A 44,015-nucleotide genomic window follows, 5' to 3' on the forward strand; every position below is an offset into this window, starting at 1 on the left:
AGCAATTGCGTGCAGAGCTACAGAAATCACAACAATACCTTGGTGATAATGAAGGCTTACAAGCTAATGAGAAAATACTTGAAGCAACCATTGATAACCTTCAGGTTAGCTTTGAGCAAAGTAAAGAGTCGCATATAAATGAAATTCAAGAACTCAATGCGAAGCTAAAGGCAAGCGAGGAAAAACAGAAAGAAACACACGGTTGGTTTGTTAGTAGAAAGCAGCAGGCGGAAGCCTTGAGCAAAGAAGTTGAAGCATTAAAACGTGAGAATGCACTTTTGGTGTCTAGTAAAGAAACCGCATCAGCGGTAGGTGAACTCGAACAAAAGCTTACGTCTTTACTAAACAAACAAAGCGAAGATAATATAGAAATAGCAAATGCATTAGGTAAGCACGTAACGCGATGCCATGAAGAGCAAAAAAGCAATATAGCAAGCCAGCTTGAGTTAAGAAAGCTCTCAGCTTTGTCTAGATTACCTATATCAATAGACTCACGTTCAATGGATGCACCTAATTTGGCGGAGTTATCATCATTAATAGCCTTAAACAACTATGATGTAATCATTGAATTCGGTAGTGGATTAAGTACAGTTGTAGCCGCCAGCGCTTTGCAAGATAGAAGTGCACAACAACGCAACAGCGATAACTTATTGAACGAAACAAGCAATATAAGTGATATTGCGAATGCGTTGCCTAAGCATATAGTTAGCTTTGAAGAAAGTTATGAGCATGGTCAAAAAACAAAAGAGCTTCTGTGCAATGCAGGGGTAGACGCCTACGTAGAGTTATGCCATGCCCCATTAGTCTCTGTTCCTAGTATTGATGGTTCTTTTGAAGGTGTACTCTTTTATGATTGCGCAGAAAAGCTACTAGAATTAAAACGTACTATTAGCGCAGATAAAGCAAGAGTCTTAGTAATTGTTACTGGCAGTGCGAATGAAAGCGACGAAGCACAAATGGCATATTGGGCGTTACCTTTAGTACTAGACTACCTTTCTCGGTGTAGTCTTACATTCTTTTTGAACAATAATGCAAATGAAAATAGCGACTTATCGGTAAAGTGGAAAGATGAGAGCAAACGCCGTCGTTTGGCAATCACCAGTGAGCATTTAAATACGCCCAAAGGCGCAACAATATTTAATATTCAACCCTAAGCATAAGTTCCCCCAGTTATTGAGTATTGCAGAGATGCTTGTTATCATCCGCGCTGATTTTTATCTCTGTGGTACACTGGAAGTAGATGGTAAAAAATGGATAAACTAAACGAAAATCACTCGCTAATTAAAGAAGCTAATCGCCTCTTTAAAGAAAATAAGTTCAGCGAAGCTGAGCAGTTTTACATGCAAGCGGCTAAAACACTAGGCACAGACTTAGTTGAAGCTAGTATATGGCTATGTAAAAAACGCCAAAATTCTATTAGCACCTCCTCTAATACAAATAGCAGTGTAGTATCGGCCAACACTGAATTCTATACTGCAGAAAACTTCTTAAAACAAAAAAAGCAGCTAGAGCAAACGCAACAGTTGCTTGAAGAGTATTATCAGCAATCGCAATCCCTAAAACTTCAGCTAATGCAGAGAAATTAAAAATGAAAGTATTAACCGTTTTTGGCACAAGGCCTGAAGCAATAAAAATGGCCCCCCTCGCAATAAAACTTGCAGAACAAGAGGGAATTGACGCGCGCGTTTGTGTTACAGCGCAACACCGTGAAATGCTAGACCAGGTTTTAGGGTTGTTCGAAATTACGCCAGAGTACGACCTAAATATAATGAAGCCAGGTCAAGATCTGACGGATGTAACCACTAATATTCTGCAAGGTATTAAGCCTATACTAGCCGATTTCAAACCTGACGTGGTTTTAGTTCATGGCGACACGGCAACCACTTTTGCTACTAGTTTAGCTGCATATTACCAGCAAATTGCGGTAGGTCATGTGGAAGCCGGCTTACGCACAGGGAATATTTATTCTCCGTGGCCAGAAGAGGCAAACCGAAAGCTGACGGGTGCTATTACTACATATCATTTCGCGCCTACAGAGACATCGCAGCAGAACTTACTTAATGAGGCTGTAGCCCCAGAAAATATTACGGTAACGGGTAACACGGTAATTGATGCTTTATTAGATGTAAGCGCTAAGCTAAAAAATGACACAGCGTTGAATAATGAAATGGCAGAGCGTTTCAGCTTTTTAAATAAAGATAAAAAGTTGATATTGGTTACAGGCCACAGAAGAGAGAGCTTTGGTGGTGGTTTCGAGCGCATTTGTAAAGCACTTGCCTATACAGCAGAGCAACACCCAGGATGCCAGATTGTTTACCCAGTGCATTTAAACCCAAATGTGCAAGAACCTGTTAATCGCCTGCTAAAAGGCGTGCCAAATATCACGCTTATTGAGCCGCAAGACTACCTGCCTTTTGTTTATCTTATGAATCAGGCTCATATTATTCTGACCGATTCAGGCGGTATTCAGGAAGAAGCGCCGTCTTTAGGTAAACCTGTACTTGTAATGCGTGACACAACAGAAAGACCAGAAGCGGTTAGCGCTGGTACAGTTAAACTAGTAGGTACTGACGTAGATAAAATTACCGCAAGCCTAAATCAGTTATTAACCGATGAAAAAGCTTACGAAGAAATGAGTTTTGCCCACAATCCGTATGGCGATGGCAAAGCATGTGAAAGAATTGTTGAAGTTTTAAGAGAGAAAGTTAATGGAAATTAATAAAACAGTATGCGTTGTTGGTATGGGATATATTGGCTTACCAACGGCTGCGCTTTTGGCAAACCGCGGTTATAAAGTACATGGTGTAGACGTTAGCAAGCATGCTGTGGATACTATCAATGAAGGTAAAATACACATTGTTGAACCAGAATTAGACACTTTCGTTTCTTCAGCGGTTAATAGTGGTATGTTAAGTGCTCACCTAGAGCCAGCAGAAGCAGACATCTTTTTGGTTGCTGTGCCTACCCCGTTTCATCACGACCAACTTAATGAAGTGACGAACTCACCGGTTCCTAACTTAGATTATGTGAAGAGTGCTACCAAAGCGATAGCGCCGTATGTTAAGCCAGGGAACCTAGTTTTACTAGAATCTACATCGCCGGTAGGCACAACAGAAATGATGGCTGAAGAACTAGAAGCGGCCGGTGTTGATTTATCACAAATTCATGTAGCTCACTCACCCGAGCGTGTTCTGCCTGGCCACATAATGCGAGAACTTATTGAGAACGATCGTGTAGTGGGTGGTGTTGACGAAGCGTCTACTAAGGCTGCAGCTGAATTTTACAGAACATTTGTCGAAGGCGAAGTGCTTGAAACTACATCGAAAACAGCTGAAATGGCAAAGCTGACAGAAAACGCGTTTCGAGATGTAAATATTGCATTTGCTAACGAACTTTCAATGCTAGCAGACGACATGGATATTGATGTTTACGAGTTGATTAAACTTGCCAACCATCATCCACGCGTAAACATTCTGCAACCTGGCTGTGGTGTAGGTGGTCACTGTATCTCAGTAGACCCTTGGTTTATTGTCAACTCTGCTAATGGCAAAGCCAAAATGGTCGAGCAAGCCCGCAGAACTAATGATTACAAATCTGAGTGGGTAGTTGAGAAAGTTAAAAATGCCGTACTTGAGTTTGAAAAAGAAAACGGTAGAAAGCCACAAGTGGCATGCATGGGCTTAGCTTTTAAACCTGATATTGATGACTTGCGTGAATCACCAGCGTTATACATTACTCAAGCTTTAAGTGAAGCTAATGACGTGGTAGCCGTTGAGCCCAATATTAAGAGTTTTGATGGGTTAAAACTTGTATCAGAAGAGCAAGCAGACAACGCAGACATTCTTGTCTATTTAGTTGCCCATAGCCAATTTAAAGCTCATAGCAAGAGTAGCAAAACTTTAGACTTTGCTGGTCTTTTTAAAGCCTAATTTATTTGGTAAGAGCCGACTTAAGGTTACCTTCAGTCGGCTCTTTTTTGTCTGAAAACTACTTACATCCACACTATACTGGGCTAATCTCAACATGGAATTAGACAAAGTCGTCGAATCAGCAAGAAAGTCAGCTGTTAATCTCAATTCTGATAATTATCTACCTCATAGTAACCGTATTGCTCTTTTCATTAGTAAGGGTATAAACACAGATAACGACAAAAATGCCTTAAGTATCCACGAATTTGCAAAGTCTCTTGTAAGTGACAAGGTGGATGCACTATGCTTTCCAAAGCCAACAGATTATCAATCGTTAATGAATAAGAAGGTGTCGTTAGATAGTGCTTTTAATGACATTGATGGGGTTAAATATATTACTAGCCTGCTGCCAGGCGAGTCTAAAGACTCTAATCGTTCGACTATCAATGACCAAATAATAGAACAATACGTTAATTTTCTAATGGTATATCGTCCTACATTGGCTATTATAAATGGTAGTATTGATGTTTTTATTCTAGCTTGTCGTGTCTGTCATCTTTTAAATGTCCCATTTGCGCTCCAGTTAAAAGAAAACGATCTATCACTCACTGATAATAGTGAGGAATTAGCAGTCTTTCGTTCTATCAATGACTTAAGAGCATGCTTGTTCGTTCCTGATGAGAGAACAAAAGAGAAACTTATAAACAGTGGTATAAATCCCAAAAAAATAGAGCTTGAAAAAAACATCTCTGATTGGATTGCCGAGTTCATCAAGGAAAGCACTTTCGATAATCTGCACAGATATTTGGACCCGTCGAATCGGCAGGGCAGCTCCCAAATTTATAATAAAACCAAACAGCCAAGTAAAGTAAAACAGCAAGTTACTAACCTTTCAGCAACTCAACAAGGTCCAATTTTCGGAAATCTTAATACACCTGAAAATATTGAATTACCGAAAAAAGAACCTCTATGGTTTAGCGTGCCGGTGAAGGAAGAACAAGAGCTTATAATTGAAGCGAGCTGTAAATATATTAATGTAGAAGATGTGAAGAATCGTAAGGCTGTATTACTGATTAACAGCTTCGATGCTGAAAATAAACAGGTAGATGTGCCGTGTGGCAAGATGGCAAAATCAGGTCACCTGAAAGCTTATTTTAAGTACATAGCTTGTACTGACAACCAAGCAAAGGAATTGCACTCATTCAAAGTGCCTAAAGGCATTACTAGCTTAAAATTGGGGGTGTGCGGATTTAACAATAAGGAGGGGGAACTTGTTGTTCTGCGCTCTTTGACTATGTCACCAAAGCCCGACAAATCAAAATCATCGCGATTTATACCCCCTAGTCAACAAGCTGCTGAAATCAGTATTTTTGGCTGGCCTGAGTTGTCGGTAAATAGCAAGCCTATTGTGATAGGCATAATGGATGAATTTACCACGGGTTGTTTTGAAAAAGACGTCAATCTAATTCAGCCCCGCCCGGATAATTGGTATGCACTTGCTGAAAAGTATAAACCAGATTTATTTTTTATCGAAAGTGCATGGAAAGGTAATTACGGTAGCTGGCAATATCGTGTGGCTAATTACACAAATAAGCCCGGGGATGAAATTGCTCATATTTGCCAATACGCCAAGGAAAACGGAATTCCAACGTTGTTTTGGAATAAAGAAGACCCTGTTCATCACGACAAGTTTATGTGTAGTGCAAAGCTGGTTGAACATATTTTTACAACCGATGCCAATATGAAGCAATCCTATACAGAAAAAACTGGTAATGAAAATGTCCATGCACTTCCGTTTGCAGCACAGCCAATGCTGCATAAGCCTGCCCCGCTAAATTCAAGAAAACCAAAAGCGTGCTTTGCAGGAAGTTGGTACGGTAATCGGCACGCTGAGCGAGGCGAAGCGATGGGGTGGTTGCTTTCTGCGGCAAAGAAACATGGCCTTGATATTTATGACCGAAATTATGGTACGGGTATTTTTCCTTTTCCTGAAATGTATGCGTCTGAAATAAAAGGAAGCCTACCGTATCTGGAACTTTGTGAAGAATATAATAAATATCGCGTATTTCTAAATGTTAACTCTGTCACAGAGTCACCCACAATGTTTTCTCGAAGAGTTTTTGAGCTAATGGCGTGCGGGACACCTATTGTGAGTACCTATGCCAAAGGAATTGAGAATATATTTGATTCGGACGCGGTATGGCTAGTAAAAAGTCAGGAAGAAGCAAACGAAGCTCTACATACGCTGTTCACTGATGACAATGAATGGCGTCGTCGTAGCTTGGCAGGTATTCGTGAGGTATTCGCTCGCCATACTTATGCACACAGACTCAATGATATTTTTGAGCAATTGAGTATAGAAAAGAAATTAAAAACAAACCCGAATGTAACGTTAATAGCCACAATCAACCATGTTCAAGAGATTGAGGTACTGGAACATTTTATCAATCAGCAAACTTATGAAAACTTTCGAGTAATCGCAATCGTTTCTTCAGAAGCATTGTTGAGCTCAAAGATCGGTAATCGTAAGCTTCAGGTTTTGCCTAGCAACCAGATAGATGAGCTAGTGCAGACAAATAAAACAGAAATGGACTTTGTTGGGCTTATCAGTACAAGCGGCTACTATGGACCTGATTATTTGAGAGATTTGGTAAATGCAAGTTTGTATGAACCAGAAGCTGCCGGGTGGGCAAAAAGTATTGAAAAAGACCATTTTTGTTACGGCCAAAAAGTTTCTATGGCAGGCGTAATTTGGCAATCCAATATGCTTAGTGAAATACTTAAGATGGATATAAATAGTCACTTTTCGAAACCAAACTTGTACGTGATAGATAGTGATCAGTTTAGTGTATTTAAAGAAATGACGACAAATTAGTTTGGGGATGAAAATGACAAAAAGAGTTTTAATTTGTGGTAACCCCGACCTTAACTATATAGATGGTTCCTCCATCTGGGCACAGACAATAGCCCTGGCAACATCTCAATCAAAAAAGGCAAAGGTCGATTTCATTGCAAAAAGTAAACCCGAGAGAGATGAGCTTTTCGCTCCTTTAAAAGCTGATCCAAATATTACGATTGTTAACGGTACTGAGTCTAAGTTTTGGGGCGGTGCTGCTTATCGTCGATTGTCTTTATCTATGATGGCAGAGTTAGTTATTAAATTAGATTTCGAAAATCCATACGATGCTATCGTTATAAGAGGTTTAGAAATAGCTTTGCAGCTACTAAATACACCAGACACCTTAGAGCGTTGTTGGCTATATTTAACAGATATTCCACAAAACATTAGCGACTATTCGTCTGAACAACGTAAGGAAATGAAACGGCTTGGTGAGGGGTGTAATAAGTTACTTTGTCAAACAACAGGGTTTGTAAAACTTTGGAAAGAGCTCGCTCCAAGTCTCAGTGATGATAAGTTTAAGCTTTACACTCCAGTAATACCTGATTTGCCAGAAAATCTGACGCCAATTGCAGATAGGCCTCAAACTGCAGTTTATGCTGGCAAGTTTAAGGGCGATTGGATGACGCTAGAGATGGCTAATTTGTGGCCCGAGATTCACGCCAAGCTAAGCTCAAGTAACTTGGTCGTAATTGGTGACAAAATACATAACGAGGTTGAAAACCCAAATTATGTAAAGGATATGAAAAGTGCTTTAGAATCTACAAAAGGACTAAATTGGTTAGGTGCACAACCTCGAGAAGTGGTTCAACATCATTTGCAAAATGCACGTGTTGGCCTATCTTGGCGACACGAGCGAATGAATGAAACGGTAGAGTACTCGACAAAAATTTTAGAGTATGGGGGCGCAGGTTGTGCCGCCATACTAAATCGAAACTCACTTCATGAACAATTGCTCGGCGTTGATTATCCATTATTTGCCAATAATGAAAAAGACTTTTTGGAAAAACTTGAATTAGCTTTGTGTGACTCAGAGATTGCACAGCAGGCTTCAACCTCTTTGAAACAGCTAGCTGAGCGTCATACATTGAGTGAACGTTCCAAGGAGATCTCTAAATGGCTTGACGAAGTGCCACCGCCACCTAAAGCTAAAAAAGTCATCAAAATATTACTAGCAGGGCATGATCTAAAGTTCTTCACTTTGCTCCAAAAAAAGCTTGAAGCTTCAGGGCTGTTTGAATTTGTAATTGATCAATGGGAGGGTCATACCAAGCATGACGAAGTGAAGAGCAAGAGTTTATTAAAAGAAGTCGATGTGATTTTTTGCGAGTGGTGTTTAGGTAATATCAGATGGTATTCAAAAAATAAATTGCCCAATCAACGACTGATAGCCCGTTTCCATGCACAGGAATCTCGGACTCCGTATTTGGCGGAGTCGAATTGGGACAACATTGATCATATTAGTTTCGTAAGCGAGCACACTAGGAAAGAGGCACTGGACATATTTAAGGGCTTTCCTTTAAGCAAGACTTCGGTAATCCCTAACTACTTGGATACTGAAAAATTTACCCCTAAAAGAAAAACCGGAGAAGCGTGCTTCACCCTAGGTATGGTTGGTGTAGCACCTATGAGTAAAAGATTAGATAGAGCGCTCGACTTGCTTGAAGCGTTGCTAGAAAGTGATGAACGCTTTTGCCTACGTATAAAAGGAAAACATCCACTCGATTATGGTTGGCTGTTAAATCAAGAGGAAGAACGTCTTTACTATCAAAATATCTTTGAGCGCATTAACAGTACGCCCTCTCTTCGTTACAAAGTAATCTTTGATCCACCGGGTGACGATGTAAACGACTGGTTCACTATGGTTGGGTTCATTTTGTCTCCGTCAGACCATGAGTCGTATCATATGGCAATTGGCGAAGGGCTTTTGACAGGCTCTATACCCATAATCTGGGATTGGAAAGGAGCGAGTACAGTGTGGCCAAATCAGAAAGTTGTTAAAAATACTAGCGAAGCCAAAAAGTTTCTAAGAAACTTTGAAGTAACTGAACTAACTCAGAATCGAACTTTAAATTTTGAAACAAATGAAGTACTAGAGAAAGTAGCTAGTTTATTGCTAAAAGGTATGGATAGCTAATGAGAAGAAGTATCAGATTGAAAGAGTGGGGAGTCAATCAAAATCTCGTAAAAGTTCCTGCGGAAGAATATTTAGCCCTGCGTCCGAATTTGGAGAAAAAGGAATACTTCTTAAATACTGATTCCCAGGGGTTTATCGTCAGTAACGAATGCCTCAAAAATTTAGAGCAAAGCGTCTTTTTCTTGGGTGACTCTTTTGTAGAGTCAATGTTTGTCAGTGAAGGGAAAAGATTCACTGACCTATGTGAAACTTATTTTAACGAAAAGTTTGGTTTCTCTTGTCGAAACGCGGGTTATTCAGGCGCCACAAGTCTGCATTTGTTTAATAGTTTTTTGAACAAAATTGTACCTTTTAAACCTAAAATTCTATTTTTTATACTGCCATCAAATGATGCATTATCGCTCGCAAATAAGAATCTGTACTGGACTAATACTAAAACGTTATCACCTATCATTCCTCAACAATTTGGAGTAGAAAATGCTCCGATTTTGAATAATCGAGAAAGCATTAGGGCGATGATAAGATCGATTCATGAAACATGTGTCTCTTTTCGAATAAATGTTGTTTTTTGCACATTTCCGCATAGGACAACAGTTTTCGGTGATTCATTTACCAGAAAAACCTATAAGTCAAAGTCAAATTTTAATAGTTACGTGGAAAGGCGAAAAATCGCCAATGATATACTAAGAGGCTATTGTTCTAGACGGAATGCTCCATTCATAGATCTAGAATTAATCATGGAAGACTTTGAAGCTTATTCAGTAGATGATGTTCATTTGGATGAAAAAGGTTCACAAAAAGTGTCGCAAACAATTTTAAGTTGGTGTGAGAAAAATGAGAAATCACTATTTTGAAAATGTAAAAATATATAAAGAGTTCAATAGCCACTCTTATATATCTATTAAGAATAAATATTATTTTCACTCGATAGGAAAAGCTGCAAACAGTACCGTTAAGCACTATCTTTATACGCAAGAGTTAATCGGTAGTGGTTTGAAATATAAAACTGTGCACGATAGGTTAAATTCGCCGCTAGTTTCGCCTTATCAATTGAGCGATGATTTATTGAGTTCTGTAATGAGTGGCGATGAGTACTTTAGGTTTACCTTTGTGAGAAACCCTTTTTCTAGATTACTATCTTGCTACTTAGACAGACTTCAAGATCAAAAATCAGCTCCTTACAAAGAATTCATGAGGTATGCTCAAAACTTAGGAATCATTAAACAGCCTTCCTTTAGTGACTTTATAAACGTCATATGTACCCAGTCTGACAAAGAGCAAAATAACCATTGGAGGGTGCAATACTCTGACGCTATGTGTGCTGCAGTTAAGTACGACTTTATCGGTAAGCAAGAGACTTTCGCATTAGATATGACAAAAGTTTGGAAGATAATCTTTGGAGCTGAAAAAAGTGAAAAAGATTTCCAAGAGAACAAATCTCCCTCAAAAACCGGGTCGAGTGAAGCAATTAAATCTTACTGGAGCGATGATTTAATAGAATTAGTTGTGCAACGTTACAGTCAAGATTTCGATTACTTCAACTATTCTAAGAAACCGTTTTGATATAAAAATATGTATGAAAAAAAATTACCTTTAACATCCTTTGAAAATGCTGCCTATAGCATAGAACAATACAAAAACGTTTTTTTTCATGATGAGTTAAATGATAAATCCATTTCATCATTTCGTAACCCAGGTTTGCACAAAATAAAAATTTTTGATGGGATCTATCTAGATATCTTCACATCAGGTCTCACTCAAAAAGCTAATGAAACACAATTCTTTCTTGTTGTCTTCGGGGGCGCAGTCTCTGATAGGTTGGGAAAAAAAGCTCCCTTTTTTTCCGGAAAAGGGATTGCGCGAGAGTTAGAGATGAACTTCTTAGCAATATCGGATCCTTGTTTAGCCCTTAACGATAAACTGGCTTTGGGTTGGTATCTAGGTTTTCCTCCTGTAGGGGATTTAAGTACAAAAATAGCCAATATTCTTGATGAGATCTGCCATAGATTTTCATTAAAAGCTTGCTTAGTCGGCGGTTCAGGTGGTGGGTTTGCAGCTATAAACGTGGGCTCTAAAATGAATTCTGCACCTAAGTGTTTGGTCTGGGGGCCTCAGACATCCGTGTCCAAGTATTCTGCCACTTCGGTAGCAGAGTTTATCAATTCCACACTGCAACTGGAAAAAGAAGTTAATTCAGATTCAGATTTTTATCAAATACTTGATGAAGCAGGCGTTCACCACGACATCACTTCCGCCAATATCGATAACTTTTCTCAGTTAATATACTTACAAAATGTGTCAGACTCTCACATCGCCAAACACTTAGCTCCTTTTGTCTGCGGTAGATTGGGAGACGAGATAGTTCAGAATGTTCATATGATTGGTGACGAAGACAAGCTAATTTGTTTATGTGACTGGGGGAAAGGGCACATACCGCCCCCTCGCGACACGACTTTAAAAATTCTTTCTGTAATGTGCAGGTTAAATGACACTACTAGCACTTTTTGCAATGCATTGACCGATACATTAAGTTCAAACAGGGTTGTTATAAAAAACTTACCTCTTGATAGTTTTCAAATAGAGGCAGAAGTCAGTGGCAATGTAGTGCACGGTAAGGCTACAATTAAAGAATGTGACCATCTGTATTTAAAATATTCGTACTATCTGATAATAAACGGCACACGTGAGAATGTTAGGCCGTACAGCTACAATTCTTCTTTCACATTTGATTTAAACAAGTCCGGGTTAAAGTCGGTTTCTATTATTGGCTTTGCTCTCGATATACTTGGGAACAAGTTACGTAAAAAAATTTCTATCGCTTAAAAAATATTTGGGATTTAATTATGAACGACAAAAGCGAGTTTGATGTAGCAGCTTACTGGGAAAGAAGATATTTAAACGGAAAGTCAAGTGGACCAGGTTCTTATAATAGATTAGCACGATTTAAAGCATCGTTTATTAATAAGTTTTTACATGAAAAAAATGTTGTATCCGTAGCTGAAATGGGGTGTGGGGACGGCGCGCAACTCGGTTTAATCGAATACCCGCGGTATATGGGTCTAGACATCAGTAAAACTGCTGTCGAAATATGCCGAAATAAATTTTCAAACAAACCTAATCTCTCTTTCTCGCACTACAATCCTAGCGACTTTAATCTGCCTAAATTTAAAGAAAAATATGATTTGGCTTTGTCGCTTGATGTAATTTATCATTTGTCAAATGATGAAATCTATCAACAGTACCTTGAGACGCTTTTCGGCTTATCTTCCAAATTCGTAATTATCTACAGCAACTCTCAAGAGTTTTACACAAAAGGCGTTAACGAAGATGCTGAATATGTTAGGTTTAGAGATTTTATAAGTGACATAAAAAAAGGTTTTCCAAAATGGGGATTGATAGGAATTGAGCCAAATTACTATCCATTTAACTTATCCTTAGCCGACGAGACGTCCATAGCTGATTTTTACATTTTTAAAAAGAATGCAACAAAAGAAGAAAGGACTCTGTCTTTGGAAAATTCTGAGCTCGCGTTCTTTATAAGAAAAACTGTTCAGAAACAAATAATGGCAGAAGAGCAAACGCAAAAAGTCTTTAGTGAACTAAAGCAAGTTTCATCTATACTCGAGGATGTTCAGAGTCAATTGGCGGAGTTAAATAAACGTTCGATATCTTCTAGTGAAAGGCACAATTCAACGTCAGTTGAAAGTGCATTGAAAGATAAGATTAATTTCAAACTAGACAACTAAAATTTCAAAGCTTTTGGGTAATCTTTCAATAGTATTTTCAATTTACAGGTTTTTATAATGAAAACTCTATGTAATGTTAAGTTGGCTGTAATTGTTGACAGCTTCACTTTTGAGTGTCTTCAAAGTGAATTTGAACTCACAGTATTGACGGTAAAAAACTTTAAGGAGGAGTTAAAACACTTCCAACCCGATTTCCTATTCGTAGAAAGTTGCTGGTTTGGAAATAATAACCAATGGGGCAGCCTGATGTATGGCAATTCATACAATGCGCCAAATCAAATGCATGAGTTAGCCAAGGTTGTTGAATATTGCAAAAAAGAGGGTATCCCTACTGTCTTTTGGTCTAAAGAAGATCCAGTTCATTACGACAAATTTGCCCCCACAGCCAAGTTATTCGATTTTGTATTTACTACAGATGCAAATATGGTCGAAAGCTATAAGAAAGACTTCGGGATAGATGCAGAGCCCCTATGTTTCTTTTGCCAGCCCGCAATACACAACCCTTCAGAAGTTATTCCTCGAAAAAATAAAGCTGCTTTCGCCGGTTCCTATTATTCAACCAAAAAAGAACGCTGCGCAGATTTTGACGTGTTAATTGACGCACTAAAAAGAGCAAATGTTGAATACGATATTTTTGACAGATGCTTATATAGAAAAGAGTCAAACCTTAAATTTCCTGAAAGGTTCAAGCAAAGCGTGGTTGGTCATTTAAAGCCAGATGAAATGTGGAAAGCTTATAAAGGCTATAAGTACACAATCAACATGAATTCAGTTAAACAAAGCCCTACTATGTTTGCTCGCCGTGTATATGAATCGTTAGCTTCTGGTACACCTGTAGTTAGTAATTATTCTAAAGGCGTTGTTGAGCAATTTGGCGATATCGTTTGTGCCAGCGATAACCCTGACGAAATTGTAAGCTTTCTAGAGAAAATGCAAGATGAAAGCGAATACAGAAAAGTAGTTGAGAAAGGCGTGCGTGAGGTGCTAAGCAAACATACGGTGGCAGACAGGCTAAAACAAATTTGCAGTAGAATTGGTATAGCTATTACCGACCACTTACCAAACGTTTATTTGGTTGCTAATGTTAGTAATATAAATGAAGCAGAACACGCTTATACGGTGTTTACTAACCAGACTTACAGAAACAAGCGACTTGTGGTAAACATGGTAAATGAGAGCGCGCTTTACCCTTACCTATTAAAAACTAATAGCAACACAACATTCAGGTTAGTCAACGAGTTTACTCAGCCTCCTAAGGGACTTCGTGTTGAATTAACAATGGATAAAGAGTTACCAACTACTGCTTTAGAAGATGCGGCGTTAAAAACTCTGTACAGCGCAAATCTCTAAATTGTCTTTACTTTGCGTTCATTTCGTCAAGTACTCGAGCGAGGCTGGTTACAATGGCAGACGTTTTTTCAGTATTATGAACTACGTCGGGTAAATGAGTTAACCTGCGCTTTTTGTCCTTTATATAATCCGAAATCTTAATATCAAACGAAGGCGCTTTTACTACAAACCTTGCGTTAGACTGAGCTAACAAATAGTCAGGTGCTATCTTATCAACCAACTCTTTATCAATGTTACCTGCGGTATGGAAAAATACTACGGTTCTGAAAATTCTGGCTAAATAGTTAAACATGGAATAAACAGAAGACGAGCCAAATACTAATAAGGTTTGTTCGTTTAAAGCGTCAGGGTTATCTAAAATAAAAGCCCTGCCAAAATTGGGAAGATTGTTATCGTAAACAACCACTCGGTTATAATTAAACGTAGTAAGAAAATCTTCAGCATGCCTTTGAGTTGGGTAAATTTTAGAGCCAAGGTCGCCAGCCATTACACGCTCTACGTATACATCATTTTTGAAAAGGTTTTCTATGGAAGTGCAGTCTAAGCCTAATTTTTTTGCTACTTCCATTGTAGCTACTCTAGCACCATGACAACTCCAATGCGTGTCACAAACTCGAAAGGTTCGTTCTTCAAAATGCTTCAGCGCATCAATTGGTGTAACTAAGCTGAAAGAGTCATCAACAAGCTTAGTTAATTGGTCTAGCGGCGTATGTTTTGATTTTTTGAAAGGGTAGTGCTCTTCAACAACGAATTCTTTAGAAGGGGCGATAAGAAATGCACTCTTTCCAGCTTGACTCAGCGTCAAAGAGCTAAAAGTATTGGCGTAATCAGCCCAATTTTTCTTTTCTGCCCAACTGAGTTTTGTTTTACCTGTAAACTGTTCAACACTTTTGTTGGTGTCGTTATCAAGGTACAACCAATTATCTTCGCCCTCCAAAATTTTAAACACGCCCTCTATGTTCACTTCGTAAATTACGTGAAAGTGGCTATTGTGAACAATTGCTATAGCAATATTAGACGATTTGGGAGTTAAAGTATGGTCGAAACCACAAAGTGACTCTTGTTGAAAATTACGTTCTACCGAAGCCACTTTCTCGATTACGTCAGGCCTTTCAGTATTCAAATTAAGTGGAAAAATCTCGTATCCGTCTAGTAACACTAAAGTCGCATTATTCTGAAGTTTTTTAAGAAGCCAGCCTTTTATTCTAATGCCTTCTTTTTCAATAAGATTTCCTTCGTGCTCAGCACCATTGCTGGGCTCATCCAAACACCATTTGAATTTATCACTGACGTCAATGCTCGTCTGCTTCACAGAAATTGTAAAAACTGCCATTATTTTCTTATCATCCTATCAAAGATAGTTATCAACCAGACTATATTCATCTTCCATTAAATATTTCAAATTGCTTAAAGTGCTAGGGATTCCTGCTTTAGTGCGGCTATTTCGATGCAGTGGTTTCAACGACAAATTAAAGTCTTTATTTAATAACTCAATTGAGGTCGCAAAGTTATGCATCGAGCCTACAAAACTAAACTCTTGAATACCAACTTCCGAAAAAAATCGTGAGTAGGTAGTTACCATATAAGGTATCGAGCGCTCTTTTATTATCCTTTCTACGATGTCAGATTGGTTTTCGATGCCCTTCGATATATATAAATTATGAATGGTTTCATAGTGAGGGTGTTTCGATTGCAGATCTAGCAAATGTCCCACTAAAGACCAAATACGCTGAATGGGGTCGCGCACCCAGACCATACTGTTAGCGTTAGGAAAGAGTTCGCTATGTCTAGGGTGGGGTTTAAAATGGCCGTGTACCACTTGTGAGCGTGCAGAAACTTGAATCGCGTTTCCTTGCCCCAGAGACCTTGCTTCGTCAGGGTGGTAAACATCAAAAACACTAGAACGACCAAATTCTCTGTAAAACATTTGGCGAAGAGAACTGCCAGCCGTTTTAGGGATGTGATATGAAAGCCACTGTATGTCTTCGGGCTGTGCTGTTCCGTGTTTGAATCGAAATAGTGATGAAAGCGTTCTTATTAATGTCATAGTACATCTGAAACCTTGCTAGCGGCTCAGTATAACAGAACTTTTGTTTCTACCACACGCGGCCGAACAAAGTTTTAAATGAGTTATACATTCCAGTTTGTTATAATGAATGGCTAATAACACGGAAGGGTCACTGACTAAACGTATCCCTTTGCTAGGTTTGAGAGGAATTTAATGTTTTTAGTTTGTACAGCTGAACACTCGGTGTTGTGGGAGGCGCTGTGTAAATCTTTATCTTTGTACACGGTCAACTCTATTGCTTCTTCCGATAGTTCGAAAGTGCTTAATGTTGTTGTAAAGCCTGTAACGAAAGCAGATTTCAGCCAGCAGAAGCAGACGCTAGAAAGTGCTCAGGTAGCGCTGGTTACTTTTCCCCCTGAGTTTCAATTAGCTGCAGCTTTGTGTAGTGAAGAAGAATTTACCCTACAAGCCGTAACCAACAACCTAAAAGCAACGCATTTACTTGCTGAAAGTGAATTGATTGATCATGTGTGTTCTATCGAGAATCTAGCGAGCGATCTATGCAGTAGCGACGCAGGAAAGGCAATTGCGCATTACTTTTCTGATATACAAACGCCTGACTTCTCTGTGCGTGCAATTGACAGCGCAAAGTCAATATTAAAACTAGAGCCCGAAATAAAGTCTTTATACAGCCAAATTAAGCAGTTGTTCGTGACTGGTTGTGATGCTCAACCATATGCTGACTCCTCTCACAGAGATGCCGCAAACCTCCTCATAGAAAGTATGCGAGAGCTATATCAAAGCAAAGAAGAGAGCCAAATCTTAATTGAGCAATTAACTCGCACGCAGATTGAAGTTGCTAAATTAACGAGTTTGCAGCGCTCGAAAGAAGCTTCACTAGAGCAAGATATATCGGTACTAACCTCACAACTTTTTGTGTTGCAGTATCAGTTAGAAATGGGAGGAGGGCTGACTTCTTCTAACAAATCGAAAGGTATCGCTGCGCAAGCCGCAAGAAACAACGAACTAAAGCTAGAAAACGAGAAGCTTAACGCAAAGCTTAAGCGTAAGTCTCAAGCGGAAAAACAGTTGCGCTTGCAAGTCGCTGAGCTGCGCTCAATTAAACAGTCACCTTCTTGGAAAGTCACTAAGAGTATAGACAAATTAAACGCCAAAGTAAGCCGGAATGCTAAGCAACGAAGAGAGTTACTTGAGAATGTGGCTCTTGTTTACAGCAGTGATTACTTTGACGCAGACTGGTACCTTTCGACTTACAAAGATGTAAAGGAGTCTGGTGTAGACCCAGCTGAGCATTATTTGGTCTTTGGAGCTAAAGAAGGGCGTCGACCTTCAGCAGAGTTTGATGGAGACTGGTATTTGAAAAGAAATACTGATGTAGCTAAGTCTGGAATGAATCCACTATTACACTTTTTGAAATACGGAAAAGACGAAAAGAGAGCGCCGAACAGGTTTTCTTCTTTTTAGGCCATTTCGAATTAAAGGAACTTTATACCTATGAATAATGAGAAAGGCTCGATTATAGAGCAAGCTAGTCTTCTATTTTCTCAAGGTCAGTATGAGTTGGCCAAAGCACTGTATGAAAAGGCAAGCAAGAAGTATGGCGAGCATTTATTTAAAGCAAATATTTGGTTGTGTACTAAACGACTTGCGCAGCTTGAAAATGGAGAAGAAACCGTAAAAGTACCTCTGCCGAACTTCGCAGCAAGTAGTGCCTCTTCTCCTTCATATGCAGAGGAGCAGCTAGAGGAAACTCAAGCTAACTTAGAAAAATACTACTTTGAAGCGCAGAACTTGCGCAACAAACTGTTCGATATGCAGTAAGAACAAATATCGTCATTGCCTTTTTTCAAATTTTCAAATTATAAAAGTATTGCCATGGACTTAGCACAAGATAGATTAACTGAAGTCGCATCTAGCCTAGCTGCATTTGAACTCAATCCAATTAAACGACACATAGCTGGTCGAATCGCATATATAGTTAGCCATGGTGCAAGCTATGCAAGCAACGGTTATGCAATAAGAACGCAAGGTGTAGCCGAAGCACTAAACATGAAAGGCTTTGAAGCTTTGTGCTTCATACGCCCAGGCCGCCCATGGCAATTGGATGAAAACGCGAAGGTTAATACTCAAGAAGTTGTAAACGGCGTTCGCTATATCCATGCAGGTAAAGACGGAATTTTTCTACCTGAAAGTGAAGAAGAGTTTTTGCGTAAGTCCGTAGACTACTATGTACAAATGTTTCAGCTATTTCGCCCTCAATTTGTCATGGCTGGCAGCGATTATAAAGTAGGTTTGCCAGCCCTAGTGGCTGCTTCTCAATTAGGACTACCTTTTTTTAACGAGGTCAGAGGCTTTTGGGAACTTTCTCAAGCCACTCGTCAGCCTTCATATGTAGATTCAGAAGAATATGTAGCACAATCGACTCGCGATTCCTTTGTTGCAGCCCAATCGACGGGTGTCTTTACGTTAAATGATACAATGAAGCAAGAATTGATTGCGCGAGGTGTTAAGAGCGATCTAATTCAGTTAGTGCCTAACGGGCTCTCAAGTGTCTCTCAGTTAAATGCAAATTCACAGGAACTGCGAGAAAGTTTAGGTATAGATGCGAACGACAACGTAATAGGCTACGTTGGCAGCTTCAATTCTTACGAAGGCATTGAAGACCTTATTGAAGCTGTGGCTCAACTAAATGCGACTGAACAAACTGTGAAGTTGTTGCTTGTAGGCGATGCTTCAGCAATTACTAAACTTGGTGCAAGCAGCGATTTAATAGATTCGGCACCTTGGCTGATAAAAACGGGAAGAGTCCCGCACGACGACGTAATCAAATACTTTTCTGTAATAGATACCATTGTTATTCCTCGTAGAAACGAGCAGGTCTGTACGATAGTACCCCCTATGAAGATAGTTGAGGCCATCTCTTTTGGTAAAAAGATAGTGGTTTCAAATGTTCCTCCGCTTCAAGAGTATGCAGATAATTATGATTCGGTATTAAGCTTTAATGCTGGCAATGTTGAAAGTCTTCTTTCAGCGCTGAAGCTTTCTGCATCTCTTCCATTACCACAGCCTGTTACCAATTTACTCTTCTCAAATCATGTTGACGTAATGGTAAACGAGTTTAATAAGTGGACTGAGAAAGATAACGCGAAAAAAAGCGCGTCTAACGCTGTCATGCCTAAGAGCCCTGCTTTTGATATCAAAAAGCCAAAACTTAGGGCTATATCCATTATGGATGAGATATCTGAAGAGTGCTGGCGCTATGAAATGACAAGCTATCCAATTAGCAGGGCTAACTATGTAGAACAAGTGGCTTCATCTACGGCAAACTTTTGCTTCTTGGAAAGTTGTTGGAAGGGCAATAAGGGCACATGGGAGTACGCATTTACATCACCGGGCTTGAAACACAACAATGCTCAAGCGTTGTTAGACCTAATTCCTCAAGTTAAGCAAAAAATGCCTATTGTGTTTTGGAACAAAGAAGATCCAATGCACTATGATAAGTATTTACCAATAGCTAAATATGCGGACGTTATTTTTACAACTGATTCAGAAAAAGTAGCTAGTTATAAAGCAGACGTGCCTGATGCGGATGTTTATGCCGTGCCTTTTGCCGCTCAACAAAAAATTTGCAACCCTTCAGGACGATTTAAGACAGAGGCTGAGTCAGTTTGCTTCGCCGGCTCGTACTACGGCGTTGGCCATGACGAACGTAAACGCCAAATGGATGCGTTGCTACCATCAATTATAGAATTTGATGGCGCTATCTATGACAGAATGTCGAAGGTAGATAGCGACAGGTACAAGTTCCCGCCACAATACACACCGTTTATACGCGATGCAGTACCTTTTACCGAAGTTGTGCAGCTATACAAGCGATTTAAAGTTTTTTTGAATGTAAACACGATAGTGGAGTCACCCACAATGATGTCGCGTCGTGTTTATGAGTTGCTCGCTTGCGGCACACCTGTTGTATCTACTCCTTCAAAAGCAATTGAAGAGCAGTTTTCTGGCATAGTACAAGTTGCTAAAGATGCTGATGAAGCCAACGTTATCATTGAGCGCTTGCTGACTGACGGACATTACTGGGAGAAAACGTCTCACCTCGGCTATCGAGAAGTCATGACTAAGCATACCTATGCTCACCGTTTAGTGAATATTGAAAAAGCGATAGGCATTAATAATGAGCGAGAAGAACCACTAGTTAGCATTATTACGTGCACAAGACGCCCTGAGATGATTGATCGTATTGTCACAAACATGACGCGCCAAAACCATTCGAATATTGAGCTCATCTTAGTACTTCAAGGGTTTAGCCAATCTCAGTCGGAAGAGCTAATTGGTAAACTGAAGTCTGTCGATTCTAACATTAAGCGTGTTACAGCAATGATTAATGATAGTGAAGATACGCTGGGCGAGCGGTTTAACAAAGCGGCAGAGAAAGCGAGCGGCGAATATATCGCTAAAATGGATGATGATGACTTCTATTTCGCTAATTACCTGAAAGATATGCTAATACCGTTTACCTTTGGTGATTATGGCGTTGTAGGTAAGAAAGAGCTTTATATGTATTTATCTGGTTCTGACAAACTAATAAAACGCTTCCCGGGTAAAAAACATCAAGAAGCAGATTTTGTAGCAGGGGCTACCCTAGTATTCAAGGCTGATGTTTTTCACAAGTACAAGTTCAAAGCGGTTAATAGAGGTGAAGATAGCGAACTATTGAATCGTTTAAAGGCGGACGGCATTAAAGTTTACGCCTCGGACCCTTTTAACTTCATTGTATGGAGAGGGAACGTTGAAGCTCATACTTGGGATGCAACAGATGAGTATTTCTTGTCAGGATCCCAAACGGAGATAGTCTCAGACCATTTGAACAAAGATCTCGTTGCGTTTTAGTCTAAAATAGCGGCTTCTATTAAACAACCAGCTGAAATTTATAATTTTTGTGTATAAGCGAGTGCTTGTGAAATTTAATTTTTTGATTCCCCTAAAAACAACCAAAGTTTTTGATAACTCTAATTGGTCAGAAGACAAAGAAAAACACGAGTTAATCAAAGAAAACTTAGTAAGAACACTTATTTCAATCGAAGGCGCGGCAAGCCAAGTAAGCGATAAAGTGGAAGTAAATGTTTTTGTAAGTGGACATGAAAACCCTTTAACCGATATGGAAAAAATTTGGTGCTACATAAATATTGTCTTCGTAGGAAATGACTTTCCTAGACCGACTGAAAAGAGTCTCTACATGAATGATAAGGAGTTGAAGAAGACTTCGGCAATTAAAGAGCTCAAAAAGACTATGGAGCAAAACAAGGAAGAATCTTCCATTGTAATGCTACTTGATGCCGACGACTTGGTTGCTACTGACTTTTTCCATACAGTGCTGTCGACTTTTGAAGAACAAAATTGTGATGATATAGCCATGATGTCTGGTTATCTTTGTGATAAGAACAATCAAGCGTTTGGTTATCTAAACGGTATAGATCGAATATTTTATAGGAATTGCGGCTCATCGTTCATTTCAAAGGTTAAGTTGGAAGACTTAGAGATCGGAGGTTTTGTTAGTAGATTGAGGAATCATGTAAGATTTCACGAGCAAGCGAAAGATGCATCAAGAAATGTTTATTATTCGTTTGAACCAACAGTCCTCTATCTCGTAAATCATGGCGAAAACGACGTGTCGGAGAGGCATGGCGAGCACCACATGATTAACTTTGTAAAGCAATACCTATGTTCGGTAGAACAAATATCGCAAGTTAAGGAGAAGTTTCCTTCATTGGTTCTTTAGCGAATACTTGAGTCTTCACCTTGAATTTTAAATACTTCGACGAAAGTTGGTACTTAGCGACCTATCCTGATGTAGCTAATGCGGGTATAGATGCGTTAACGCACTACAAAAAATTCGGAATAAAAGAAGGGCGTCTACCTTGCGCTCTTCCAGTATTAAGTGACATAAGAGCGCTTTGGGGCGCTCCTCATTCAATCGACAACTTTTCGCTAGTTCGTTTGCGAGAGCACGTTAAAGGTGAAGGGCCTAATGGCGCCTACGCGTTAGCTAACATAGCCTCGTACTATCACTCTTTAGGGGCCTTCAAAGAGGTCATCACCTTAATAGAGAGCAATACGAAACTACTCTCTTCATTCCCCGAACTTATAGCTGAGCAGGGGGGGTATGTTGTTGCGCTTGAAAGCTATATAAAAGTCGGTGATATCAAAGGTGCCGAAAGTGCATTGCGAAGGTGGGAAACTGTTTTCTCACCAACTGAGTCTTTAATGGCGCGCTCTTTACTCGAGCAAAAGTACGGTAAAATAAAGCGACTAAATCAGATTTACTCATCTGAACATTTGGAAAATGTAGAAATTGTTGCCGAAGATCCAGCTTTGTTCGATAGCCTCGGCAGTAGTAAGGAAACAAAGCTGTTCCATAAACTTAAATCTTTTGTTTTTCCATTTCACAAGGTTTCAGTTGTTGTGCCAGTATTCAACGGGGCAACAACCGCAGCAACAGCGCTTCGTTCTTTGCGTTCACAAACCTGGGCAAATCTTGAAATAATTGTTATTGATGACTGCTCGACGGACAATAGTTTTGAGCAATTAAAAGTGCTTTCGGAGCAAGATGCCAGAATCAGCGTTTTTCGAAACGATATTAATAGAGGTGCATATTACACGCGTAATAGAGGTCTCCATTTGGCAACAGGAAAGTTTGTTACTGTAATGGATGCCGACGACTGGGCTCACCCGCAGAAGATTGAAAAACAAGTTTGGCCGCTCATCTGGAAACGAAATCTGGCTGCCACAGTCTCACACTGGGCAAGATGTAATAACTCGTTGGAGTTCACGCGGCTAAGACCTCAAAATGGATGGGTTCACAGAAACGTTTCTTCCCTAATGGTGCATAGGCAAATAGCGATAGATTTAGGTGGATGGGATGTTGTTAAGGCCAATGCCGATACCGAATTTTATTATCGTTTACAAGCGCTAACTGGCTCAGAGAGCATTAAAGAGGTGCTACCAGGCACTCCGCTTTCACTAGGAAGGCTTAGCGATTCCTCGCTTACACAGCAATCGAGCACTCATCTCATTACACAGTATGGTGGCGCTAGAAAGCAGTATATTGATTTTGCGAGAGCATGGCATAGAAATACAAACAACCTGAGCTTGAAAAGAGATAGCAATAATCTAGGCTTACCTTTTCCCGTTCCTCCTGTATTACTGAATAACGCAACCCCTGACGCATGTGCGGTTAATGAGGCTGAATATCATCGTTGGTTAACCGCTTTCGACGAAGAATGGTATCTATTGTCTAATAAAGACGTTGATGCTCAAGGTATTGGAATACATGAGCATTACTGGCAAAGCGGAGAGCTAGAAGATAGGGCTCCGTCTCCATTTTTTGTGCCAAGTGCCTATAAATACAAATTTCCTCAGTACGCTGAGCAACAAAGTCCCATGTGGCATGCTCTGATAAATGGATGGGCGTTTACTCAGCCTGTAATTATTGAAGGGGATATTAAAGGTGCATTAGGGGCTCATATTGTAGTTGTGGGACACCAAGTAACATCTCAAATATTCGGGGCAGAAAGAAGTCTTCTTGATATGCTTTTTGCGTTAAGAAAAGCAGAATATAAAGTCACTCTGGTTTTACCTTCAGCCAATAATCCAGATTACATCGAAAGATGTGAAAAATTAGTTACAAGCATTCAGTTCTTGCCTCTTCCTTGGTTCAGTAAGTCGCGAAAAACAAGCCATGTCTTAGAAAGCTATTTGTCTGAGTATTTCACATCACAGGGCGTTGCTGCAGTGTATGTTAATACGATAGTAATGCATGAACCGTTAATTGCCGCAACAAGAAGCAATATTCCAAGTGTCGTTCATGTTCGGGAGCTTCCCGAGCACGACCCAGATTTAATGAAAATATTAGGTGAAACGCCAGAAGAGTGCAGGGAACGTTTACTTGAGAACAGTAAATTTTTTATAGCCAATTCTAAAAAAACTGAGAGTTGGCTCAACGCACCTGCGCGTACATCTGTTGTTTATAACAAAGTATCTTCTTCATTACCTCCAAAGAGTATTGCGCCAACAGAAACGCTTAAGGTATGCATGGCAAGTAGTAATATAAAGAAAAAGGGGATTAACGACTTTTTTGAAGTAGCAAGCTTGTGTAGCACCAATAGTAATATTCAGTTCAATTTGTATGGCCCTATTACCGACGAAGTCAAAAAAGTACAGAAGGAACTTAACACTAAAAATGTGAAAGTACACGGGTATGCCACTGATGTGAATGTTGTCATGCAGCAAAACCACGTCGTTCTCTCACTATCTTTGTTTGAAGAGTCTTTCGGTCGAACTGTGGCTGAGGGAATGTTAAATGAAAGAGTTGTGGTTGCCTATGATTGGGGCGCTGTACCAGAGTTATTGGATGAAAAATCAGGTATATTGGTCGAATACAAAAATGTGAAAGCAGTAGCCGATGCACTTTGTTATCTTCAGAAAAACAACGAAATACTCTTTAAAAAAGCAAAAAATGCAAGGAATAGAGCGCTAAGTCGTTTTTCGAATGACGTTTATAATTTACAGCTAAAGGAAACTTTAGAAACATTTTTGAATAAATCATAGAGTTATGCGTCGAACGTGTTTGATTTGGGTGTAAACAATCTCGTTTAGTTGCCTTAGCGGTAACATGCTTTAAAATGAGCGCGTAGAAATTTAATAATAATTAACTCGAGAAGTACGGAGTAAATAGGATGTGTGGAATAGTAGGTGCAATAGCCGAAAGGAATGTGGTTGAAATACTACTAGAAGGGCTAAAAAGGTTAGAGTACAGAGGATATGATTCCGCTGGCGTAGCCTTGTTAGACAAGGATGGTAATTTAAAACGCATTCGCGCAGTAGGTAAGGTCAAAAATTTAGCTGAAGCTGTAGAAAGTGAAACTGCTTTGGGAACCACAGGGATTGCCCATACACGATGGGCTACTCACGGTGGTGTGACTGAGTACAATGCGCATCCACACTTTTCTTCAAGCCGCGTAGCAGTGGTACATAATGGTATTATCGAAAATTACGTTTCGCTGCGTAAGAACCTTTCTGAAAAAGGTTACACCTTTTCAAGCGACACAGACACCGAGACCATTGCACATGTGGTTCACGAAATGCTTAATGACGGTAAGTCTTTATTAGAAGCTGTTCAAAATGCTGTGACGCATTTCACTGGTGCATACGGCACCGTAGTTATCGATAAAGAAGACCCTGACACAATGGTAGTCGCGCGCTCAGGTAGCCCATTGGTTATCGGACTGGGCTTGGGTGAAAACTTCATTGCTTCAGACCAATTAGCGCTACTACCTGTAACCCGTCGGTTTATCTTCTTAGAAGAGGGTGACGTAGCAAAGGTTACACGTCGTGAGGTGACGATTTTCGACAAAGATGGTGAGCGCGTTGAGCGTGAAGTTGTAGAATCCAACGTAGAGCATGATGCAGGCGATAAAGGTGGATATCGTCATTACATGCTTAAAGAGATCTATGAGCAGCCAGCGGTTATTCGAAATGCGCTTCAAGATAGAGTGGATAATATTCACAACATCGACGCTTTGTTTGGCGAAGGTGCAGAAGACATTTTGAAACAAGTGAAGCATGTGCAAATTATCGCATGTGGAACCAGTTATCACGCTGGCATGACTGCACGATATTGGCTAGAAGAACACGCGAACGTTTCGTGCTCAGTAGAGATTGCTTCAGAGTTTAGGTACCGTAAGTCAGCTGTTCACCAAAACAGTCTGCTCGTGACTATTTCCCAAAGCGGGGAAACGGCAGACACATTAGCCGCGTTGCGTTTGGCCAAAGAACTAGGTTATATGTCGGCACTCACAATCTGTAATGTACCGGGTTCTTCGTTAGTGCGCGAGTCAGACCTTGCGTTTATGACGCTAGCCGGTGCAGAGATTGGCGTAGCATCGACTAAAGCGTTTACAACCCAACTTACAGCCTTCTTAATGCTTACACTGGCGTTAGGGAAGTTCAATGGTCTCTCTAACGAAACGTCAGCGAAAATCGTATCTGCAATTAAAACGCTGCCTAGCAAGATTGAAGAAGCGTTGAGTACTGCTGAGGTAATCGAAGCTCTCGCTGAAGAGTTTGCCGATAAGCACCATAGCTTGTTCCTCGGGCGTGGCGCTCAGTATCCAATTGCAATGGAAGGCGCGCTTAAACTCAAAGAAATCTCTTATATACACGCCGAAGCATACGCATCAGGTGAGCTTAAACACGGCCCTTTAGCGTTGATAGACGACGAAATGCCTGTAATTGTCGTTGCGCCCAATGATGAATTACTTGAAAAGTTAAAATCTAACGTGGAAGAAGTACGTGCCAGAGGCGGTATTATGTATGTGTTTGCCGATGCTGATGCGCACTTTGATAGCGATGAAACAATGCGCGTCATTAATATCCCTCATTGTGAAGATATTATTGCGCCCATTGTTTATACCGTTCCTCTGCAACTTCTTTCTTACTACGTAGCATTGATCAAAGGCACTGATGTCGATCAGCCCCGAAACCTTGCAAAGTCGGTTACTGTAGAATAACGCTAACATCTTGATATTAGGCCATGACTTTTTGAGTTGTGGCCTTTCGTTTTTTAGGAAGTAAAAATGTCTCAAAAATATTTTGGCACCGATGGAATTCGCGGGAAAGTTGGCGAATTCCCAATGACACCTGATTTTGTAATGAAGCTAGGCTGGGCTGCGGGCGTAGTTTTGGCGGCAGACGGTACAAAAGAAGTGCTCGTTGGAAAAGATACTCGCGCTAGCGGGTACATGCTTGAATCTGCATTAGAGGCTGGTTTGTCGGCAGCGGGCGTTAATATAGCATTGGCTGGGCCTATTCCCACACCTGCGGTAGCTTATTTAGCTTCGACTTTTAGGGCTGACGCAGGCGTAGTTATTAGCGCATCTCATAACCCCTATTACGATAACGGTATTAAATTTTTTGGCCGAAGTGGCGCGAAGTTAGGTAGTGAGCAACAACAGGCAATTGAAGAAAAATTACAGTGTGCGCTGGAAAATGGTATCGAATGCGTAGATTCAGAGCGTTTGGGTAAAGCGCGAAGAATTGAAGATGCCGCAGGTCGCTATATTGAATTCTGCAAAGGGACCTTTCCAAGCGATCTCAGTCTTGAAGGACTGACAGTCGTTGTTGATAGTGCGAATGGTGCTGCGTATAAAGTCGCCCCCAGTGTGTTTGAAGAGTTGGGAGCAAAAGTCATTAATATCGCAAACACGCCGAACGGGGTAAACATCAACAATGAGTGTGGTGCTACGTCACTGAATGCACTAAGCAAAGCGGTAACAACGAATAAAGCTGATTTAGGAATAGCCGTTGACGGAGATGCAGACAGAATTATGTTTGTTGATTCAGATGGTGATGTCGTTGATGGAGACGAGATTCTGTTTTTGATGGCCCGTGAGGCAAAGCAAGCTGGCTACAAAGGCGGTGCGGTTGGCACGCTTATGAGCAACTTGGGGCTTGAGATTGCACTAAAAGAATTAGATATCCCGTTTGAAAGAACCAAAGTCGGCGATAGATATGTTGTCGAAAAATTAAAAGAAACTGGCTGGCGTATAGGTGGTGAAACGTCTGGTCATATACTCAATTTAGACTATGCATTCACTGGTGATGCTATTGTTGCTGCTCTTCAAGTATTGGCAGTGGTCGTAAAAAGTGAATATTCTCTAAAAGACTTAAAAGAAGGGATGACTAAGCTGCCTCAGTGTATGGTGAACGTTCGTCATAACGATCTGGATTCAGTACTTGATTTAAATGTTGTAAAGGAAGAGGTAGCGCGAGTCGAAGGGGCCTTAGGTTCAAGTGGTCGTCTTGTTCTTCGAAAATCTGGAACAGAGCCTTTGATTCGTGTAATGATAGAGGCAACAGATAGGGATGTAGCTACTGAACTAGCAAATAGTTTGGCAGAGATAATACGAACAAATTAACAAGGAAAAACTATGAACCGGAAGGGTATAATTTTGGCAGGTGGATCTGGCACGCGTTTACATCCATTGACGAGAGTGGTAAGTAAACAACTGATGCCGGTTTACGATAAACCCATGATATTTTATCCGCTAGCTACTCTTATGATGTCGGGAATCAGAGATATTTTGATTATCACAACACCTGAAGAGCAGCGCCGTTTCATTGAGTTAATCGGCGACGGCAGTGAGCTGGGAATAAACGTTCAATATGCAGCTCAGCCATCGCCAGATGGTTTAGCACAAGCATTTCTAATAGGCGAAAGCTTTATCGGTAACGACAGCAGCACACTTATTCTCGGTGATAACATCTATTATGGACATGATCTAAAGCGCTCTCTTCAAAGTGCGTATAGCCAAGAGCACGGCGCTACAGTATTTGGTTATCACGTTAACGATCCTGAGCGCTATGGTGTAGTAGAGTTTGATGATGACTGGAACGCGCTTTCTATTGAAGAAAAGCCCGCTGTACCAAAATCTAACTATGCGGTAACGGGTCTTTACTATTACGACAACCGTGTAGTGGACTTCGCTAGAGAAGTGAAGCCGTCGCCTCGTGGTGAACTTGAAATTACCGACTTGAACAACCTTTACCTTAAGGATGGTTCACTTAAAGTAGAGTTGATGGGCCGAGGTTCAGCGTGGTTGGATACAGGTACGCTTGATTCGTTACTAGATGCTGCAAATTTCGTGGCGGCTATAGAAAAACGTCAGGGCTTAAAAGTGTGCTGCCCTGAAGAAGTTGCTTATAGAATGGGTTATATCGACGCCGAGCAGTTAGAAAAGCTGGCGGCACCACTTAAGAAAAGCGGCTATGGTGATTACCTGCTGAAAGTGCTTAAAGACAAGGTAAAAGTTTAACCTCACTCCAGTTTACAAAAGGTGGCCATGCCACCTTTTTCATGTTCATATGCAAATTCGTACGGAAAGTAAATGCAAGTAATTAAAACAAACATCCCTGACGTTAAAATTATAGAACCAAAAGTATTTGGCGACGAGCGCGGTTTTTTTCTAGAAACCTTTCGCACCGACTGGTTTAAGAAAGAATGTGCGAATGTGGATTTTGTTCAAGATAACCACTCTAAATCTAGCCAAGGTATTCTTCGCGGCCTTCATTATCAAATGGAGCAAACCCAAGGCAAATTGGTGCGTGTAGTTAGCGGCGAAGTGTACGACGTAGCCGTAGATATGCGTAAAGACTCACCTACTTACGGTAAGTGGGTTGGGGTGACGTTATCAGCTGAGAATAAACGTCAGTTATGGGTACCTGCGGGCTTTGCTCACGGTTTCTACGTAACCAGCGAATCAGCTGAGTTCGTGTATAAGTGTACAGACTATTACCACCCGGAATCTGAAATATCAGTTAAGTACGACGACCCAACGTTAAATATCGACTGGCCATTAGTAAATGGTGAGAAGCCTTCTTTATCAGGTAAAGATGAGGCGGGCTTGGCATTTGTAGACGCACCTACGTTTTAATTGTTATCGGTTATTTACTGGCTTTTTATAGAGTACTAGCGATTAATGAATATTGTAATTATAGGTAAGTCTGGGCAGCTAGCGTTTGAGCTTTCTCGTGAACTAGAAAATAGCGATCACCAAGTAACGTTTTTAGGGCGCGATGATATTGATATTACGAACGCCTCTAATGTTGAAGAAAAACTATCGCCGTTATCAGCAGATGTTTTAATAAATGCGTCAGCGTACACCGCTGTAGATAAAGCTGAAGAAGATACTGAAGCGTGTAATGCCATCAATGCGTTAGCTGTCCAGAATTTAGCAAAGTTCTGTAAAGCAAACGGTGCTTTTATGGTGCATGTGTCTACCGATTATGTGTTTAACGGTCATAAAGGTTCGCCTTACTTAACTGACGACCCTATTGAACCACAGGGTGCTTATGGCAAGTCAAAAGCAGAGGGCGAAAAAGCACTGCTTGAAATACTGCCAGATGCCAGCTGCCTAATTCGTACTGCTTGGGTTTACTCGTCGCATGGTAATAACTTTGTGAAAACTATGCTGCGTTTAATGGCTGATAAACCACAACTTACTGTGATAGACGATCAAATTGGTACACCCACATGGGCGAAAGGTTTGGCTGAAGCTTGTGTTTCTGCCGCTGAGAATAAAACCAGCGGCGTGTATCACTGGACTGATGAAGGCGTAGCAAGCTGGTACGACTTTGCTTTAGCTATTCAAGAGCTAGGAATTGAAAAAGGGCTGCTAGATAAATCAATTCCAGTATTACCGATTCCATCTAGCCAGTACCCAACGCCAGCGAAGCGCCCTCATTACAGTGTGCTAGATAAGCAAACAGCGCGTGAAACATTTGCGTCGTGCAAGCCTACTCACTGGCGTAAGCAGTTGGCCAGCATGCTAGACGAATTGAAAGCCTAATCGGCAAAAACAGAATTATATTTTTGGTAAAAAGAAAATGAGCAAAACAATTTTAGTAACAGGTGGTGCAGGCTTTATTGGTTCTGCCGTGGTACGCCATCTTATAAATGATACTGATCACACGGTAGTAAATTTAGATAAGTTGACCTATGCCGGTAACTTAGAATCGTTAACGTCAGTTTCAAGCAGCGACCGCTATAGCTTTGAACAAGTTGATATTTGTGATGCTGAAGAAGTAAAGCGTGTTTTCAACACGCACCAGCCAGATATTATAATGCACTTGGCGGCTGAATCTCATGTAGACCGTTCAATTGACGGGCCAGGTGAGTTTATTCAAACCAACGTGGTAGGTACATACACTTTACTTGAGCAAGCAAGAGCGTATTGGTCTGAGCTTGAGGGCGTTAAAAAAGCAGGGTTTAAGTTCCACCATATTTCTACTGATGAAGTATACGGCGACCTTCCTCACCCTGATGAAGTTGAGCCAGGCACAGAGCTTCCATTGTTTACGGAAACTACCCCGTATGCACCAAGTTCCCCTTATTCAGCGAGTAAAGCAAGTTCTGATCAGCTAGTACGTTCGTGGCTGCGTACCTATAAGCTACCAACATTAGTAACTAATTGCTCAAATAACTATGGGCCGTATCATTTCCCTGAAAAGCTAATACCGTTAGTTATTTTAAATGCGCTAGCGGGCAAGCCGCTGCCTGTATATGGCAAAGGTAACCAAATTCGTGACTGGTTGTATGTTGAAGACCACGCTCGTGCATTGGTGGTGGTTGCGCTAAACGGTGAAATTGGTGAAACCTATAACATTGGTGGTCATAACGAAAAGCAGAACATTGAAGTGGTGCAAACTATTTGCACTATTTTGGATGAAGTTAAGCCGAAAGAAAGCAAATACGCCGAGCAGATCACTTACGTTCAAGACCGCCCAGGCCACGACATGCGCTACGCTATTGACGCAAGTAAAATAGAGCGTGAGCTAGGATGGAAGCCACAAGAAACCTTCGAAAGCGGTATTCGTAAAACCGTAGAGTGGTATTTAGCGAATGAAGCCTGGTGGAAAGCGGTTCTTGATGGAAGTTATCAAGGTGAGCGCTTGGGTACAGGAAGCTGATACCCATGCAAATCTACAAGTGTTAGACTAGAAAGCCGCTTTCATATATAGCGGCTTTCTTTATTTTTAAGGCCCTAAATTGTCTACATGAAAAAAATTGCTATGCGGTCAGTGCGTGCCGCCCTTCAACTTATTCCTAAAAATTTAAAAAACAAGTTCAAACAAAACGAACGCTTAACGGGTTTGTATATAAGGTCGGTAAGAAAATCTGGGCTATTTTTTGATGCACCAACACCTAAGCAAACGCAGGCGCTATATAATCACTGGCTTGAAATGAACGAATCTGCTTTCTCAAATTCGATAACTAATATTGGCGAGTGGCAAGCAGTAATATTTGGCACCGACAACCAGGGCGTGACAGAGGGAAATATTAAAACCCTTGGTGTGAAAACTTGCATAATAACGGGCGAATTGGCGGTGGTTGCAATAGAAAGGAAAATCTCACTGTTAGACGACAGGTTACCTACATTGTTGCTAAATGGTGGTGACCTATTAGAAAGCACTGCTATTTACCATCTTGTTGAAGCGTTAAAAGGTAATGATTTAGTCTATTGTGATACTGACGAACTTAGCAGTACTGGGACTAAAACGTCACCAAGGTTCTTACCAAGTTGGAACCCTGAGCTTCAATATTCTACGGGATATATCAATAGCGGGGTAATGATCAAAACTTCGCGGTTAAAGTCGCTACATATTTCTAATCAAACAACGATTGCTGAAGTAATTACTGAGCTTTCCTTATCCATCGATGACTTAGTGGTTAATCATATGCCGTTACCTTTGGTGCATCTATCAGTCACAGAAAATAATGAAGCAAAATCGCTGGAACGTGTGAAGATGGTGATAGAAAGACATTCAAAAGCTACAGTCGAATTGGATGAAAAGTTTAACGTAAATCGACTTTGCTGGCCCAATACAAATCCACTGGTGAGCTTAATCATTCCCACGAAAAATGGGAAAGCACTGGTTAAAGCTTGTATTGAATCAATTCTAGAAAAAACAACATATAAAAATTACGAGATATTGCTTATTGATAATGGCTCTGATGAACAGGAAAGTATTGAGTATTTTAGTTATCTAGACACATTGGAAAAAGTAAGGGTTATTCGTTACCCGGCGCCATTTAATTATTCGGCAATTAATAATTTCGGTGTTGAACATGCAAAAGGCTCCATCCTTGGGTTAGTTAATAACGATATCGAGGTTATATCGCCTGATTGGCTTACTTATATGGTTGGCCACGTAGAGCGCAAAGATGTTGGCTGTGTTGGTGCAAAGCTGCTTTATTCTGATACACGGATACAACACGCTGGCGTTGTTTTAGGCTACGGTGGTGGCGCTGGCCATGCTCATAAGAACTTTCCTCGCTTTCATACTGGTTACTTAAACAGGATCGTTGCTACAAGCAACTACAGTGCGGTAACCGCAGCGTGTTTATTAGTTAAACGCGCGCATTTTGATGCCGTAAACGGTTTGAATGAAAAAGACCTTTCTGTTGCCTTTAACGATGTAGATTTTTGTTTGAAGGTTAAAGGCTTAGGCGTTAATAATATTTACTGTGCAGAAGCAGAGCTTTTCCATCATGAATCGGTCAGTAGAGGCTTAGATATTTCACCTGAAAAAGCGGCCCGTTTTAATCGCGAGTTATCGTATTTGCAAACAACGTGGGATGCGTTCATAAAAGATGATCCTGCTTACAGTCCGAATTTAACACTTAAGCGTGAGAACTTTTCAATAAAGAGTGCAGTTGAATTGAAAAGTATAGGTAGAAGGCATAATTGATGCATAGTGCATAAAACATAGGTTTGATACGCTACTTAAAAAGGCGAGTTAGCCGAAGCGTTCATCATTGTTTAAAATTACTATGCAATATTACTAGTGTAGTTTTCGAAAATTATTTGTACAAAACTGGAGAATATTTAAATGGATAGTACTATGCAGAAGCTCAAAATAGCTGTAGCAGGCACAGGCTATGTAGGGCTTTCAAATGCAGTGCTACTTGCACAACACAATGAAGTGAAAGCGGTCGACTTGGTACCTGAAAAGGTCGAGATGCTGAATAACAAAAAGTCTCCAATTGAAGACAAAGAGATTTCTGAGTACCTAACGACTAAAGAGCTTAATCTTGAAGCTACGTTAGATGCACAGGTAGCATATAAAGATGCCGATTATGTGGTTATTGCAACGCCAACGGATTACGACCCACAGACTAACTACTTCAATACAGGTAGCGTAGAAGCGGTTATCAAAACGGTAATGGAAATTAACCCTGATGCTGTAATGATCGTAAAATCAACTGTGCCGGTAGGGTTTACTAAAGACGCAAAAGCACGTTTCGGTTCTGACAACATTATCTTCTCGCCAGAGTTCCTACGTGAAGGTAAAGCGCTTTACGATAACCTTTATCCTAGCCGTATTATTGTGGGCGAGCAAAGCGAACGCGCTGAAATTTTTGCTAAGCTACTTCAACAAGGTGCAATCAAAGAAGAAATTGACGTGTTGTTCACTGACAGCACTGAAGCTGAAGCAATAAAGCTTTTCGCTAATACTTATTTAGCAATGCGAGTTGCCTACTTCAACGAGTTAGATAGCTATGCAGAACGAAACGGCTTAGACACCAAACAAATTATTGAAGGTGTTGGCTTAGACCCTCGAATTGGTAAGCATTACAACAACCCAAGCTTTGGTTACGGTGGTTACTGCCTACCAAAAGATACTAAACAATTGTTGGCTAACTACAGTGAAGTGCCTAACAACATGATTCAGGCTATTGTAGATGCTAACCGTACCCGTAAAGACTTTATTGCCGATTCAATTGTAAGCCGTGGCCCAAAGATTGTTGGTATCTACCGCCTTATCATGAAGACTGGTTCTGACAACTTCCGCGCCAGTGCAATTCAGGGCATCATGAAGCGCATTAAAGCGAAAGGTATCGAAGTGGTAGTATACGAGCCAGTACTTAAAGAAGATGACTTCTTTAATTCACGTGTAGTAAACGATTTAGAAGAGTTTAAGAAAATCTCTGATGTTATCGTCGCCAACCGTGTAACGGGCGATATCGAAGACGTACTTGAAAAAGTATATAGCCGCGACTTGTTCAACGCCGATTAACTAAAAATTGTGGGGTCAGAGTAAAAACTCTGACCCTATAAGCTAAAAAGGGCCAAGTTTTGAAGTGCCCCCCAATAGTTGGACTATCCACTTACTGGGGTTATTTTACAAACTGACCCTTTCTCTTACCTACCGATTGATACTATTTATCTGACCGTCCATATCTATCTGAGAAACGAACAATGTCGTCCTCTCCAAGATAGGCACCCGATTGTACCTCGATTAATTCCAGTGGAATTTTACCCGGGTTTTCTAGTGCGTGAACGGCACCAATAGGAATATAAACAGATTCGTTTTCTGTCAGCATTTGCGTTTCATCACCAATAGTTACGTTAGCTGTACCTGATACAACTACCCAGTGTTCCGCTCTGTGGTGATGCATTTGAACAGACAGTTTTTCGCCAGGCTTTACGGTGATACGCTTAACTTTAAAACGACCGCCATTGTCTATAGAATCGTAACTGCCCCAAGGCCTAAACACTTCACGGTGAAATTCAAATTCTGGGCGCTTTTCTGCCTTCAAACGGTTCACAACGGTTTTGATGTGTTCGGCATTCTTTTTATTAGCCACCATTACAGCATCTTTGGTTTCAACTACCACAACGTCTTCCAAGCCAATAACTGCAACTAAACTGTGCTCTGCATTCACGTAGCTGTTTTTGGTACCTTCTAATAGCGTATCGCCAGTAGTTACATTGCCGTTTTCATCTTTGTCACCTGTTTCCCATAAAGAAGACCAGCTGCCTACATCAGACCAACCGGCATCTAGTGTTACCATTGCCGCTTCCGATGTTTTTTCCATTACGGCATAGTCAATCGAATCACTCGGGCAAGAAGCAAAGATTTCTTCATCTATACGCACAAAGTCGAGATCTTTTTCTGTTTTCTCAATAGCTTTTTTACACGTTGTGTATATTTCTGGGGCATGGGCTTCAAGTGCTTTTAAGAAAGCGCCAGCTTTAAACATAAACATGCCGCTATTCCAGAAGTATTCGCCTGAGTTAACGTATTTAGTAGCGGTAGGCATATCAGGTTTTTCAACAAACTCACTCACATCGAAGCCGATATTTAGTTTACTCCCAGCTTTAATATATCCGTAGCCTGTATGGGGTTGAGTAGGAACGATGCCAAATGTAACTAATTTACCTTGTTCAGCTAACGCTTGGGCTTCCTTTATCTTCAATTGAAATGTTTCGCTATCTTGAATCAAGTGATCAGCGGCTAAAACCAAAAGAACGGGATCGCCACCATCTTCCATAGCTTGAAAAGCTGCCAAAGCAATCGCTGGGGCTGTATTTCGCCCAACTGGCTCTAGCAGTATATCGCTATTGTCTACGTTGATTTGTCGCATTTGCTCGGCAACCAGAAAGCGGTGTTCTTCGTTACAAATTATAGATGGCGGTAATGATTCGATTCCATCGAGCCTTTGCACAGTGTCTTGAATCATGGTTTTGTCAGAAGTAAGTGACAAAAACTGTTTAGGTAAAGCAGCACGTGACTTTGGCCATAAGCGGCTTCCAGTACCGCCTGCAAGAATAACTGGCTTCATTAGCGTTCCTTGATTTTAAAGTAATATCTATGTTGTCAGTATACTGAGTTATGCAAGAGATAAAAACGGTGTAGCACAACAATCCCAACCATCACTTTAAAGCGTTAATCAATCTAACCCCGTAAGCGGGAAAGTGTTCGTCCTTCGTTAAAATCTGCAGCCCTTCAGCTTGAGCTTGGGCGATCAGCATTCTGTCAAATGGATCGCGGTGGTGCATTGGCAGCCTTCCTGCTTGCTGGCTGTGAAATAAATTGATAGGTAATGCGCTAAAACCTAACTCTTCGATAAGCGACTCAATATCGTCTGGTACCGTGAGTTTTCCCAGCTGCTGTTTTATCGACATTTCCCAAACAGACGCGGCGCTGATATAAATGGCGTTTTCAGTATTAGAGATATGCTTTTGAGCGTTATGACCTAATTGCTCATCTCCGTTCATCCACCAAATTAAAACGTGGGTATCGAGTAATATTCTTTTCATTACAAACCGAACATATCTGCTATATCTTCATTAACCTCTTTCGAGTCGAAGTCTTCAGTCGTATGAACCTGGCCTTTGAATTGCCCAAAAATGCGTTTTTTTTCTGTTTTAAAAGGCACTAGTTTCACTGCTGGTTTTCCCGACTTGGCGATAACAACTTCTTCACCGGCCTCTGCCCGTTCGACAAGTTGGGATAACTTACTTTTTGCCTCATGCATATTGGCCTGCATACAACACCTCTAATGAGCTTAGCTAAACTTAGCTATAATGGTAGTTCAAAAAAACAACAGTTGCAATCACGTCCTCAACTCATTTATATCTAACGCTTGTAGATCAAAAATCTGACAAGGAGCCAAACTAAATGCCTATCGTGTCAGTGCTGCGGTATCTTTAATCATCAAAGATCATTCACAAAAAACTTCCCAAACCCCAAAATTCAAAATAAAATCCACGCCAATTCAACTCCTGCCATTAAGCCTCACGCTTACACATACCCGGCGGGGAAGAAGCATGCTTTAAATTGTGGGGATACCTCAGGGGCAGTGTTGATACTCTGCCCCTCAATTTCTATGGCTCCTAATCCAGGCGTCCAGAGCCCACACGTCACGTTAGAATCCCCCTGGCTGAGGCAACAATCGCCTCACTAATCGTATAGTCAGCACGGCTTTTACCTGTAATAGCGTAGTATCGTTCGTTGAGCGTATTCGCGTTGCCAATACAATGCACACCATATTGCTCTTCAACGTGTTTCGAAATAGCCGATGGTGCGCAGAACACGCCAAAGTCTTCGCTGCCAAATAGCTTCAATAAGGCGGTATCATCGAACTCGGCCACAATTTTGGGGTAAAGCTGTTCGGTTTCAAGCCAGCTGGTTAATGCTTGTCGTATCCCCGACGTGTTGCCTTGAATAAGTAACGGCATCTGATTTAAACAATCAGGAAAGGTTTGTTCTTCACTAAGTGGTGATTTCGCAAAAAAGCTCAACGAGCTTTCACCTAAGAAAAAGCTATTGGCGCTAATTTGCGTACCTGGCGCTATGCCGCGGTCTGCAACAATAAAGTCGATAGCGTTAATGGCCAGTTCTTTCAGTAATCCATCGAAGCTGTCTTCTTTAATTACATACTTCACATGAGAAAACCGACGCATGGTGTCGTGAACAAAATCGTAAAAAAGTACTTTTGGAATACCGTTTGTAATACCTATTACGAATTCTTTCGTATTCACTTCATCGCTATTGTTAAGTATTTCAGCCAGTTGATTACCTTTATGAAATATTTCACTGGCATACTGATAGGTAACTTTACCTCTCGCGTTAAGGTATAGCCGCTTGTTTATTCTGTCGAATAGGGCATAGCCAAGCTGGTTTTCGAAGGTACTAAGTTGCCCGCTAACCGTTTGAGGAGTAACGTGAAGTAACTTGGCTGCCTTAGCAATACTGCCTTCGCGGGCGACCAGATAAAAATAGTATAAATGATGGTAGTTTAGGTGATGCATAATTTTACAAAATAGAAGAAGGGCAGGAAATGTACTCTGACCCCATAATTTATAATCGCAATTATTTTCGATGAAGTATTCAGAATATAACAGATTTATTCTAACTCAGTATTGAAATACACTAATTATTGTTGCTGTTACCCACAATCAAGAACAGCGCGTTTCTCACTTTTCTAAGCTAGCGGTATATTGAAGACATAACTATGGCTAAACCAATAAATTTACGCAAAACGCGAAAAACGCTTTTTTCGCTACTAAAACCCGAGGCTGGCTTTTTCTGGGTTGCTATTGCCTACGGTGTTGCAATTAGTTTAATGACATTGGCAGTGCCAATTGCAGTGCAAACCCTAATCAACAGTATCGCCAACATAGGCTCAACCCGAGCTGTGGTCATCCTAGCTGTTGTCTTGTTTCTTACCTTATTTATATCGGGTGTGTTTAGTGCGCTTCGCATGCGGGTTATGGAGTTTTACGAACGAAAGGTTTACGCGCGTTTAACTGCCGACATCGGCCTTAAAACTATTCTCGCGCCCCATAGCTTTTTTGAAGGGCGGCAAAACGTCAGCATAACCCAGCGCTATTTCGACATTATGACATTTCAAAAGAACATCCCGTCTTTGATGATCGACGGCTTTGCCTTGGTATTGCAGATGCTGGTGGGCTTCACTCTGGTATCCTTTTACCACCCGGCGTTGTTCGCGTTTAACGTAGTGCTTTTACTTACCATGTATGCGGTGTGGAAAATTTGGGGCCGCGGCGCTAAGCGCACTGCTATCGAGTTATCTCACGCGAAATACGAGTCGGCCAAGTGGCTTCACGATATTGCTATTGCTCACGAGTTCTTTAAGTCGGCAGATCATGTCGAGTACGCCGGGCGTAGTACCGAAGGTTACATCAGTGACTATGTGCAAAAGCATAAAAACCATTTTCATTACACGTTCTCGCAGGTGGTCATGTTCTTATTAATGTATGCCGTAGCCAGTGCTTCTTTATTGGGTATTGGCGGTGTACTGGTGGTACAAGGTGAACTGTCTATTGGTCAGCTAGTTGCCGCTGAGCTGGTTATGTCAGCCGTATTCTTTGGTTTATCTCGCTTCACTCAATACTTAAAGCTTTATTACGAACTTTACGGAGCAGCCGAAAAGCTAGGTGGAGCTTTAGCTATGCCGCAAGAAGAGCTTAATGCGTCAGAACATGTACCCGCATCATCAAAACTGGTATTTAACGACGTCGAACTTAAACACGGTAACGATACCTGCCAATTAAATGTGGTATTCGAACCTGGCACTAAGTACTTTGTGACTACAGATAAAAGCTGGGTTCAAAAGCAGCTTGTAGGTTTATTGAAGCAGTACGACAGGGTTAAGTCGGGCGATATTTTATTGGGTGAATTAAGCCTTAACGATTACGACACCCACGAGCTAAGGCAAGCGGTGACTATCTTAGATCGCTCGCTGATTATTGAAGTGTCGATAGAGCGTTACTTAAAGCTCGCTCACCCACAGGCCACCATTGCCGATATTCGCGCAGCGCTTGAAGAAGTGGAAATGACCAAGACAATTGACGGCTTGCCAGAGGGCCTTAAAACGAAAGTCTCTGTATTGGGCGCGCCATTGCAGCCGCTTGAGTTCTTATTACTTAAACTGGCTGCTGCTATTATCGCCAAACCTAAATTATTGATATTGAATCAACACTTTGATGCGATCCCTATTGAACTTCGCGCGCGCCTTCTAAACCGCTTAACCAAGTACGATTTTACGGTAATGTACTTTTCAAACATCCCAATACCCGAATGCTTCGATGGTGTGATACATCTGCATGACAACGCCACCGCTATGCTTAGCGAGTATAATAATGGGGTAGCGCCAGTGAGTTTAGATGTGCAAAGCGATAACAAGAACGCAAATAAGGAGGGTGAATAAGTGAATAACGCAGAACGTCGCTTTTTAGACAACATTACGTCGTTACCTTCTTTGAACGTGCCAAAGCTACACCGGGTAGTCACCGGCGTGATTATTTTCTTAGTGCTTGCTGCTGGCTTAATACTGTACTTCACGCCTTGGATCCAAACCGCTTATGGCACAGGCATGGTGGATTCACTCGACCCGAAAGACAGAACCCAACCTATAAACGCGCTTGTTGATGGTCAGGTTAAGCAGTGGCATGTAAGGGAAGGGCAGCAGGTGAAGGCGGGCGACCCTATCGTTACGCTTATTGATATTGATGCACAGCGCCTTGAGAAGCTTCAGTCTCAGCTATCTGCCGCCAACCTAAAGAATCAAGCGAATGAAACGGCGGTAAGAAATGCTGAGAACAACTTAGCCCGTCAGAAGTCACTTGAAGCGCAGGGGCTGGTGTCGCGCAAAGAAGTAGAGCAAGCCGAAATTAAAGTGCAGGAGCTACGTGCTAAAGCCGCAGCGTCTGTTTCTGAAATAAACGAGGCCAGCATGATCTTGTCTCGCCAATCTACGCAAACAAAGCTTGCGCCGGTGGATGGCACTGTGGTGCGTTTATTATCTGGAGGTGTGTCTACTTTCGTGAAATCAGGAGACATCCTAGGCCAATTTATTCCTGCCGATGCGAAGCGTAGCGTGCGTGTTACCGTAAGAGGGTTAGATGCACCATTAGTAAAGCCGGGTGCTAAAGCGCGCTTGCAGTTTGAAGGCTGGCCAGTGTTTCAGTTTAGCGGCTGGCCCGGCAGCGCAATTGGCACCTTTGGTGGTGAAGTGGTCTACGTTGAGCCAGTGGCAAATGCCATGGGCGACTTCAACGTTTGGATACGCCCAGATGAGTCAGATATTCCATGGCCGGCAGAAAGTTCGGCCCGTTTAGGTAGCCGCGTAAAAGCGTGGGTGTTATTGGAAGAGGTACGCCTGGGTTACGAAATGTGGCGACAGCTGAATAACTTCCCGCCGCTGCCAACTCAAGAATCACCTTCAAGCGGTGGTAAAGGTTCTGGAGCATCAATATGGTAGCGCGAAGCTTTATCTCGTTATTATTGGCACTCGCGCTTTTGGGCAGCGTTAGCAGTGCTAAGGTACTGGCGCAAAGTCAAACTACACAGCCGGCACCTTCTATAGAAGGGTTAATAGAAAGCATGGTGAATTATCACCCTTATGTGCTTGCGATAAATGAAGGTAACTACCAAGCCGCGGCTGAACTTGAAATTGCCAGAAGCAGTTTCGACCCTTTTATAGAACAGAAAACGAAAAGCCGCGTATCAGGTTATTACGATGGAACCAATTTAACTCAGCGCTTTACTAACCCCATAGAGGATTACAATGCCTCGGTTTTCGGTGAGTACCGCATCGCAGGTGGTGATTTTCCTAGCTACGAAGGATATTACGATACGCTATCTGGCGGAGAAGCAAGTGTTGGCATTGCCATGTCATTGCTTCAAAACCGCGAAATAGACAAACGCCGAACCGCGCTAAGAAATGCGGGACTAGCGTCATCCCAATGGCAAGCATTAGCAAGCAGCCTAATTAATGACTTTGTATACAAAGGGGTAAGTGAGTATATCGCGTGGTATGAAAGCGCACTGCAAATAGACGCGGTAACCGAATTGCTTAATACCGCTTCTGAACGTGAAAAAGCCTTGGTTACACGGGTAGAAAAAGGCGATTTAGCCAGTATCGTGTTAACCGAGTTCAAAGCAAATTTGCTACAGCAGCGTTTAACCTTGGCTGAACTAAAACAAAAGCGGGATATGCATGCGCAAATGCTGTCTTACTATTGGCGTTCGCCAAGCGGTGACATGCAAGCGGTCAAAAGCGATAAACCACCAAAAGACATTAACTGGCCATATTGGGTGGGCAACGGTCAACTTGTCACACTGCGCAATGCGCTGCGCGAGCATCCCGAACTGGATGTTATGAAGTTAGAGCAGCAGGTGGTAGAAAATAAAGTGGCGCTTGCTGACAACGCGTTGTTACCTAAACTTGACCTTACCGCCTCAATCGCCAGAGATGTGGGGGCGGGTTCACAAACCCTTGAAGGTACAGAAACAAAAGTTGGGTTGTCTTTTTCTTACCCCTTGGGTAACAGAAAGGCCAAAGCGGAACGTGCACAGCTTCAGTCAAAGCAACGAGAGCTGGCGCACAAACTCGCGTCTACCGAGCAAGCAATAGCGCAACGCTTTGAACAAGCGCTGGTGTATTGGGGGCAGGCAAAAGACATTGTATCGCTGCAAAGCGAAAACGCTGCATTAGCCAAAACCTTATCTAAGGTAGAGAAGACGCGCTTCGATGCTGGCGACAGTGATATGTTTGTTTTAAATGCCCGTGCTCAAAACGAAATTAAAGCTAAGGTGAAAGAGATCAAAGCCAGGGTAGATTTGTTAAAAGCAGAACTGATGCTATATAAAGAAGCCGCTATGCTTTATTCATTTAATAAGTAGGCGTTAACGGCCAAGTGCCTAGAGATTACAGCTACAAAGAATAACGAGAGATAAAAGCGAGAGAAAGCGAACAGGGTTTTAGGTGATAAATACCGGTTGTTTGCAAGACCAACACAAGCCGAAAAAGAAAAACGGCGCATTGAACTATCAGTACGCCGTTTGTTTATATGGATAAAGCGCTATAAAGGCTAATTACTAACCGCACTATGAAAGTCTTCTTCTGATAAACCTGCCGACATCGCGTATTCTTTTAACTTATCTTGAGAAACACCCGCATGTTGTGCGGTGCTTAATATACGTATTACCTGTTCACGTTGATGAGATGATTCTCTTACGGCTGTTTCCACTACCGTTTGCGCTTCGTTAGGGAAGACCGCTAATAATGCATCTACCACGTACTCACCAACGAAAGGAACGGCATTAAGCGCGCTTGTCATAATCTCAACAATTTTGTTCGGGTGCTCCTGCGAGAGTGTTTGAACAATACTGTCTGCTGCATCAGGTTGAGTAAGAACAGCAACACGTACTATCTCATCTAATTCCCTAGGGGTTGAAACCGCTGCTGCATGAACAACGAAATCGACATAAGTTGGTTCTGCTTTAATAGCTAGCTGAACAATGTTGGGGCAGCTGCTGACTTCTTTTTCTATTGCAAGCTGAACAATTTCCTCGGTAGAAGAAGGTTGCGCTGATATTGCAGCAAAGATGATTTCTCGATACTTATCTGGGTAGGTATCCAGTGCAATGTCAACTATAGACACTATTTCCTGAGGATAGTGACCAGCGATAGAGCTAATGGCACGTCCTACAGACATGGTTTGATCGACCTGGCGTCGCAAAAAGGCTGTTTGAAAGCGATTAGACGCTTCAGCGGATGATTCTATGCTTACTGAAGTGGTTGGCTGAGCGACTTCGTTTGAAGAAGCGTCTTGTGCCATTGCCACATGACTAACCTGTGAGGCTAGCATTGCCGCTGAAAGCAATGAAAGAGTTCGTAACATAAACCCACCTTTATAATTATTGCGTAGTCAATTTTTGACACAACCAGTATTAATACATTTATGAAGAATACAAAGCGTAGGCCGTTTACGCTTATATGCATTCTCATACGTATTCCTTTACGCAACCTTCAACATCAAGTTTCAATATAATAACGGCAGGATCAAATACTACTTTAAGAACGACTACTTTATAGGATCTGAACACCCATCCTATTAGTAATTAGTCCATATTGTCTACTAATTATCACTTTTGAATGAAAAATAGACGGTTAGTTCACTTTTTTCATCTTTTTTAAAATAAGTGTTGACGTGAGCGCTCATTTCCCTAAAATGCGCATCCGCTTCGGGGGAAAAGCAAAACAGCAACCCTCTTGAAGTAAGTC

General features: G+C 41.3%; 34 protein-coding genes. 27 read left to right on the forward strand and 7 right to left on the reverse strand.

Translation table 11 applies throughout. The annotated features are described in order from the left end of the window. From ACTRWF_RS18270 to ACTRWF_RS18320, 11 genes are all read left to right on the forward strand, one after another. On the forward strand, positions 1–1,154 hold a 1,154-nt coding region (locus ACTRWF_RS18270; protein WP_462835985.1), incomplete at its 5' end, for a hypothetical protein. 96 nt (positions 1,155–1,250) lie between these two features. Beyond that, positions 1,251–1,586, forward strand: coding sequence for a hypothetical protein (locus tag ACTRWF_RS18275; RefSeq protein ID WP_462835986.1), 336 nt, complete (start codon positions 1,251–1,253; stop codon positions 1,584–1,586). Between the two features lie 2 nt (positions 1,587–1,588). Beyond that, entirely contained in the window at positions 1,589–2,719 is a 1,131-nt protein-coding gene (gene wecB, locus ACTRWF_RS18280; RefSeq protein ID WP_462835987.1) for a non-hydrolyzing UDP-N-acetylglucosamine 2-epimerase, read from the forward strand. Continuing rightward, the gene (wecC, locus tag ACTRWF_RS18285) at positions 2,709–3,929 is read left to right on the forward strand and encodes a UDP-N-acetyl-D-mannosamine dehydrogenase (protein WP_462835988.1); all 1,221 of its coding nucleotides are present in this window, start codon (positions 2,709–2,711) and stop codon (positions 3,927–3,929) included. Before wecB ends, wecC begins: the two co-directional genes overlap by 11 nt. 94 nt (positions 3,930–4,023) lie before the next feature. After that, a complete protein-coding gene (locus tag ACTRWF_RS18290; protein WP_462835989.1) occupies positions 4,024–6,783 on the forward strand; it encodes a glycosyltransferase family protein in 2,760 nt (919 codons plus the stop codon). Positions 6,784–6,796: 13 nt separating this feature from the next. Then, positions 6,797–8,944 (forward strand): hypothetical protein, encoded by a 2,148-nt coding sequence (locus ACTRWF_RS18295; RefSeq protein ID WP_462835990.1) that lies wholly within the window; start codon positions 6,797–6,799, stop codon positions 8,942–8,944. Next, the gene (locus tag ACTRWF_RS18300; protein WP_462835991.1) at positions 8,944–9,798 is read left to right on the forward strand and encodes a GDSL-type esterase/lipase family protein; all 855 of its coding nucleotides are present in this window, start codon (positions 8,944–8,946) and stop codon (positions 9,796–9,798) included. The genes ACTRWF_RS18295 and ACTRWF_RS18300 overlap by 1 nt, the downstream gene beginning before the upstream one ends. Next, entirely contained in the window at positions 9,779–10,507 is a 729-nt protein-coding gene (locus ACTRWF_RS18305; protein ID WP_462835992.1) for a sulfotransferase family 2 domain-containing protein, read from the forward strand. Before ACTRWF_RS18300 ends, ACTRWF_RS18305 begins: the two co-directional genes overlap by 20 nt. A 9-nt stretch (positions 10,508–10,516) precedes the next feature. Beyond that, entirely contained in the window at positions 10,517–11,767 is a 1,251-nt protein-coding gene (locus tag ACTRWF_RS18310) for a hypothetical protein (RefSeq protein ID WP_462835993.1), read from the forward strand. Positions 11,768–11,787: 20 nt separating this feature from the next. Further along, positions 11,788–12,690 (forward strand): methyltransferase domain-containing protein, encoded by a 903-nt coding sequence (locus ACTRWF_RS18315; RefSeq protein ID WP_462835994.1) that lies wholly within the window; start codon positions 11,788–11,790, stop codon positions 12,688–12,690. Between the two features lie 57 nt (positions 12,691–12,747). Further along, positions 12,748–14,040: a glycosyltransferase family protein gene (locus ACTRWF_RS18320; RefSeq protein ID WP_462835995.1), complete on the forward strand. Its 1,293-nt coding sequence runs from the start codon at positions 12,748–12,750 to the stop codon at positions 14,038–14,040. Positions 14,041–14,047: 7 nt separating this feature from the next. Here the strand turns inward: ACTRWF_RS18320 and ACTRWF_RS18325 are convergent, their stop codons facing one another. After that, a complete protein-coding gene (locus ACTRWF_RS18325) occupies positions 14,048–15,373 on the reverse strand; it encodes an alginate O-acetyltransferase AlgX-related protein (protein WP_462835996.1) in 1,326 nt (441 codons plus the stop codon). Positions 15,374–15,391: 18 nt separating this feature from the next. Next, positions 15,392–16,087 carry a hypothetical protein gene (locus tag ACTRWF_RS18330; protein WP_462835997.1) on the reverse strand — a complete coding sequence of 232 codons (696 nt, stop codon included), beginning with the start codon at positions 16,085–16,087 and terminating at the stop codon, positions 15,392–15,394. Positions 16,088–16,261: 174 nt separating this feature from the next. Between ACTRWF_RS18330 and ACTRWF_RS18335 the strand changes: the two genes are divergently transcribed. From ACTRWF_RS18335 to ACTRWF_RS18395, 13 genes are all read left to right on the forward strand, one after another. Continuing rightward, the gene (locus ACTRWF_RS18335) at positions 16,262–17,533 is read left to right on the forward strand and encodes a hypothetical protein (RefSeq protein ID WP_462835998.1); all 1,272 of its coding nucleotides are present in this window, start codon (positions 16,262–16,264) and stop codon (positions 17,531–17,533) included. Between the two features lie 30 nt (positions 17,534–17,563). Next, positions 17,564–17,890 (forward strand): hypothetical protein, encoded by a 327-nt coding sequence (locus ACTRWF_RS18340; RefSeq protein ID WP_239220095.1) that lies wholly within the window; start codon positions 17,564–17,566, stop codon positions 17,888–17,890. A 54-nt stretch (positions 17,891–17,944) separates the two neighbouring features. Then, positions 17,945–20,965: a glycosyltransferase gene (locus ACTRWF_RS18345; RefSeq protein WP_462835999.1), complete on the forward strand. Its 3,021-nt coding sequence runs from the start codon at positions 17,945–17,947 to the stop codon at positions 20,963–20,965. Between the two features lie 67 nt (positions 20,966–21,032). Further along, a complete protein-coding gene (locus tag ACTRWF_RS18350; RefSeq protein ID WP_462836000.1) occupies positions 21,033–21,854 on the forward strand; it encodes a hypothetical protein in 822 nt (273 codons plus the stop codon). Positions 21,855–21,874: 20 nt separating this feature from the next. Continuing rightward, the gene (locus ACTRWF_RS18355; protein WP_462836001.1) at positions 21,875–24,682 is read left to right on the forward strand and encodes a glycosyltransferase; all 2,808 of its coding nucleotides are present in this window, start codon (positions 21,875–21,877) and stop codon (positions 24,680–24,682) included. A 128-nt stretch (positions 24,683–24,810) separates the two neighbouring features. Beyond that, the gene (glmS, locus tag ACTRWF_RS18360; protein WP_150140253.1) at positions 24,811–26,643 is read left to right on the forward strand and encodes a glutamine--fructose-6-phosphate transaminase (isomerizing); all 1,833 of its coding nucleotides are present in this window, start codon (positions 24,811–24,813) and stop codon (positions 26,641–26,643) included. 66 nt (positions 26,644–26,709) lie between these two features. Next, on the forward strand, positions 26,710–28,050 hold the full coding sequence (gene glmM, locus ACTRWF_RS18365; RefSeq protein WP_150140251.1) for a phosphoglucosamine mutase: 1,341 nt from the start codon (positions 26,710–26,712) through the stop codon (positions 28,048–28,050). A 12-nt stretch (positions 28,051–28,062) separates the two neighbouring features. Next, a complete protein-coding gene (rfbA, locus tag ACTRWF_RS18370) occupies positions 28,063–28,947 on the forward strand; it encodes a glucose-1-phosphate thymidylyltransferase RfbA (RefSeq protein WP_150140248.1) in 885 nt (294 codons plus the stop codon). A 72-nt stretch (positions 28,948–29,019) separates the two neighbouring features. After that, positions 29,020–29,565: a dTDP-4-dehydrorhamnose 3,5-epimerase gene (rfbC, locus tag ACTRWF_RS18375; RefSeq protein ID WP_462836002.1), complete on the forward strand. Its 546-nt coding sequence runs from the start codon at positions 29,020–29,022 to the stop codon at positions 29,563–29,565. 45 nt (positions 29,566–29,610) lie between these two features. Further along, a complete protein-coding gene (rfbD, locus tag ACTRWF_RS18380) occupies positions 29,611–30,480 on the forward strand; it encodes a dTDP-4-dehydrorhamnose reductase (protein ID WP_462836003.1) in 870 nt (289 codons plus the stop codon). Between the two features lie 37 nt (positions 30,481–30,517). Next, positions 30,518–31,600 (forward strand): dTDP-glucose 4,6-dehydratase, encoded by a 1,083-nt coding sequence (gene rfbB, locus ACTRWF_RS18385; protein WP_462836004.1) that lies wholly within the window; start codon positions 30,518–30,520, stop codon positions 31,598–31,600. A gap of 87 nt (positions 31,601–31,687) precedes the next feature. Next, positions 31,688–33,382, forward strand: a complete 1,695-nt coding sequence (locus tag ACTRWF_RS18390) for a glycosyltransferase (protein ID WP_462836005.1) — start codon at positions 31,688–31,690, stop codon at positions 33,380–33,382. A gap of 141 nt (positions 33,383–33,523) precedes the next feature. Then, positions 33,524–34,711 (forward strand): nucleotide sugar dehydrogenase, encoded by a 1,188-nt coding sequence (locus tag ACTRWF_RS18395; protein WP_462836006.1) that lies wholly within the window; start codon positions 33,524–33,526, stop codon positions 34,709–34,711. 142 nt (positions 34,712–34,853) lie between these two features. On the opposite strand, the gene ACTRWF_RS18400 is transcribed toward ACTRWF_RS18395, so the two are convergent. The 4 genes from ACTRWF_RS18400 to ACTRWF_RS18415 all read right to left on the reverse strand — a co-directional run bounded on the left by ACTRWF_RS18400 (position 34,854) and on the right by ACTRWF_RS18415 (position 38,232). Further along, positions 34,854–36,260: a mannose-1-phosphate guanylyltransferase/mannose-6-phosphate isomerase gene (locus ACTRWF_RS18400; protein ID WP_020744367.1), complete on the reverse strand. Its 1,407-nt coding sequence runs from the start codon at positions 36,258–36,260 to the stop codon at positions 34,854–34,856. A gap of 91 nt (positions 36,261–36,351) precedes the next feature. Next, positions 36,352–36,738, reverse strand: a complete 387-nt coding sequence (locus ACTRWF_RS18405; RefSeq protein WP_014980410.1) for a type II toxin-antitoxin system VapC family toxin — start codon at positions 36,736–36,738, stop codon at positions 36,352–36,354. Beyond that, entirely contained in the window at positions 36,738–36,968 is a 231-nt protein-coding gene (locus ACTRWF_RS18410) for a type II toxin-antitoxin system Phd/YefM family antitoxin (protein WP_014980409.1), read from the reverse strand. Before ACTRWF_RS18410 ends, ACTRWF_RS18405 begins: the two co-directional genes overlap by 1 nt. A 373-nt stretch (positions 36,969–37,341) precedes the next feature. Further along, on the reverse strand, positions 37,342–38,232 hold the full coding sequence (locus tag ACTRWF_RS18415; RefSeq protein ID WP_348681489.1) for a LysR family transcriptional regulator: 891 nt from the start codon (positions 38,230–38,232) through the stop codon (positions 37,342–37,344). A gap of 203 nt (positions 38,233–38,435) precedes the next feature. Here ACTRWF_RS18415 and ACTRWF_RS18420 point away from each other — a divergent pair, with 203 nt between their 5' ends. Genes ACTRWF_RS18420 through ACTRWF_RS18430 form a run of 3 tightly spaced genes read left to right on the forward strand, consistent with a single transcriptional unit; the run spans position 38,436 to position 42,631 of the window. Beyond that, complete coding sequence (locus tag ACTRWF_RS18420; protein WP_462836007.1) at positions 38,436–40,154, forward strand: ABC transporter transmembrane domain-containing protein; 1,719 nt, start codon at positions 38,436–38,438, stop codon at positions 40,152–40,154. Then, a complete protein-coding gene (locus ACTRWF_RS18425; RefSeq protein WP_014980406.1) occupies positions 40,155–41,207 on the forward strand; it encodes an HlyD family secretion protein in 1,053 nt (350 codons plus the stop codon). Beyond that, positions 41,201–42,631 (forward strand): TolC family protein, encoded by a 1,431-nt coding sequence (locus tag ACTRWF_RS18430; protein ID WP_462836008.1) that lies wholly within the window; start codon positions 41,201–41,203, stop codon positions 42,629–42,631. Before ACTRWF_RS18425 ends, ACTRWF_RS18430 begins: the two co-directional genes overlap by 7 nt. Positions 42,632–42,819: 188 nt before the next feature. On the opposite strand, the gene ACTRWF_RS18435 is transcribed toward ACTRWF_RS18430, so the two are convergent. After that, a complete protein-coding gene (locus ACTRWF_RS18435) occupies positions 42,820–43,632 on the reverse strand; it encodes a hypothetical protein (protein WP_462836009.1) in 813 nt (270 codons plus the stop codon). Positions 43,633–44,015 lie beyond the last annotated feature (383 nt).

It is taken from the genome of Alteromonas sp. G5_S2_22_S1 (genome assembly GCF_054968525.1).

Bases quoted from the DNA above. Each gene is read 5' to 3' on its own strand.
- ACTRWF_RS18295 (WP_462835990.1), top strand. From the start codon at position 6,797: ATGACAAAAAGAGTTTTAATTTGTGGTAACCCCGACCTTAACTATATA.
- ACTRWF_RS18410 (WP_014980409.1), bottom strand. From the start codon at position 36,968: ATGCAGGCCAATATGCATGAGGCAAAAAGTAAGTTATCCCAACTTGTC.
- wecB (WP_462835987.1), top strand. From the start codon at position 1,589: ATGAAAGTATTAACCGTTTTTGGCACAAGGCCTGAAGCAATAAAAATG.
- ACTRWF_RS18290 (WP_462835989.1), top strand. From the start codon at position 4,024: ATGGAATTAGACAAAGTCGTCGAATCAGCAAGAAAGTCAGCTGTTAAT.
- glmS (WP_150140253.1), top strand. From the start codon at position 24,811: ATGTGTGGAATAGTAGGTGCAATAGCCGAAAGGAATGTGGTTGAAATA.
- ACTRWF_RS18310 (WP_462835993.1), top strand. From the start codon at position 10,517: ATGTATGAAAAAAAATTACCTTTAACATCCTTTGAAAATGCTGCCTAT.
- rfbC (WP_462836002.1), top strand. From the start codon at position 29,020: ATGCAAGTAATTAAAACAAACATCCCTGACGTTAAAATTATAGAACCA.
- ACTRWF_RS18275 (WP_462835986.1), top strand. From the start codon at position 1,251: ATGGATAAACTAAACGAAAATCACTCGCTAATTAAAGAAGCTAATCGC.
- wecC (WP_462835988.1), top strand. From the start codon at position 2,709: ATGGAAATTAATAAAACAGTATGCGTTGTTGGTATGGGATATATTGGC.
- ACTRWF_RS18395 (WP_462836006.1), top strand. From the start codon at position 33,524: ATGGATAGTACTATGCAGAAGCTCAAAATAGCTGTAGCAGGCACAGGC.
- ACTRWF_RS18330 (WP_462835997.1), bottom strand. From the start codon at position 16,087: ATGACATTAATAAGAACGCTTTCATCACTATTTCGATTCAAACACGGA.
- ACTRWF_RS18415 (WP_348681489.1), bottom strand. From the start codon at position 38,232: ATGCATCACCTAAACTACCATCATTTATACTATTTTTATCTGGTCGCC.
- ACTRWF_RS18300 (WP_462835991.1), top strand. From the start codon at position 8,944: ATGAGAAGAAGTATCAGATTGAAAGAGTGGGGAGTCAATCAAAATCTC.
- ACTRWF_RS18420 (WP_462836007.1), top strand. From the start codon at position 38,436: ATGGCTAAACCAATAAATTTACGCAAAACGCGAAAAACGCTTTTTTCG.
- ACTRWF_RS18405 (WP_014980410.1), bottom strand. From the start codon at position 36,738: ATGAAAAGAATATTACTCGATACCCACGTTTTAATTTGGTGGATGAAC.
- ACTRWF_RS18320 (WP_462835995.1), top strand. From the start codon at position 12,748: ATGAAAACTCTATGTAATGTTAAGTTGGCTGTAATTGTTGACAGCTTC.
- ACTRWF_RS18305 (WP_462835992.1), top strand. From the start codon at position 9,779: ATGAGAAATCACTATTTTGAAAATGTAAAAATATATAAAGAGTTCAAT.
- ACTRWF_RS18400 (WP_020744367.1), bottom strand. From the start codon at position 36,260: ATGAAGCCAGTTATTCTTGCAGGCGGTACTGGAAGCCGCTTATGGCCA.
- ACTRWF_RS18340 (WP_239220095.1), top strand. From the start codon at position 17,564: ATGAATAATGAGAAAGGCTCGATTATAGAGCAAGCTAGTCTTCTATTT.
- ACTRWF_RS18435 (WP_462836009.1), bottom strand. From the start codon at position 43,632: ATGTTACGAACTCTTTCATTGCTTTCAGCGGCAATGCTAGCCTCACAG.
- ACTRWF_RS18345 (WP_462835999.1), top strand. From the start codon at position 17,945: ATGGACTTAGCACAAGATAGATTAACTGAAGTCGCATCTAGCCTAGCT.
- rfbB (WP_462836004.1), top strand. From the start codon at position 30,518: ATGAGCAAAACAATTTTAGTAACAGGTGGTGCAGGCTTTATTGGTTCT.
- ACTRWF_RS18335 (WP_462835998.1), top strand. From the start codon at position 16,262: ATGTTTTTAGTTTGTACAGCTGAACACTCGGTGTTGTGGGAGGCGCTG.
- rfbD (WP_462836003.1), top strand. From the start codon at position 29,611: ATGAATATTGTAATTATAGGTAAGTCTGGGCAGCTAGCGTTTGAGCTT.
- ACTRWF_RS18315 (WP_462835994.1), top strand. From the start codon at position 11,788: ATGAACGACAAAAGCGAGTTTGATGTAGCAGCTTACTGGGAAAGAAGA.
- glmM (WP_150140251.1), top strand. From the start codon at position 26,710: ATGTCTCAAAAATATTTTGGCACCGATGGAATTCGCGGGAAAGTTGGC.
- ACTRWF_RS18430 (WP_462836008.1), top strand. From the start codon at position 41,201: ATGGTAGCGCGAAGCTTTATCTCGTTATTATTGGCACTCGCGCTTTTG.
- rfbA (WP_150140248.1), top strand. From the start codon at position 28,063: ATGAACCGGAAGGGTATAATTTTGGCAGGTGGATCTGGCACGCGTTTA.
- ACTRWF_RS18325 (WP_462835996.1), bottom strand. From the start codon at position 15,373: ATGGCAGTTTTTACAATTTCTGTGAAGCAGACGAGCATTGACGTCAGT.
- ACTRWF_RS18390 (WP_462836005.1), top strand. From the start codon at position 31,688: ATGAAAAAAATTGCTATGCGGTCAGTGCGTGCCGCCCTTCAACTTATT.